Below are 44,178 nucleotides of genomic sequence, written 5' to 3' on the forward strand. Positions count from 1 at the left end.
ACGAGGCCGAGCTGCGCCGCTTCGAGCGCACGCTGGAGGCGATCTGGCAGGCGATCCTCAAGGCGGGCAAGACCGGCGACTTCCGGCCGAGCCCCAGCAGGCTGTGCGACTGGTGCGCGCACCAGTCGCTGTGCCCGTCGTTCGGCGGCACGCCACCGGAGTACCCGGGCTGGCCGGAGCCGGACCCGGGTGTGGAAACCGCACTGGACCGTGCTGACTGACGGGGGCGGATTGAGATGACGGAGAACGCTTTCTACCTGCCGCTGGGCGGCGATCGCTACCAGCCGACGGAGCACACGGCCGGGCCGTGGACCCCCGAGGCGCAGCACTTCGGGCCGCCGTCGGCGCTGCTCGCCCGCGCGCTGGAGAACCTGGCCGCCGACCGGCCGGGGCTGCTGGCGCGGGTCACCGTGGAGATCCTCGGCCCGGCGCCGCTGACCGAGCTGTCGCTGCGGTCCTGGGTGGAGCGTCCCGGCCGGTCGGTTGAGCTGCTCGGCGCGGAACTGCACGACGGCACGCGGGCGGTGGCGCGGGCCTCGGCGTGGCGGATCGCCGAGGCCGACACCACGGACGTGGCCACCGAGGAGCCGGCGCCACCGTCCCCCGAGGACTGCCGCCCGGCGTCGTGGCCGGACACCTGGGGCCGCGGCGGCTACCTGGGCGCGATGGAGTGGCGGCTCATCGCGGGCTCGCCCGCGGAGCCGGGGCCGGCGTGGGTGTGGGGCAGGCAGCGGGTCGAGCTGGTGGCCGGGGAGAAGCCGACGCCGTTGCAGCGGTTGTTCGCGGTCGCCGACACCGGCAACGGCGCGTCGAACTTCCTGGACCCGGCGAAGTGGTGGTTCATCAACAGCGAGCTGACCGTGCACCTGCGGCGCGCGCCGGTCGGCGAGTGGATCGCGCTGGACGCGCGCACGCTGGTCGGCCCGTCCGGGGTGGGCACGGCCACCAGCACGCTGTCCGACGTACGGGGCCAGGTGGGCCACGGCGCGCAGGCGCTGATGGTGCGGACACGCTGACGGGCGTGACCGTCCCCCGCGAGCCGCACGAGATCCACTACTCTGCGGCCAGAACCGACTGACCTGGGAGCGCTCGAGTGCAGATCACCTCGGTGGTCAACCAGAAGGGCGGCGTCGGCAAGACGGCGCTGAGCGTCGGGGCCGCCGCGGCGCTGGCCGAACGCGGCCGCCGGGTGCTGCTGATCGACCTCGACCCGCAGGGGCACGCGACCACGGAGATGCTGGGCCTGGAGGAGGTGCCCGCGCAGGCGCCGAGCCTGGCCAAAGCGCTCACCAAGATGTGGAAGGGGCCGGTCGAGGAGCTGATCGTGCCGCACCGGCGCAGCAACATCGGCCCCGGCGGCGCGTTCGACGTGATCCCGACCTCGCCCGGCATGTTCGACCTGGTGCGCAGGCTCGACCAGTTCCGGGTTCCGGGCTGGCAGCTGGCGCGGGTCGTGCAGTTCGCCAACTACGACCACGTCATCATCGACTGCCCGCCCGCCCTGGACGTGCTGACGAACAACGCGCTCGCGGCGACGCACGGCATCCTGGTTCCGGTGCAGCCGGACCGCACCAGCATCCGGGCGCTGCGGCTGCTCAACGACCAGCTGTACTACGTGCAGACCGCGCTCAACCGCCCGCCCATCCCCTATTTCGGGGTGGTGCCGGGCCTGTACCGGCGACCGATGTCGGGGTACGCGGTGGCGGCGCTGGAGGAGCTCAAGCAGTTCGGGTACCCGCTGCTGGCGCACGTCCCGCTCGGGGTGGTGATGAACGAGGCCGCCGCGCACGGCATGCCGGTCACGACGTTCGCGCCGGAGACCACCCAGGCGTTCGCCTTCCGCGAAATCGCGGCGGTGCTGGACGGGCACCTGGCGCGGCAGCAGCCGTCGGCCCCGATCCCCGCCGAGGACGACTTCGTGTTCGAGGACTTCATCACCCAGGTCGCGCAGACCCGCAACGAGAACGACAACGGCGCGCGGAAGAAGCTGTACGACCTGATGCCCAAGCGCCCCCGCGACTAGTGCGGCCGCGGTCGATCGCACGCCCGGCCGGGTCGTTCCGGCAACCGCTTTCCGCGGATGAGATCACCGCGATGGCCGAGCGCGCGTTCGGGGCGCCGCCGGTGTCCGCGGTGGAGCTCGGCGGTGGTCTGTACAACACGACCTACCGGGTGGAGCTGCCGTCCCGGGAGACCGTGGTCCTGCGGGTGGCGCCGGAACCCGCGCGGCAGTTCCGCGTCGAGCGGGAGCTGATGCGCAACGAGCACGTGAGCCTGCCGTTCTTCGCGCCGATCGCGCGGATGATGCCCCGGACGTTGTTCGCGGACTGGACGCGGGACATCGCCGGGCGGGACTACGTGTTCCAGACGTTCCTCCCCGGGATCCCGGCGCCGCGGGGGCTGCGGGCGTACCCGCGTCCACTGTGGACCGGCTTCTACCGCGGCCTCGGCGCGCTGGCACGCACCGTGCACGAGGTGCGCGGCCCCGCCTTCGGCCCGGTCGCCGGCCCGGCGTTCGCCACGTGGACCGAGGCGGTGCTGGCGTACTTCGCGGACACCGCCGCGGATCTAGCCGACGCCGGTCTCGACGCGTCGGACGTGCTGGCCGTCGCCCGGCTGGCCGAGCAACGCCGGGCGGTGCTCGACGAGATCACCGAGCCGCGGCTGCTGCACGGCGACCTGTGGACCGCCAACGTGCTCCTCTCCCCCGGCGCGCCGGAGCCGGTGATCGACGGCGTGCTGGACCACGACCGGGCGTCCTGGGGCGATCCCGCCGCCGACTGGAGCCTGTACGCCGCGTCGCGGCCCGATCCCGTCCGGGACGCGTTCTGGGTGGGTTACGGGCGGCCGGCGGACACTCCGCAGGCCCGCTGGCGGGCGCTGGTCTACCGGGCTCGGCACCTGGGCGCGGTGCGGCTGGAACGCCACCGGCTCGGCAACACCGACGGCGTCGTGGCGAGCTACTCCGAACTCGGGGCGGTCTTGGACGCGCTGGCCGCCGAACCGGCGCACTAAACGGCGCGCCGTATAGGTCATTATACACTGCGCGTGGCGCAGCGGTCGGCCCGCTCCTCCAGATACCGCTGCTCCGGCACGCTCAAGGTGCCCTGCGCGGCGCGGCGGTACGCCTCCGCCGCCGCGGGGAGATCACCGGTCCGCTCCAGCAGGTGCGCGCGCACCGCGTCCACGCGGTGGTGCCCGGCGAGCGCCGGGTCCTCCGCCGCCACCGCCAGCTCCCGCAGCCCGGCCTCCGGACCGTCCACTTCGGCCACCGCCACCACCCGGTTCAACGTCACCATCGGCCCGGGCGCCACCGCCGCCAGCAGCTCGTACAGTCCGGCGATCTCCCGCCAGTCGGTGTCCTCCGCCCGCGCGGCCTGCCCGTGCACAGCGGCGATCGCGGCCTGCAGCTGGTACGGGCCCACCGGCGCGGTCGTCAGCGCCCGCGTCACCAGCGCGGTGCCCTCGTCGATCATCGCCCGGTCCCACCGCGACCGGTCCTGCTCGGCGAGCGGTACCAGCGCACCACCGGGACCGGTGCGGGCGGCGCGGCGCGCGTCGGTCAGCAGCATCAGCGCGAGCAGGCCCGTCACCTCCCCCTCGCCGGGCAGCCGGGCGTGCAGCTGCCGCGCCAGGCGGATCGCCTCCGCGGTCAGGTCCACGCGCTGCAACGACTCCCCCGAACTCGCGGTGTGCCCCTCGGTGAAGACCAGGTACAGCACGTTGAGCACGGCGGCGAGGCGCTGTCCGTACTCGTCCGGCGCCGGCGGCCGGAACCGGGCGCCGGCGGCCTTGATCCGCTGCTTCGCGCGGCTGATGCGTTGCGCGATCGTGGATTCCGGCACCAGGTAGGCCCGCGCGATCTCGGCCGTGGTGAGCCCGCCGACCGCCCGCAGCGCCAGCGCCACCTGCGACGCCGGGGTCAGCGACGGGTGGCAGCACAGCATGAGCAGGGTGAGCGTGTCGTCCACCGCGGGCACCGGCGCCGGGTCCGGTGGCGTCATCAGCGCGACGTTCTCCTCGCGGCGGCGGCGCGCGGTCTCCGACCGCCACAGCTCGATCCGCCGCCGGGACGCGGTGGTGATCAGCCAGCCCTTCGGGTTGTCCGGCACCCCCTGGGCCGGCCACTGCGTCGCGGCCGCGAGCAGCGCCTCCTGCACGGCGTCCTCGCACAGGTCGAAGTCGCCGTAGCGGCGCACCAGCGCGGCGAGCACCTGCGGCGCCAGCTCGCGCAGCACCTCGGTCACGGCAGGAAGACGCTCAGGTCCTGCGTGGGGCGCACCTCGACCAGGCCGAGCCCCGCCTCCGGGATCCGCGCCGCCCACTCCACGGCCCGCTCCAGGCTCGCGCAGTCCAGCACGTAGAACCCGGCCAGCTGCTCCTTGACCTCGGCGAACGGCCCGTCCCCCGCGACGACCTGCCCCTCGGAGACCAGGACCCGCTTGCCGGTCTCCGGCGGCGCCAGCGACGCCGAGGTCACCACCTCCCCCGCCTCCTCCAGGTCGCGGTCGAGAGCCTCGTACGCCTTGAGCCCCTCCCGCTTCTCGTCGTCGGCCAGGCTTTCCCAGACCGCCTGCGACGCCGCGTTGCGGTAGATCAGCACCAGGAACTTCATCTGCCCTCCCGGACTCCTCACCCGGGATGTCGAGACCGGGCCCGCGGTCTCGACGTCACCGGTGGAAGCACACACCCTAACCGGAGGACGACGATGACCAGCACGAACGAAATCCACGCGGTGATCGAGGAGCAGGCGGCCGCCATCCGGGCCGGCGACGCGGACGCGGTCGTCGCCCGCTACGCGCCGGAGATCGTCGCGTTCACCCTCGCGCCGCCGCTGGCCCACGCGGCGGCCGAGATGCGCAACCCGGACAACCTGCGCGGCTGGTTCGCCGGGTTCGACGGGCCGGTCGACTACGAGGTCCGCGACCTGCGCGCCACCGTCAGCGGCGATCTGGCCTTCGCGCACAGCCTCAACCGCATGTCCGCGGTCCCCGCCGGCCACGACGGGCCGTTCACCCTGTGGTTCCGGTCGACGGTCTGCCTGCGCCGCGACGACGGCCGCTGGCTGATCGCGCACCAGCACCAGTCCACACCGTTCCACATGGACGGCACCTTCGCCGCCGCCCTGGACCTGGAGCCCTAGAGGAACTCGCCGACCAGCCAGGACACCAGGGACAGCGATCCCATCGACACCAGGGTGGACACCAGCACGCAGTCCCGCACGAACCGGCTGTCCAGGGCGTACTGGCTGGTCGCGATGAAGATGTTCTGCGCGGTGGGCAGCCCGGCGCACACGGTCACGATCATCAGCACCGGGTGCGGCAGGCCGAGCAGCAGCCCGATGCCGAGGGTGATCGCGGGCTGGGCGAACAGCTTCAGCCCGACCACGGTCGCCATCTCCACCCGCCGGGTCCCCATCGGTTCCCGGGCGCCGCCGGAGGTGAGCGACATCCCCAGCACCAGCAGCGCGGTGCCGACCCCTGCCGAGGCGAGCAGGTGCAGCGGCTGCGCCACCAGGTGCGGCAGGTGCAGCCCGCTCGCCCGGAACAGGATCCCGGTCAGCGACGCGGCGATCACCGGGGTGCGCACCGGCAGCATCAGCAGCGTCCGCCACCGCGACCGGCCCGGCTCCCGCGCGTCGGTCTCCAGCAGGGCCAGCAGCGACGGCATCAGCACCAGCGTCTGCAGCAGGATCACCACGATGATGAACGCGGAGTCGCCGAACAGCTGCAGCAGCACCGGGATGCCCAGGTTGCCGGCGTTGGCGTAGCAGGAGGCCATCCCGCTGACCGCCCACTCCGACAGCTTGCGCCGGAAGACCCACTTGCCCAGCGCGAAGCCGATCGCGCCCACCACGACGGTGCCGATCAGGAACGCGATCACGCCCGGGTTCAGCAGGGCGGTCAGCGGCGTGTCCTGCATGGTGGTGAACAGCACCGCGGGCATCGCGACGACGAAGACGTACTTCGTCAGCGCCGCCTCGGCCCCGTCGCCGAGCACGCGGAACCGGCCGAGCAGGTACCCCAGTCCGGTCAGTGCCCAGATCGGCGCGAACGCCGGCAGGACACCGCCGGTCAAAGCCGGCAGGAGCGGATGTCGGAGGCGAGCACCGCCTTCGCTCCCACCTCGGCCAGTTCGTCCATGATCTGGTTGACCTTCTTGCGGGGCACCATCGCCCGCACCGCGACCCAGTCCGGGTCGGCCAGCGGCGCGACGGTCGGCGACTCCAGGCCGGGGGTGATGGCGACCGCCTTGTCCAGCAGCGTCCGCGGGCAGTCGTAGTCGAGCATCATGTACTGCTGCGCGAACACCACGCCCTGCAGCCGGGCGGTCAGCTGCGCCTTCGCCTTCTGCGCGTCGCTGCCGGCGCGCTGCACCAGCACCGCCTCGGACACGCAGATCGGGTCGCCGAACGCGACCAGGTTGTGCTGCCGCAGGGTGCGGCCGGAGCCGACCACGTCGGCGATCGCGTCGGCGACGCCGAGCTGGATCGAGATCTCCACCGCGCCGTCCAGCCGGATCACCTCGGCCTCCACGCCCTGGCGGGCGAGGTCGTCGCGCACCAGCTTCGGGTAGGAGGTGGCCAGCCGCTTGCCCTGCAGGTCGGCCGGCTTCCAGTCCTGCCCGGCCGGGGCCGCGTAGCGGAAGGTGGAGCCGCCGAAGCCCAGCGCCAGCACCTCCTCGACCGGGGCGCCGGAGTCCAGCGCCAGGTCGCGGCCGGTGATGCCGAGGTCCAGCTCGCCAGAGCCGACGTAGATCGGGATGTCCTTGGGGCGCAGGAAGAAGAACTCGACCTCGTTGTTCGGGTCGAGCACGGTCAGGTCGCGCTGCTCATGCCGCTGGCGGTAACCGGCCTCGCCGAGCATCTCCGACGCCGGCCCGGCCAGCGCTCCCTTGTTCGGCACCGCAACCCGCAGCATGCCCTCACTCCTCGTTCGTTCTCGGCCCCGCTACAGGTAGCGGTACACGTCCTCGGTGGTCAGCCCGCGCCCGAGCATCAGCACCTGAACCCGGTACAGCAGCTGGGAGATCTCCTCGGCCAGCCGGTCGTCGGACTCGTGCTCGGCGGCGATCCAGACCTCACCGGCCTCCTCGAGCACCTTCTTGCCCTGGGCGTGCACGCCGGCGTCCAGCGCCTGCACGGTGCCCGATCCCTCGGGTCGGTTGCGGGCCCGCTCGGTGAGCTCGGCGAACAGCTCGTCGAAGGTCTTCACGGTCTGTAGATCCTTCCATCCGGCCCGCCCCGGGGGCGATCCGGGCCGCCGCTGCTGACGGCGACGTCACACCAGTGCGCGCAGCGTGTCCGCGTCCACCCCGGTCAGCGAGGTGCGGAACACCCGGCGGGGGCCGGCTTCGACGGACACGTCGTTGGGCACGACCAGCACGACGCAGCCCGCGGCGGCGGCCGACGCGGCGCCCGGCGGGGAGTCCTCGACGGCCACGCAGCGTGCCGGGTCCGCGCCGAGGAGCCGCGCCGCGCGCAGGTAGGGCTCCGGGTGCGGCTTGTTGAGCCCGTCCACCTCGTCACCGCAGACGGTGACGTCGAAGAACTCCCGCCCGATGGTGTCCAGCGCCAGCTCGGTCAGCGACCGCTCGGTGGAGGTGACCAGCGCCGAGGGCACCCCGGCGCGGCGCACCGCGGTCAGCGCCTCGCGGGCGCCGGGCCGCCACGGCAGCTCGTCGGCGAACAGGTTCGCCGTCCGGTCGCGGATCCACGCGCCGGTCTCCGCGACCGCCGCGGCGGTCGGCTCGTGGCCGGTCACCGTCAGCAGGAAGCCCGCGGTGGCGTCCATGTTGGACCCGACGAGCGTGAGCCGCTGCTCGGTGGACAGCGTCCCGCCCAGCCACTCCGCGCACTCGTAGAGCGCGACGTCCCACAGCTTCTCCGAGTCGACGAGCGTGCCGTCCATGTCCCAGAGCACGGCAGCAAGGCCGTCCGTCAAGTGGTTCTCCCTCTGCTCAGGTGTTGAAGTACTTGGCCTCGGGGTGGTGGGCCACGATCGCGTCGGTGGACTGCTCGGGGTGCAGCTGGAACTCCTCGGACAGCTTCACGCCGATCCGTTCCGCGTCGAGCAGCTCCACGATGGTCGCGCGGTCCTCCAGGTTCGGGCAGGCGCCGTAGCCGAGGGAGAAGCGGGCGCCACGGTAGCCCAGTTTGAAGAAGTCCTCGACCGAGCGCGGGTCCTCGTCGGCGACCGCGCGGCCGCTGGTGAAGTGCAGCTCCTGCCGGACGCGGCGGTGCCAGTACTCGGCCAGCGCCTCGGTGAGCTGCACGCCGAGGCCGTGGACCTCCAGGTAGTCGCGGTAGGCGTCGTTCGCGAACAGCTCGTTGGCGTAGTCGGCGATCGGCTGCCCCATGGTGACCAGGGTCAGCGGCAGCACGTCGACCTCGCCGGTGGCGCGGGGCCGGAAGAAGTCGGCCAGGCACAGGTAGCGGTCGCGGGTCTGGCGCGGGAACGTGAACCGCGCCCGCTCCGGGGCGTCGGCGTGCGCCTCGGTCAGCACCACCAGGTCGTTGCCCTCGGCCACGGCCGGGAAGTAGCCGTAGACCACGGCGGCGTGCTGCAGGACCCCGTCGGTGGCCAGCCGGTCGAGCCAGTACCGCAGCCGCGGGCGCCCTTCGGTCTCCACCAGCTGCTCGTAGCTGGGTCCCTGCCCGCCGCGGGCGCCGCGCAGGCCCCACTGGCCGAGGAAGGTGGCCCGCTCGTCGAGCAGGGCGGCGTACTCGGCGACCGGGATGCCCTTCACCACCCGGGTGCCCCAGAACGGCGGCACGGGCACGGGAACGTCGGTCGCGACATCGGAACGGGCGGGAATGGGGGCCTCCGGCTCTCGGGCGGACTTGCGGGCTTCGGCGATGCGCAGGGACCGCTCGCGGCGGGCCTTGCGCTCCGCTCTCTTCGCCGCCTCCTCCGCGCTGATCTCCGGCGCCAGCCCCCGCTTGGCCGCCATGATCGTGTCCATCAGCCGCAGGCCTTCGAAGGCGTCCCGCGCGTAGCGGACGTCGCCGTGGTAGAGCTCGGCGAGGTCGTTCTCGACGTAGGTGCGGGTCAGCGCCGCGCCGCCGAGCAGGACCGGCCAGCGCTCGGCGACTCCGCGGGAGTTCATCTCCTCCAGGTTCTCCTTCATGATCACCGTGGACTTCACCAGCAGCCCGGACATGCCGATCGCGTCCGCGCCGTGTTCGTCGGCCGCGTCCAGGATCGCGTTGACCGGCTGCTTGATACCCAAGTTGATCACGTCGTAACCGTTGTTCGACAGGATGATGTCGACCAGGTTCTTGCCGATGTCGTGCACGTCGCCCTTGACCGTGGCCAGGACGATCTTCCCCTTGCCGGAGGAGTCCGTCTTGTCCATGTGCGGCTCGAGGTAGGCCACCGCGGTCTTCATGACCTCGGCGGACTGCAGCACGAACGGCAGCTGCATCTGGCCGGACCCGAACAGCTCGCCGACGGTCTTCATGCCGGACAGCAGGGTGTCGTTGACGATGTCCAGCGCCGGCTTCTCGGCCAGGGCCGCGTCGAGGTCGGCCTCCAGCCCGGTGCGCTCGCCGTCGACGATCCGCCGCTCCAGCCGCTCGAACAGCGGCAACGCGGCCAGCTCCTCGGCGCGCGAGGCCCGGCTGGACGCGGCCGACACGCCCTCGAACAACGACATCAGCTTCTGCAGCGGGTCGTAGCCCTCCCGGCGGCGGTCGTAGACCAGGTCGAGCGCGACCTCCCGCTGCTCGTCCGGGATCCGCGCCATCGGCAGGATCTTCGACGCGTGCACGATCGCCGTGGTCAGCCCGGCTTCGACGCACTCGTGCAGGAAGACCGAGTTCAGCACCTGGCGCGCGGCGGCGTTGAGCCCGAAGGAGACGTTGGAGATGCCCAGCGTCGTCTGCACCTCCGGGTAGCGGCGCTTGAGCTCGCGGATCGCCTCGATCGTCTCCAGAGCGTCGCGCCGGGTCTCCTCCTGGCCCGTGGTGATCGGGAAGGTGAGGCAGTCGACGATGATGTCGGAGACCCGCATGCCCCAGTTGGTCACCAGGTCCTCGATCGTGCGGGTGGCGACGCGGACCTTCCACTCGGCGGTGCGGGCCTGGCCCTCCTCGTCGATGCACATCACCACGACCGCGGCGCCGTGCTCGGACACCAGCCGCATGATCTTCTGGAAGCGCGAGTCCGGGCCGTCGCCGTCCTCGTAGTTGACGCTGTTGACCACGCACCGCCCGCCCAGCCGCTCCAGCCCGGCCTGCAGCACCGCGGGCTCGGTGGAGTCGAGCATGATCGGCAGCGTGGACGCCGTCGCCAGCCGCCCGGCCAGCTCGGCCATGTCCGCCGCGCCGTCCCGGCCCACGTAGTCCACGCACAGGTCCAGCAGGTGCGCGCCGTCGCGGGTCTGCTCGCGCGCGATCTCCACGCAGTCCTCGTAGCGGCCTTCGAGCATGGCCTCGCGGAACTTCTTGGAGCCGTTGGCGTTGGTGCGCTCCCCCACCATCAGCACCGAGGCGTCCTGCTCGAACGGCACCGCCTGGTACAGCGAGGACACGCCCGGCTCGTGCCGCGGCCGTCGGGGCGCGCGCTCGGCGTCCCGCACCGCCTCGGCGAGCTGCCGGATGTGCTCGCCGGTGGTGCCGCAGCAGCCGCCGACCAGGCCGACGCCGAACTCGCGCACGAACCCCGACAACGCCTCGGCCAGCCCTTCCGGCGACAGCGGGTAGACCGCGCCGTCCGGGCCCAGCTCGGGCAGGCCGGCGTTGGGCATCACCGACAGCGGCACCCGCGCCGACTTCGACAGCGTCCGCAGGTGCTCGCTCATCTCGGCGGGGCCGGTCGCGCAGTTCAGCCCGATCACGTCGATGCCCAGCGGCTCCAGCGCGGCCAGCGCGGCGGCGACCTCGGTGCCCAGCAGCATGGTGCCGGTCGTCTCCACCGTGATCGAGGCGATCACCGGCACCTCGCGGCCCGCCCCGCGCATCGCCCGGCGCGCGCCCAGGATCGCGGCCTTGGTCTGCAGCAGGTCCTGCGAGGTCTCCACCAGCACCGCGTCCACCCCGCCGTGCAGCAGGCCGGTGACCTGCTCGGCGTAGGCGTCCCGCAGCCGCGCGTACGGCGCGTGGCCGAGCGTGGGCAGCTTGGTGCCCGGGCCGACCGAGCCCAGCACGAAGCGCGGGCGGTCCGGCGTCGCGTGCTCGTCGGCGGTCTCCCGCGCCAGCCGCGCCCCCGCCTCGGCCAGCTCGGCGATGCGGTCGGCGATCCCGTACTCCCCCAGGTTCGCCAGGTTCGCGCCGAAGGTGTTCGTCTCCACCGCGTCCGCGCCTGCCTCCAGGTAGGTGCGGTGGATGCCCCGCACCACGTCCGGGCGGGTCACGTTCAGGATCTCGTTGCAGCCTTCCAGGCCCGCGAAGTCGTCCAGGGACAGCTCGTGCGCCTGCAGCGCCGTGCCCATCGCCCCGTCCGCCACGACCACACGGGCGGCGAGGGCGTCCAGCAGCGGTGACGAGAAACGACCGGACATGACACCAGGCTACGGTCTCGTCACCGCCCGCCGGGTCGTAGGCTGGGTGGGTGAGTGACCCAGCCGACGCGATCCCACAGCCCGAGACCCCGGACCCGGAGGACACCACGGCCAGGGACCGGGTGATGATCCTGGCCTTCGAAGGCTGGAACGACGCAGGTGACGCGGCCAGCACGGCCCTGGAGCACCTCCAGCTGAGCTGGGACGCCAAGCCGCTCGCCGAGCTCGAGCCGGACGACTACTACGACTTCCAGGTCAGCCGCCCGACGGTGCGGATGGTGGACGGCGTCACCCGCAGGGTGGAATGGCCGACCACGCGGCTGGCGATCTGCCACCCGCCCGGCTACGACCAGGACATCGTGCTGGTGACCGGCCCCGAGCCGAACATGCGGTGGCGCGCCTTCTGCCGTGAGCTGCTCGACCACATCGAGGAGCTGGGGGTGACCACCGTCGTCACGCTCGGCGCCCTGCTGGCCGACACCGCCCACACCCGCCCGGTCCCGGTCACCGGCACCGCCTACGACCCGGAGGCCGCGGCCCGGTTCGGGCTGGAGCGCAGCCGCTACCAGGGCCCGACGGGCATCGTGGGCATCCTGCAGGACGCGTGCGTGCAGGCGGGCATCCCGGCGATTTCCATCTGGGCCGCGGTGCCGCACTACGTGTCCCACCCGCCCTCGCCGAAGGCGACGCTGGCGCTGCTGCACAAGCTCGAGGACGTCCTGGACGTCGAGGTGCCGCTGGGCGCGCTGCCCGAGCAGGCCGAGGAGTGGCAGCAGACGGTCAGCGAGATGGCCGAGGAGGACGAGGAGATCGCCGAGTACGTCCGGTCCCTGGAGGAGCGCGGCGACGCGGAGACCGCGATCACCCTGGAGGAGTCGAGCGGCGAGAAGATCGCCGCCGAGTTCGAGCGTTACCTGCGGCGGCGTCGTCCGGGCGCGGAGGGACCGGGACCGGCAGGCCGGTGAGCGGGCGGCCCGCCCGCGCCGCGCTCTACGTCGGTGGCCTCCTCGGCCCGTTCGGGGGCGGGGTGGTGTCGTCGATGCTGCCGGAGCTGTCGGCCAGCTTCGGCGTGTCACCGGGCACCGCGGCGTCCTCGCTGACCGCCTACCTGCTGCCGTTCGCGCTGGTCATGCTCGTGTCCGGGACCTACGGCGCGCGCTGGGGACCGGTGCGCACGATCCGGATCGCCTACGCCGGCTACGTGCTGGCGGCGGCGCTGGCCGCGCTCGTGCCGTGGTTCTGGCTGTTCCAGGTCACCCGCGGGCTGCAGGGCGTGGCCAACGCGTTCACCACGCCGCTGCTGCTGACCAAGCTCGCCGCGATCACCCCGGCGGACCGGCTCGGCCGGGCGCTCGGCACGTTCGGGGCGATGCAGGCGCTCGGGCAGACGTCCGCGCCCCTGATCGGCGGGCTGGCCGCGGAGGCCGACTGGCGGTGGGCGTTCGCCGGGATCGCGCTGGTCGCGCTGGCGCTGGCGGCGAGCCCGCTGCCGCCCGACGACCGGGCCGGCGAGCCCGGGTCGCGGCTGCGGGACGCGTGGCGGCCGGTGGTGCTGTGGGCCGGTGGTGTGGTGTTCCTGGCCTGGGCGTGCCTGGCCGGGCTGCCGTTCCTGGTCGCGTTCCGGGTCGACGACCTGTTCGCGCTGACGCCCGGGGTGCGGGGCCTGGTGCTGACCGCCTACGGGATCGCCGGGTTCCTGGCCGCGCGGCTGGTCGGCGCCGCCTCGGACCGGTTCGGGCCGCGGGTGGCGCTGGCCGCCGGGCTGCTGCTGGGCGCGGCGGCGATGGCCTCGATCGGGCTGTTCCCGTCGCTGCCGGCGGTGACGATCGCGTGGGCCGTCGGCGGGGTGTGCGGGCAGCTGGTGCTGGTCGGGATCAACGCGACGGTGCTCGGCGGGGAGGGCAACGGGCGCAGCGGCGCGATCTCGGTGGTCACCGCGCTGCGGTTCCTCGGGATGTCGGCCTCCCCCGCGGTGTTCACCGGGCTCTACCACGCCAGCCCGGCGCTGAGCTTCCTCGTCGCGGCCGGGGTGCTGGCGGCGGCGGTGCCGCTGCTGGCGTTGCGGCCGAAGTCAGAGGATGCGGCGTAGCGGGACCGGGCCGCGGGCACGCTTGCGCCACTCGCGCGGGTAGCCCAGCGACACCTCTTCGAAGCGGACGCCGTCGGCCCAGGTGGTGCGCGGGATGTGCAGGTGCCCGAACACGGCGACCTCGGCGCGGCAGCGCAGGTGCCAGTCCTCGGTGCGGGTGGTGCCGCACCACAGCGCGAACTCCGGCCAGCGCAGGGGCGCGGTGGGGTGGCGGTGCAGCGGCCAGTGCGACATCAGGACGGTGCCGTGGTCGGCGGGGACGGCGTCCAGGCGCTGCTCGCTGAACTTGAGGCGGTCGGCGCACCAGTCCTGGCGGGTGGGGAACGGGTCGGGGTGCAGGTAGAACTCGTCGGTGCACACCACGCCGGCCTCGCGGGCCTGGTCGAGCGCCTCGGCGAGGGAGGCGTCCTCGGCCTGCGGGGTGCGCCAGCTGTAGTCGTAGAGCAGGAACAGCGGGGCGATGGTGAGCGGCCGGTCCGCGTGGGGCCAGACCAGGTACTCGTCCTCCGGGGTGCGGACGCCGATCTCGCGGCAGCGCTCGACGAGGTGCCGGTAGCGGGCCTCGCCGCGCAGGTCGTTGCCGTCGCGCGGGACGGTCCACAGTTCGTGGTTGCCCGGGACCCACACCACCTCGGCGAAGCGCTCCTTGAGGGTCGCCAGCGTGGCGGTGATCGCGTCGATCTTCTCGGCGACGTCGCCGGCCACCAGGAGCCAGTCCTCCGGCGAGTCCGGGCGGACTTCGTCGATCAGCGGCGCGTTGCCGTTGTGGGTGACGTGGAGGTCGCTGGTGGCGTAGAGGTGGGGCACGGGTCCACCGTAGTCATCCGCCGCACCAGCCAGAGCACCCCGAGCGCGCCCGCGACGAGGTTGAGGGCGGCCTGGAAGTTCAGCAGCGGGGTCAGGCCGAGCGGGCCGACGAGCGCGCCGGCGCCGAGCATGCCGGCGACCTGGGCCAGTGCCTGCACGGCGAAGCCGGTGCTGAGCACGCGGCCGGTGCTGCCGGGCGGGCTGACGGTCTGGACGACCGACAGCAGCCCGGCGTTGAGCACGACGACCGGGACGCCGACGGCGATGAACAGTCCGATGTAGACGCCGAACGCGCTGGTCAGCGCCGGGGCGTTCCAGATGACGGCGGCGGTGAGTCCGAACGCGACGGTGCCCCAGCTGAGCAGCCGCGCGGGGGCGGCGTTGCGGGCGACGGTGGCGATGGCGAGGCCCGCGGCGAGCCCGCCGATGGCCTGGACACCGCGCAACAGCCCGGTTTCGGCTTCGCCCTGGCCGAGCGGGCCGCTGACGAACAGGACGAACAGGACGACGAACATCCCCTGCCCGGCGGACATCAGGGTGGTCATGAAGATCACCAGGCGGAGCCGGTGGTCGCGGCGGATGTCGGCGAGCCCGTCGAGCCAGGCCCGGACCACTGGGGCCCGGTGGGCGGGCCGGGGTTCGGCGAAGCGGGGCGCGAGGAAGCCGATCGCGGCCAGGAGGGCGGCGCCGTAGGCGACGACGACGGCGCCGAGGCCGGCGAAGCCGAGCAGCACCCCGCCGAGCGCGCTGCCCCCGAGGCGGGCGACGCAGGTGCCGACGCCGAGCGCCCCGTTGGCGGCGGTGGTCTGCCCGGGAGCCAGCACGGGGACGAGCGCGCTGCGGGCGGGCTCGAACACCGCCGCGAGACCGGACTGCAGAGCCATGACGAGGTAGATCACCGGAAGGCTGCTGCCGAGCAGCGGCACCGCGACGACCACTTGGCCCGCGCACACCGCGGCGAGCAGGGCGCGCCGGTTCCAGCGATCGGCGAGCACCCCGGCGACCGGACTGAGCACGACGGCGGGCAGCACGCCGGCGACCATGGTGGCGGCGGTCGCCGCGGGCGAGCCGGTGAGCGCGAAGATGTGCAGCGGCAGCGCGACCTGCAGCATCCACTCCGCGGTCTCGGCGAACATGCCGGCGGCCCAGAGCCGCGCGAAGGCGGGGGTTCTCAGTGGGCTGGGCATGGTCGCTCCTCCCCCGTGTGCTGAGCGGCGATCGGCGGATCTGCTGTACGCGCGGTGCGGGATGGCGGGCGCGGATTGCGGGACGGCGCCCGTCCGCCGCGGGACGGTGGCTGCGCCACGCGGGATGCTGCTCGCGCGCGGCGGGACGCTGGGCGCGCCAGGCGGGATGCTGCCCGCCCGTGGCGGGACGGCGGGGGTGCCACGCGGGATGCTGCCCGCCCGTGGCGGGACGGTGGCTGCGCCAGGCGGGATGCTGCCCGCCCACCGCGAGACGGCGGGCGCGCCACGCGGGGCACTGCCCGCCCGTGGCGAGACGGCTGGCGCACCCTCGAGAGCTCGCCGCCCAATGGCCGGGCCGCGTTGGCGGCACATCTGTGCGCCTTCGGCGCCGCGGCGCCGGGGTTGATTGCTTCGCCGGTCGCCCTGCTGGCCGCTTGCCGCGGCGGGACCAGCCGCCGCGCAGCGGCCACCCACCTCCGCGGCATCGACACCCCGGCCTCGGGCTTGGGCTCCCCTGGTCCGCTGCTCACCGGGCGAACCGCTCCCCACCGTGCGGCCAGCCGCCAACGTGCTTGTCCGCATCTGGTGCCGCGGCGGGCACGCTCCCCCTCCCCGCTCGTCCGGCCCTCGGCGCGTAGGCGGGACCCACGCCACACGCACGACCCGGCGCTACTCACTCGGCTTCCCGTTCGCCTCGACGCGGGGGTACGCCCGCCAGCTCGCCTGGACCGGCCGCGCCTCCGCCGGCGCCTCCGTCCGGATGGTCGCCACGTAGGGCCGCACCAGCGCGTCGATCGCCTCGGTCAGCGCCGCCAGCTCGGCCGGCGTCGCCCGCAGGGCGTAGGTGTTGATCGCCGATGCCTCCTGCCACTCGCGGTCGAACGAGCCGATCGTGTCCAGGAACCGCTGCGCCAGCACGCCGTCCTCGGCGATCCGCGCCCCTGCCGCGGCCAGCTGCGCCGTCCGCACCGCCGGGTCGGTCGCAAACTCGCCGAAGTCGAGCCCCACCGGCGTGGCCCGCCACGGCCGTTCCCGCCCGTCGGCCGCCTCGACGCGCTCCACCAGCCCCCACTGCGCCAGTTGCCGCAGGTGCCAGCTGCAGTTCGAGGCCGTCGAGTCCACCGCCTCCGCGCACTCGGTCGCGGTCCGCGGCCCGACGGCCATCAGGTAGCTCAGCAGCTCCGACCGCAGCGGGTGCGCCAGCGCCCGCATCAGCTCCGCGTCCCGGACCCGCCGTCGCGGCGGCAGCTCGGCGGCCATCGGCACTCCTAACGTGAAAGAGTCCTTTCGAAAGGACTCTTTCACATCTGGGGCCGGAAAACAAGTTGCCCTCCCGCGCTAGCCTGGAAGCGCCATGAAGAACTGACATCCCGACCGACCCGCGTCCGAGGCCAGGTGGCCCGGCGGGTTCCGCCATCGCACTCCGGCCGGTGATGTCCCATGTCTTTGCGCGTTCACGAGCTGTCCTTCGCCTACGGCTACCGCGTCCTGTTCGACCGCTTCGACTTCGCCGCCGACCCCGGCCAGCGGGTCGGCCTGGTCGGCGAGAACGGGGCGGGCAAGTCCACGCTGCTGAAACTCCTGGCGGGCGCCGAGATCCCGCACGGCGGCACCGTCCACACCGGACCCGACGTGGGATTCCTGCACCAGGAACTCGCCTACCCCGCCCACACCCCGCTCCCGGCGGTCGTCGAGGACGCGCTGGCCGGCATCCGCCGCGCGGCGCGGCGCCTGGACCGGCTCGCCGAGGCGGTCTCGGCCGATCCGTCGGAGGCGGTCCTCGCCGAGTACGGCGAGGCCCTGGAATGGGCCCAGGCACACGACATCTGGGGCGCCGACCGCCGCGCCGCGGTCGTCCTGGACGGCCTCGGGCTCGGCGGGATCGACCGGCCGGTCGGCGAGCTGTCCGGCGGCCAGCGGTCCCGGCTCGGGCTGGCCGCGCTGCTCATCCGGCAGCCGGCCACGCTGCTGCTCGACGAGCCGACCAACCACCTCGACGACCCGGCGATGGAGTTCCTGGAACGCCACCTCACCCGGCTGTCCGGGACGGTGGTGCTCGCCTCGCACGACCGGGTCTTCCTGGACGCGGTGTGCACGGCGATCGTCGACCTCGATCCCGCACTGGGCGGGCCGGCTCGCTACGGCGGCGCCTACCGCGACTACCTGGCGCACAAGCGCACCGAACGCGCCCGCTGGGAGCAGCGCCACGCCGAGGAGCAGGCCGAGCTGCGGCGGCTGACGGAATCGGTCGCGGTCACCGCGCGCGCCGTCGCCCACGACCGGCCGCCGAGGGACAACGCGAAGATGCTGTACGACTTCAAAACCGGCCGGGTGCAGAAGCAGATCTCCCGGCGGGTCCGCAACGCGCAGCAGCGGCTCGACGAGCTCACCGCCAACCAGGTGCGCAAGCCCCCGCCGCCGCTGCGGTTCGCGGGCGCGCTCACCGCACCGGCCGGCGAGGACGAACTGATCCTCTCCGCCCGCGGGATCCACGTGCCGGGACGGCTGGAACTGTCCGAACTGGACGTCACGGCGTCGGCGCGGCTCCTGGTCACCGGCGGCAACGGCGCGGGCAAGTCGACGCTGCTCACCGTGCTCGCCGGCGGGCTGGCGCCGCAGGCGGTGCGACGCCGGAAGGGCCTGCGCACCGGGATGCTCGCGCAGGACGTGACCCTGCCCGACCCGGCGCGGACGCCGCGCGGGCTCTACGCCGAGGCGGCCGGCCCGGACTCCCCCGCGCTGGCCGATCTCGGCCTGGTCGCGCCGCGGGACCTCGACCGGCCGGCCGGGCTGCTGTCGGTCGGGCAGCGGCGACGGCTCGCGCTGGCGATCCTGATCGCCCGGCCACCGGACCTGCTGCTGCTCGACGAGCCGACGAACCACATCTCGCTCACGCTCGCCGAGGAGCTGTTCTACGCGCTGGGCTCCGCGCCCGGCGCCGTCGTCCTCGCCAGCCACGACCGGTGGCTGCGCCGGGAGTGGGACGGTGCGACCCTGCGGCTGGAGCAGGGCCGCACCGTATAGGTCGTTATACGCCGATCAGAGCTCGACGCCCAGCAGCGCGTCGACGGCGACGCGGATCAGGCCGGGCGCGCCGGTGTCGCGCCCGCCCTGCCGCAGCGCCTCGTCGGCCCACGCGTCGATCGCCCGCATCGCGTTGACCGTGTCGAGGTCGTCGGCCAGGTGGTCGCGCAGGCGGGCGACGGTGTCGTCGGCCTCCGGCCCGGCAGGCAGCGCCACGGCCTCCCGCCAGCGCGCCAGCCGCTGCTGGGCGGTGGTGAGCAGGTCGTCGGTCCACGACCGGTCGCTGCGGTAGTGGCCGGCGAACAGGGCGAGGCGGATCGCGTTCGGGTCCACGCCGTCGGCGCGCAGCCGCGACACGAACACGAGGTTGCCGCGCGACTTGGACATCTTCTCGCCGTCCAGGCCGATCATGCCGCTGTGCACGTAGTGGCGGGCGAACGGGTGCTCGCCGGACAGCGCCTCGGCGTGCGCGGCGCTGTACTCGTGGTGCGGGAAGATCAGGTCGGAGCCGCCGCCCTGCACGTCGAAGCCCATGCCGAGCCGGTTGACCGCGATCGCGCTGCACTCGATGTGCCAGCCGGGGCGGCCGGGACCGAGCTCGGACTCCCAGGACGGCTCACCCGGCCGGGCGGCGCGCCACAGCAGCGCGTCCAGCGGGTCGCGCTTGCCGGGGCGGTCCGGGTCGCCGCCGCGCTCGGCGAAGAACTTCGCCATGGTCTCGCCGTCGTAGTTCGACTCGTAGCCGAAGCGGCCGGTGGCCGAGCGGTCGAAGTAGACGTCCGGGTACTCCGGGTCGTCGGCCCGGTAGGCCGCGCCGTGCGCGAGCAGCTTCGAAATGACCTCGACGATCTCCGGGATGCTCTCCACCGCGCCGACGAACTGCTTCGGCGGCAGCACCCGCAGCGCCTCCATGTCCTCGCGGAACAGGGCGGTCTCCCGCAGGCCCAGGACCACCCAGTCGTCCTGGTCCCGCTCGGCGCGCTCCAGCAGCGGGTCGTCGATGTCGGTCACGTTCTGCACGTAGTGCACCGTGTGCCCGCTGTCCCGCCACACCCGGTTGACCAGGTCGAACGCGAGGTAGGTCGCCGCGTGACCGAGGTGCGTGGCGTCGTACGGGGTGATGCCGCAGACGTACATGCGCGCGGTCTTGCCCGGCGTGGTGGGGCGCACCTGCCCGGTGGCCGTGTCGTACAGCCGCAGCGCGCGTGGCGTGCCCGGCACGTAGGGCAGGGGTACCGAGGACCAAGTCTTCATACCCCAACCCTAGGTGGCGTTCCGGTGAACCGTCCCGCCCGGTGGGAACGTTTCGCGTCACGAAGCGGTCAGCGACCGCAGTTCGTCGACGGTGCCGAAGAACGTGTCCTGGTTGCCCGGTAGCGGGCCGGCCACCGCGGACTGCCAGAACTTCGCGGTCCAGCCACCGGGCACCTCGCCCATCGTGGTGTTGTAGCGGGCCAGCCAGAGGACGTGGTCGGCGGCGAACGCGGTGCTGTCCGCCGTGCACGCCTTCCACCACCGGTTCGTCGTGTAGATGATCGGGGTGTGCCCGGTGCGCCGCTTCAGCTCGGTGCTGAAGTCGCGGATCCAGGCGACCATGTCCGCGGGCGACTTCGCGTAGCAGGCCGGCGTGTTCGGCGTGTCCTCCAGGTCCAGCGTCGGCGGCAGGGTCATGCCGTCGGCGAACCACTTGCCGTCGTGGGTGTGCAGGTACGCGGCCTGCTCGGCGCCGCCCGTCTTGTCCGGGCGCGCGTAGTGGTAGGCCGACCGGTACAGCCCCGCCGCCTTCGCGCCGCGGAACTGCGCCAGGAAGTTCGGGTTCACGTAGCCGACGCCCGCGGTGTCCTTCACGAACACGAACCGCGCGCCCGCCGCCCTGGCCGCGGTGAAGTCGGGCACACCCTGCGAGGCGCTGATGTCGAACCCGGCGACCGGCGCCGCGGGCTGCGCGGAGGCCACTGCGGGCGCGAAGCCGGCCACGAGGGCCGTCACCACCGCCACCATCCGGAAGATCGTTTTCGCTGCCACGTCCCGGACCGTAGATCCACTTCCGGGTCATCGCGCGGCGCGTGACCGCATCGGGTGAGTCAGGCGCCCGGGAACGAGGCGGCCCACATCGCCTCCAGGCCGGCCGTCAGCTGCTCCGACGTCGGCGCCCCGTCCGGGTCGAGCAGCCACTGCACGGCCAGCCCGTCGCAGATGGCGATCACGAAGCTGGCCACCGCCTGGCAGCGCGGGTCGTCGGCCGTGGTGCCGTCCGCCAGCGACCGCGCGACCAGCTCGGCGACCTTCGCGCGGCAGCGCCGGTACTGCTCGGCGAACTGCTCCCGCAGCGACTCGGTCCGCTCGGCCTGCGCCAGCGCCTCGACGTAGGACAGCAGCAGCGCCCGGCTGGCGGGCAGGCTGTCCAGCATCGCCGCCCACGCGCGCCGCCCGCGCTCGATCGGCGGGACGGCGGGCTCGGCCATCGCGATCGAGGCCAGCTTGTCGGTCCACTCCTCGAACACCTCGCCGATCGCGGCGTTGAGCAGGCCCGCCTTGGACCCGAAGTGGTACCCGATCGAGTGCAGGTTGGTGTCCGACGCCGCGACCAGGTCCCGCGCCGTGATGTGCGCGTACCCCTTCTCCTCCAGCAGCCGCCGCGCGGCGGCGAGCAGCTCTTCCCGGTGTCCCACACCGGAACCCTAGCTGGACACCCGAGTTACACGTGCGTATAAATGAGGCACCGGTCACGTCGAGGAGGTCGCGATGAGCGTCGAAACCCCGTCCCGGACGAGCGCGCTGCCGCTGCCGCCCGGCCCGAGGCTCCCGGCGGGCGTGCAGACGGTGCTCTTCGGCAACTTCCGGCACGTGCTGATGCCCCTGCTGCGGCGCCGCTACGGCGACCTCGTCCGCCTCAACCTCTACCCCGAGCGGCACGTCGTGCAGCTGGCGGACGTCGACCACATCAAGGCCGTGTTCAGCGGGCCCGCCGACGTGTTCCACGCCGGCGAGGGCAACATCATCCTCAAGCCGCTGATGGGCCCGCACTCGGTGCTGCTCACCGACGAGGACGTGCACCTGCGCGCCCGCAAGCTGCTGATGCCCGCCTTCCACGGCGCGGCGTTGCGCGGTTACCGGGAGATGATCACTGAGCTCGCCGAGGCCGAGGTCGCGAGCTGGACGCCGGGCCGGGTGTTCCGGTCGCACGAGCGCATGCAGGCGCTGACGCTGGAGATCATCCTGCGGGTGGTGTTCGGCGTCGCCGAGGGGCCGCGGCTGGACGAGCTGCGTGCCCTGCTCACCAGGATCGTCGACATCGGGGTGCTCGAACTGTTCGGCTGGCACAACGCGAAGCTGCGCCGGTTCGGGCCGTGGCGGCGCTACAGCCTGGCGCAGGACAGGGTGGACGAGCTGCTCTACGCCGAGATCGCCGACCGCCGCAAGGCCGACGACCTCGACGGGCGCGGCGACGTGCTGTCCCGCCTGCTGACGGTGCCCGCCGAGGACGACCGGCTCTCCGACGCGGAGCTGCGGGACCAGCTGATCACCCTGCTGCTGGCCGGGCACGAGACCACCGCTACCGCGCTGGCCTGGTCATTCCACGAGCTGGCGCGGGACCCGGCGCGGCAGCGGCGGGCGAGCGAGGCGGCCGACGCCGGGGACGAGAAGTACCTGGAGGCGGTGGCCAAGGAGGCGATGCGGCAGCACCCGGTGATCTCCGAGGTGGCGCGGCGGCTGACGCGCGACATCGAGATCGGCGGCTACCGGATTCCCGCCGGCTACACGGTGATGCCCTCGATCGCGCTGGTTCAGGGCGATCCGGCGCACCACGAGGACCCGGCGGCGTTCCGGCCGGAGCGGTTCCTCGACGGCGGCCCGGCGTCCGGCACGTGGTTCCCGTTCGGCGGCGGCGTGCGGCGTTGTCTCGGTGCCGGGTTCTCGCTGCTGGAGGCGACGATCGTGCTGCGGGCGGTGCTGACGCGGTTCGCGGTGGAACCGGACCGCGCCCGCGGCGAGCACTCGAAGCCGCGGCACATCACGATGGTGCCCGGGCGGGGCGCCCGGATCGCGGTCATCCCCCGGTGAGGAGCAGGCCGCCCAGCGCGACCAGGGCGAGCACCGTGACGGCCTCGAGGACGACGTAGACGAGGTGCGCCCGGGACCGCGGCACATCCTCGCCCGCCAGCACGCGGTCGGAGCGGCGGTTCAGCGGCGGCCGGACCACGGCGAGCTGCACGACGAGCACGACTGCGGCGACCGCGCCGGCCAGGTAGACCGGCCACCGGACGTCCGACAGGGCGACCCCGGCCGCGACGAGGATGGCGAGCACCACCTCGGCCCGGTTGAGCGCGCGGAAGACGATGCGCCCGATGCCCAGCCCGAGCGGCACGGTCACGCCGGGAGCGCGGAACTTCAGCGGCGCCTCCAGGAACGAGATGCCGAGCACCATGCCCAGCCAGAGGCAGGTGACACCACCGGCGAGTTCAGCCATGGAGAACCTCCAGTTCGGGGCAGGGGTACGGACCGGGGCAGGGCAGGTGGTTCGCGCGCGTCGCGGAGTCAGGCATCGGCCCGCCTCCGGTTCGGCGCGGGCATTCGGGGCGGCGCCGGTGGTCGCGCGCGGAGCGAGTCAGACATCGGCGGGCCGGTTCGGCGCTGGGCAGGTGGTTCGCCCGTGCCGCTGCGGCCACCGGCCGGCCCCGGCCGCGGCAGCGTTCGGAGCGGCGCGGGTCCGGGAGCGGCGAGGGCCGGTTCGGCGCCGGCCAGGTGGCTCGCCCACCGAGCCCACACAGCCATCGACTGCCCCGGCTCAGCGCGGGGGTTCGAGTCGGCGCGGGGTCGCCGGGAGCCGCGCGGGGCCATCTCGGCGCGGGGCCGGTGGTTCGCCCGTGGCGCCGCGTCAGCCACCGGCCGTCCCACGCCGCGGCAGCGTTTGGGGCGGCGCGAGGGCCGGTTCGGCCCCAGGCAGATGGTTCGGCCACCGAGCCCACCAGCCATCGACTGCCCCGGCTCAGCGCGGGGGTTCGAGTCGGCGCGGGGTCGCCGGGAGCCGCGCGGGGCCATCTCGGCGCGGGGCCGGTGGTTCGCCCGTGGCGCCGCGTCAGCCACCGGCCGTCCCACGCCGCGGCAGCGTTCGGAGCGGCGCGAGCGTCGGTTCGGCGCCGGCCAGGTGGTTCGGCCACCGAACCCACCAGCCATCCACTGCCCCGGCTGGGCGCGGGGGCTGGGGTCGGCGGTACGCTCGCGCGTCGGCTCAGGCATCGGCCGCCGTCTCCAGCTCCACCACGCACGCGTCCGGGTCGGCGAAGGGCAGCAGGCGGCTCGCGCGGAGGGGGCCGTCCGCGAGGGCGCCGTTCAGCATGCCCAGGTGCACCGAGCACACCGCGTCGCGGTGGCGGGACGCCAGCTCCAGGAACGGGCAGTGCCGCAGGCGGATCCGGTGCGGGTCGGCGGCCTGCTCGGGCTCGAAGCCCAGCTCGTCGAGAATGCGCACCACCTGCGCGGGCGTCTCCGGACGCGCGTTGAGGCGGCGGCCCCACGCGGCGCCCGCCGTCTCCGGGTCGCCGGGTCCGCCCGTCAGCAGGATCTCCGCCAGCACCTCGTAGCGCCGGTCCCGGCCCCGCGCCGCCACCGGCGGCACCCGGTACTCGGCCGCGGGCCGTCCCGGGCCGCGCGCGTGGCCCGGCGCCCGCTCGACCAGCCTGTCGGCCACCAGCTGGTCCAGGTGGAAGCGCACGCTGTTCGGGTGCAGCCCGAGCCGCCCGGCCAGTTCGGCCACGCCCACCGGGCCCGTCTCCCGGATCGCGCGCAGCACTTCGGCACGGCGTCCCGGCACCTGGTGCGTCATCGTGGCCTCCCCTGCGCGCGGGTTATCCTGGGCCTGAATTTATCCAAGGATTTTTCGTACTAACAGGGCGGGGTTGGATTGCGCACCACGGCACACCGGCACGGCCCGAGCGAGACCCTCCCGGCGAACCTCCAGGAGATCGCCGCGGCGGGCGACGGCGCGCCGGGCATCCTGTGGCGGCTGCGCGAGGAGGGCCGCCAGCTCGACGCGAACCTCGTGCACCTGCCCGCGGGCGAGCGGATCGGCACGCACGCCGAGCCCGACCTCGACCTGCTGCTGGTGGTCGTGACCGGCGCCGGGAAGCTGACCAAGGGCGAGGAGACGCTCGACGTCGGCCCCGGCTCGCTGGTGTGGCTGGCGCACGGGCAGGCCAGGGCGATCGAGGCGGGCCCGGAGGGCCTGGCGTACCTGACCGTGCACCGCCGCCGCCCGGGGATGCGGATCGGACTCCGCTAGCGGGGGCGATCGCGACCCCACTGGCGGCGGGGCAAGGCGGGAGACGGCACATCGCCGCGCCGCGGGCTGCGGGCACCGGCCTGCCGCCTCCGGGTGCGGCGGACCGGGGTGCGTTACCCCGCGGGGCGCGGCAGCCGCCGCGGGCCCCGTGCAGCCGAAATCCTCCCGGCGCAACGGCGATCGCCGCGCCAAGCCGCGCCGCCCGCAGGCGGTGGGACCGGCGGCGATCGGCGCATCACCGCCCGACGGGCCGCCGACGGCCGGCCGCTACCGCCGCCGGGTGCGGAGGTAGTCGCTGATCACCGCGGCTCCCAGGCCGTCCACCTCGGGCGCCACGACGCGCCCGCCCGACCGCCGCGCGATCAGGTCCACGAACGCCGCCAGCCGCGGGTCGTCGCCGAGGCGGAACACCGACACCGAGGCGCCCATCTTCGCCAGGCGGTCCACTTCGGACAGCGTCTTGACCAGGGTGCGGGGCTGGGGCGGGTAGTCGAACTCCGCGGTGCCGTCCGGTTCCAGGTGGGCGGTCGGCTCCCCGTCGGTCACCATCAGCACCACCGGCTGGGCGTCCGGGTGCCGCCGCAGGTGCCGCCCGGCCAGCAGCAGCGCGTGGTGCGCGTTGGTGCCCTGCTCCCACACCCCCTCCAGCCCGACCAGCTCCGGCAGCTCCACCGTTGCCGCGTACCGGCCGAAGGTGATCAGCTGCAGCGCGTCGTTGCGGAAGCGGGTGGAGATGAGCTGGTGCAGCGCCAGGGCGGTGCGCTTCATGGGCAGCCAGCGCCCCTCGGACACCATCGACCACGACGTGTCGACCAGCAGCGCCACTGCGGCTCGCGACCGCAGCTCGGTTTCCACCACCTCCACGTCGGACACGTCCAGCCGCACCGCGCCGCCGCCCGTCGAGGCCGTCCGCAGCACCGCGTTGCGCACCGTGCGGGACACCTCCCACGGCTCCCGGTCGCCGAACTGCCACGGCCGGCTCGCCCCGGTCGGCTCACCAGCCGCGCCCGCCGACTCCGTCTGCCGCTCGCCGGTCTTGCCGCGCAGCGAGTGCACGATGTCCGACAGCGCGGTCTCCCCCAGGCGCCGCAACGCCTTCGGGGTCAGCCGCAGCGAGCCGTCCGGCGCGCGTTCGAACAGACCCTGCGACCGCAGCTCCCGCTCCAGCTCGGACAGCCGCCGCGCGTCGACCCCGGCGTCCGGCCCGAGCTGGCGTTCCAGCGCCTCCAGGTCGATGTCCTCCAGGCGGGCGCCGGGGTAGGACTGGGCCAGCTGCTCGGCCAGCGCGTCCAGCTCGGCCAGGTCGGCCATCGCCTGCGCGCCCTCGCCCAGCCCCAGCGGGTCCTGGCCGCGGAACCGCGCCGAGGACGTCCAGTCCTCCCCCGGCCGCATCGCCTGCAGCCGCGCGTCCAGGCCGGCCAGCTGCTGCCCGATGCGCGGGTCGCCGAACGCCTGCTGCGCCAGCTCGGCCAGCTCCGCCCGCTGCTCGGCCGACATCGAGTTCAGCATCCGCTGGGCGGCGGCCGCCCGCGCGGCCAGCGCGTCGATCAACTCGTCCACGTCGCGCGGGTTCTCCGGGAAGAACTCGCCGTGGCGGCGCATGAACTCGTCGAACCGCTCGTCGATGTCGTCCACGCCGCGGGCGTGCGCGTCGAGCAGGGCGTTCAGGTCGGCCAGCATCTGGTGGACGCGCTCGACGTCCTCCTGGCTGGTGCTCTGCAGCGCCTGCTTCATGCCCTCGAACCGCGCGTCGAGCATCTCCCGGCCGAGCAGGTCGCGGATCTGCTCGTACTTCTCCCGGCCCTCCTCGGACCGCCACGGGTACTCCGACAGTTCGCGCACCGCGGCGGCCGTGCCCGGCGGCAGCGCGTCGAGCTGCGCCTCGGCGAAGCGGGCGTCGTCGGACGGGTCGGGGAACAGCGCCCGCTTCTCCGCGTCCAGCGCCTCGTCGAGCAGGCGCCGCACCTCCTGCAGCGTGCCGTCGAGGCGGTGCCGCCGCTGGATCTCGGCGCGGCGCTGCCACACCCGGCGGGTCATCTCGTCGAGCCCGCGCGTGTTGCGGGTGCCGCGGCGCAGCAGCTCCTCCAGCGCCGACCGCGGCGACGCGCCGTCCATGACCTCGCGGCCGATCTCGTCGAGCGCCTCGCGCAGGTCGATCGGCGGGGCGAGCGGGTCGGGGCCCTCGTGCCACGGCCCGTAGGACCAGCCCTCGGGTGCGGTGCTCACGGCCCGTACACCGTGGTCGCGTCGTCGGAGTCCTTGGCCAGCTGCCGCGCCAGGTACAGCGACTCCAGCGCCAGCTCGACGGCCGCCGCGATGCGTCCCGGCTCGTCGGTAGCCGACACCCCGGCGCGCTCGGCGACCTCGTGCAGCACCGGCAGCTCGGGCAGCGCGGCGAGCAGGTCCGCGCCCGGCACGCGCTCGCCGGTGGCGACCAGGTGCCCGTTGGACACCGCCTCGACCAGCGGGCGCAGGTTGAGCCCGCCGAAGCGCTCGCGAGCGGTCTCGGCCACCGCGCGGCGCAGCAGGTGCACCAAGTGCTCGGTCTCGCGGCCCTCCTCGCCCGGCTCGAACTCGATCTTGCCGCGCAGCACGGCGGGCACGGCCTCCAGGTCGACCGGGCGCGCCACGGCCGGGTGCTCGCCGGTCAGCGCCGCCCGGCGCAGCGCCGCCGCCGCGACGGTTTCCGCCGCCGCGACCGCGAACCGGGCCGAGACGCCGGACCGCTGGTCGACGACGGTCGACTCGCGCAGGTTGCGCACGAACCGGGCCAGCACCTCCAGCAGCGGCTCGCCGACCTCGGCGACCAGGTTCGCCTCCTGGCGCACCACGTCCACCTCGGCGGCGACGGTCAGCGGGTAGTGGGTGCGGATCTCGGCGCCGAAGCGGTCCTTGAGCGGGGTGATGATCCGGCCGCGGTTGGTGTAGTCCTCGGGGTTGGCGGTGGCGACGAGCAGCACGTCCAGCGGCAGCCGCAGCGTGTAGCCGCGGATCTGGATGTCGCGCTCCTCCATCACGTTGAGCAGCGCGACCTGGATGCGCTCGGCGAGGTCGGGCAGCTCGTTGATCGCCACGATGCCGCGGTGCGCGCGCGGCACGAGTCCGAAGTGGATGGTCTCCGGGTCGCCGAGGCTGCGGCCCTCGGCCACCTTCACCGGGTCGACGTCGCCGATCAGGTCGCCGACCGAGGTGTCCGGCGTGGCCAGCTTCTCGGTGTAGCGCTGATCGCGGTGCAGCCAGGTCACCGGCAGGTCGTCGCCCAGTTCGGCGGCGCGCCGCCGCGAGGCCGGGGTGATCGGCTCCAGCGGGTGCTCGGCCAGCTCGGAGCCCTCGATCACCGGGGTCCACTCGTCGAGCAGGCCGGCCAGGGTGCGCAGCAGGCGCGTCTTGCCCTGGCCGCGCTCGCCGAGCAGCACGACGTCGTGCCCGGCCAGCAGGGCGCGTTCGAACTGGGGCAGCACCGTCCGGTCGAACCCGACGATCCCCGGCCACGGGTTCCGGCCCTCGCGCAGCGCGGCGAGGAGGTTGTCGTGGATCTCGGTCTTGATGCTGCGCGGCAGGTGCCCGGCGGCGCGCAGCTCCCCCGCGGTGCGCGGGAGGTTCTCGGGTGCGGGTGTCACGACTACGACGCTACGCACGTCCCGCGGTGTCGTCGACGTGGAGCAACTCCAGCGTCCGGGTGCCGTATTCTGGATCGCCGTGTGCTGTCCCAGTGCGACCCTCACCGTGTGGGCCTCGGCGTGGCTGTCCGGCGCCGCCGCGTCCGACGACGTCCTCGACGCGCTCCTGGCGTGGGGCGAGGCTCACGAGGTGGTGGCCGCGGACGCCGAAGCCGCGGTGACGCTCGACCTCCCGCTCGCCGGCGACTTCCCCGGCACGCCCGTCCAGCTGCTCGCCGCGTTGCGCGCGCACGGCGCCGGCCCGGCCCGGCTGGTGCTGCCCGCGCCCGGCGACCCGCGTGGTCTCGGCGGCGGCGGGCCGTTCACCGAGGCCGCGATGCGGGCGGGTGAGGCCGTGCTGCTGCCCGGGCTGGGGTTCGGGCTGGTGCCGGTGCCGATCGCGGAGGGGCTGGTGCGCTGGTCGGTGCACAAGGTCGCGGTGCCGCTGAGCCCGGACTACGTGGCGCTGAGCGAGGCGGAGCACGGCCTGACCGACGCGATCCGCGATTCCGCGGGCGCGCTGCAGGCGCTGGACGTCGCGCGGGACCGGCCGGGGGTGCGTGCCGAACTGGCGGCGAAGCTGCGGGCGCGGCCGCACCTGAACTGGCCTGCCGGAACTCCGGGGCGGGCGCTGCGGGTGCTGCAGCGGGCCGACGAGGTGGGCGCGATCCTGGCGATCGCGGAGATCGACGAGCCGGGCGGCGCGCTGTCGTCGTCGGCTGCGGTGCGCCGCGCCGACGCCCTGCGCCCGCTGCGCACGGCGGTCCGCACGGCCCGGCACGCCGCGATCAACGAAGCGGTCCGGCAACTCACCGAACAGGGTGACCGGCAGCCCTGATCGGCGGCTTGACAGCGTGGTGTTTCCTTGATCCGCACACATCGTCGTAGCGGCAGGAGACATCTTCCGTGGATCTCGGTGACCCCACCACCAACCCGATCTCGTTCACGCTCGGTTCGGCCGACGAGTTCTTCACCGAGCCGGTCGGCGCGCGGGACGAGGACGGCTACCGGCGCGCCTGGCAGCGCGTGGTGGCCGAGCACGGCGCCGAAGCCGCCCGGGTCACCCGCATCGCCGCCTACTGGGAGCCCTCCGCCGCGGACCGCAGGTTCCTCGACGAGACCTTCGCCGACGCCGGGCTGCAGTTCATCTTCGAGCGGCCGGAACCGGCACGCTGGGACGGCGCGCTGGCGAAGGCGCAGCAGGTGCTCGACGAGATCCTGCGTGCCGAGGAGGCCGAGGAGCTGGCGGCGGAAGCCCGTCGCGCCAGGGAGAAGCAGGCGGGCGGCGAGCTGCTGCCGGTGCTGCGCAGCGGTTCCCTCGGCGGCAGCGACGTGGTGCGGCAGACGATGCCGTGGCTGCCGGTGGCCGGGCGCGACCTGTTCGCCACGTTCGCCTACACCGCGCTGACGCCGCACGGCACGGTCGGGATGCGGCACGTGCTCAGCAAGCACCTCGGCGGGGAGGCGGACTTCACCGGGATCGTCACGGCCGCGCTGGACTCGGTCAAGGAAGGCCTGGTCCTGGAGGAGGCCGTCACCGAGACCGGGCGCCTGATCCGGATGCACCGCCCGGACGGCTTCGGCGCGGCCGGCGCGGTCATGCTGCCCGACTTCCACGAGCGGATGTCCGGCATCCATGGCTGGGACGAGCTGACGGTGGCGATCCTCTGCCCGGACGACCTGTGGATCACGCGGTCCGGCACCCCGGACGCCGACCGGCTCGCCCAGGAGGTGCGGGCGGCCGGGCAGCAGGCGCCCGAGCTGCGGCCGTCGCTGCTGAGCGTCACCGCGACCGCGATCGACCTGGTCGTGGAAAGCGCTTCCTGACAGGGTTCAGGTGACCGGTCCGGGCTGGAGCACCAGCGCGGGCTTGCCGTCGACCAGGGTGAGGCCGACCTCGATCGAGGGGGACCCGCGGAAGCCGAAGCTCGCGCCGCCGAGGCCGGGGCCGATGCTGGACTGCGCGCCGCCGCCCTGGGGGTAGGTGACGCTGAAGGTGAGGCCCTCCGCGCTGATCGCGGTGACGCGCATGGAGGCGTAGTGGAACCGCGCGGCGTCCAGCGGGATGGTGGTGGGCTTGGACAGCAGCAGGGTGCAGTCGCCGTCGAAGCAGTCCCGCACCTTCGAGCTCGGCGGGGCGGGCGGGTTGGGGTTCGCGGTCGTGGTCGTCGGCTCCGCGGAGGTCGAGGTGGTCGGTGGGACGGTGGTGGCCGGGGCCGTGGTCGGTGGGGCCGGCGTGGTGGACGGCGGGGGCTGCTGCGCGACCGGGGCGGCGGTGCCGCAGCCGGCGAGGACCAGGGACAGTGCCGTGAGGGCGAAGACGTGCTTGCGCATGGTCCATTGGTAACGGGGATCGCGGCCGGGGTGGGTGCCGTTGTCCGGTTCCTGCCGTGGTCCGGAGTGGACGGTGACGCTTGAGCACCGACACCGCACCCGCGTTGCCCGCCACTGTCACGTTCCCGCCGCGGCCCGGGAATGAACCGTCACGCCCGCGGGTGCCGGATCCGCCGCGGGTCGAGCACCGGTTGAGCGAGACCGCGCCCGGGGTCGCCCGCCGTTGTCCCGCTCGCGCCGCGATCCGGAATGGACGGTCACGCTCGCGGGTGCCGGATCCGCCGCGGTTGAGGCTTGGGTTTGAGCGGTGGACGGTCACCTCGGCGGGTGCGGAATCCGCCGCGGTTCAGGCTGCGGTTCGAGCAGCGAAACCGCACCCGCGTTGCCCGCCACTGTCACGTTCCCGCCGCGGCGCGGAAAGGACCGTCACGCCCGCGGGCGCCGGATCCGCCGGGGTTCGGGCTGGGGTGTCTCCGGTTTGAGCGGCGACACCGTGCCCGGGTTCGCGACCTGCCACACCTCGCGGTCGAGCGTCTCCGGCTCCGCGGGCGCGGCCGTCTTCGCCGACATCGCCACCGGCCGGTAGCCCGCGGCGGTGGGATCGGCGACAGCCGACCGGCCACGCAGCCGTGCCGGGACACCCGGCGTCGCCTGGCCGGCCCGGGTGCGCCGCTCCTCTCCCGCCGGGGAGACCCTGGACCGGCGGCCCGTCGTCGACGCGGTGGTGCCCGGAACCATCGGCGGCATCATCATGGGCGGCACCATCGCCCCGCCCGTGCCCGGTGATCCCGGTTTCGCCCCGGCCGCCAGGTCGGGTGGCTGCGGCGCCTGCGGGACCTGCGGCGCGGCGGCCAGCGGGACGGGGTGGGCGGCCCGCTCGATCCGCGGCGGCAGACCAGACCCCGCCGCGGCGCGAGAACCGGACCCCGCCGCGGCACGACGGCCGGACGCCGCGCGGCTCGTGGCTGCTCCGGGACGGGCACCACCCACCCCGGTCCGCGGGCCGGACTTCGCGCCCGGCCACCCGGCGCCGGACGGGACCGCGACCAGTCCCGGCATGGACACGCTCCCGGGCGGCAGCGACGAACCCGGCACGAGGCCCGGCGCGAGACCGGGCGCGAGGTCGCCGGTGAGCACGAACACCGGCGCGGCACCGGCGGAGGCACCGCCCACCGCGGCCAGGACCGCCTCGGCGGCGGCGAGGAAGTACCGGTCGAGCTCGTCGAGATGACCGGCCGCTTCGGTGTGGCTCGCCTCGGTGCCCCGCTCGACCGTGCCTGCCACCTTGCCGCGGGTCAGCACGAGCTGGGCGGCGAGGTCGTCGAGCGCGGCCCACGGCCGGGCGGCCGTGATCCGGTCGAGCGCCTCCTCGATCGCGGCACGACGACGCTCGGCACGCGCGGCGAAGTCCGCCCCGGTGGCGTCCGTCCACTCCGGACGCAGCCGGTCCAGTTCGCGGCCCAGCGCCGCGGAGAGGTCCCTCAGCTCGCCGGCGACCGTCCGCCACATCCGCGCGGCCTGCTCGACCCGCTCGAGGTGGCTGTGGGCCTCGACGTCGGCGAGCGCGAACTGCACCATCGCGGGCAGCCTGTCGTAGTCCACGATCACTCCTCCCCCGGCAGGAACGCGAAAGCACGCGCCCCGGCGTCGTCACCGGCCTGGTAATCCGCGGCCGCGGCGGCCGCCGCCTCCCGCAGGGCCGTGATGGCGTCCCGGGTTTCGGCCAGGAACTCCGCGAGCGCGAGGGTGGCGACCGCGTCGGCGGCGGCGAACGTGCCGCACGCCTGCATGCCACCGGCGCACGGCTCCGATCCGGGCGGCTCCGCGACCGCGGCGGGCGGCTCGATCCGCGAGGCGAACTCGCGCATCGCGTCCGGGTCGCCGTCCAGCGTTTCGCACATGGCTCCTCCGTTCAGTCCTTCGCGAGCCACGCGAGCTGCACGAGCCGCGGCGCGTGCCGCCGCCCGGTCAGCCACGCCCGGCCGGGCGGCAGCAGTTCCGGTTTCAGCCCGCCGAGCAGCGGCCCCTCGTCCTTGTCGCCGGACATCAGCAGCCCGGGCGACCCGACGTCGCGCAGCCGGGACAGCAGCGGTTCGAACAGCGCCCGGCTCGCGCCCCCGGTGCGGCGCGCCAGCACCAGGTGCAGGCCGATGTCGCGGCCCTGCGGCAGCAGGTCCAGCAGCGGCAGGAACGGGTTGTCGGTCTGGCTCACGGTCAGGTCGTAGTCGTCGACGAGGACGAACAGCTCGGGCCCGCGCCACCAGCCGCGGTCCCGCAGCTGGTCCGGGGTCACGTCGGGCCCGGGCAGCCGCACCCGCATCTCGTCGGCCACCTGCCGCATCAGCTGAGTGGTCGTCTCCCGGTCGCTGCCGTAGCCGATGAGGTGCTCGGTCGTGACGTCGCCCAGCAGCCCGCGCCGGTGGTCGACGACGATCAGCCGCGCCCCGGCGGGTTCGTAGGCGTCGGTGATCGCGCGGGCGACCGCGCGCAGGAACGTCGTCTTGCCCGCCTCGGTGTCGCCGAGCAGCACGACGTGGGGGTCGGCGCCGAAGTCCAGGTGCACCGTGCCGAAGTCGTCCTCGGCGATGCCCACGGCCAGCCGGTGCGACGCCGCGTCGTGCTCGCCGGCGAGCTGCGCGTAGGGCAGTTGCGCGGGCAGCAGCCGCACGGGCGGCGCGGGCGGGCCGGCCCATCCGGCGGCCACCGCCTCGACCAGGGCACGCACGCCGCTGCCGAGATCGGCCGGATCGTCGTCGCCGTCGATGCGCGGCAGGGCGATCAGCATCTGGTGCCTGCTCGTCGTGACGCCGCGGCCCGGCGCGCCCTCCGGGACCTTGATGGCCGAGGCCCGGTCCACCATGCTGTCCACCGGATCGCCGATGCGCAGCTCCAGCCTGCTGCCGAACAGGTCGCGGATGTTCATGCGCAGGTCGAACATCCGGGCGGCGGAGACGATCACGTGGACGCCGTAGGAGAGCCCGCGCGCGGCGATGTCGGTCACCGCCGCCTCGAGGTCCTCGAACTCGCCGCGAAGCGTGGACCACCCGTCGACGACGAGGAACACGTCGCCCCACGGGTCCGCGCTCCCCCGCCGCCGGTAGGCCGCCATGCCGTCGATCTCCCCGTCGGCGAAGGCGCGCTCCCGCCGTGCGATGAGGGTCCGCAGTTCGGCGATCGTGCGCCGGACCGCGCCGGGGTTCTGCCTGCCCGCGACACCGCCGACGTGCGGCAGGCCGCGGATCGACGACAGCGTCCCGCCGCCGAAGTCCAGGCAGTAGAACTGCACTTCGCGCGGGGTGTGGGTGAGGGCGAGGCTGGTGATGATCGTGCGCAGCGCGGTGCTCTTGCCCGACCGCGGCCCGCCGACCACCAGCACGTGCCCCGCCGCCCCGGACAGGTCGAGCACCAGCGGGTCCCGGCGCTGCTCCAGCGGACGGTCGGTGATCCCGATGACGGCGCGCAGCGCGCCGGCCGGGCCCTCGTGCGCGCCGAACCCGCGGCCGTCGCGGTGCTCGAGTGCGGGCAGCAACGCGTCCAGCGTGGGCGACTCGGCCAGCGGCGGCAGCCACACCTGGTGGGCCGGGGTGCCGCGGCCGCGCATCCGCTCGACGAGGATGTCCAGCACGCTTTCGCCGACCGCGTCGTCCTCCTCGGCGGCCTCCCCCGGGACCTCGGCGGGCAGGGCGGGCGCCAGGTACCGGGTGGAGTACTCCAGCAGCTCGGGCACGTCGTCGCCGCCGCGCTCGGCCGCGCCCCCGTCGCGCACGCGGTGCGCGCCGGAGACGTAGGCCGAGCGGAACCGGACCATGGCTTCGTCGTCGCACTTGAGGAATCCGTGCCCGGGCGCGCGCGGCAGCTTGACCGCGTCGCCGACGCCGAGGACCGTCCGGCTCTCCACCTCGGAGAAGGTGCGCAGCCCGATCCGGTACGACAGGTGGGTTTCCAGGCCACGCAGGCGGCCCTCCTCCAGCCGCTGGCTGGCGAGCAGCAGGTGCACCCCGAGCGACCGGCCGACCCGGCCGATCTGGACGAACATGTCGATGAAGTCGGGTTTGGCGGACAGGAGCTCGCTGAACTCGTCGCAGATCACCAGCAGGGTCGGCACCTCGGGCAGCGGCGCGCCGGTGGCGCGGGCGCGCTCGTACTCGCGCAGCGAGGCGAAGTTCCCCGCCGCGCGCAGCAGCTCCTGCCGCCGCAGCAGCTCGCCGTTGATCGCGTCGGTCATCCGGTCCACCAGGTGCAGCTCGTCGGCGAGGTTGGTGATGACCGCGCTGGTGTGCGGGAGCTCGTCGAGCGTGGCGAAGGTGGCGCCGCCCTTGAAGTCGACGAGCGCGAAGTTCAGCGAGCTGGGCGGGTGGGCGACCGCCAGCGCCAGGACGATGGTGCGCAGGAGCTCGCTCTTGCCGGAGCCGGTCGCGCCGATCAGCAGGCCGTGCGGCCCCATGCCGTCCTGGGCGGGCTCCTTGAGGTCCAGCTCGACCGGGGTGCCGTCGGTGGCGACGCCGAAGCGGATCCGCAGCCGGTCCCGGGTCGGGCGCTGCACCCAGGTCGCGGCCGGGTCGAACGTGCGCGGGTCGCCGATGTCGAGCAGCTCGGCGAGGTCGAGGTCGGTGCTCAGGGGCTGCTCACCGCGCCCGCCCGCGCTGGCCCGCAGCGGCGCGAGCTGCCGCGCGATCGCCTCCGCCGCCGGGATGTCCAGGGCGTCGGCGTGCCCGAGCTGGACTGTGCCGTCGATCGTCTCGCCCGTCAGCGCGCCGTCGGCGGCGACGTGCAGGACGATGGTCGCCGGGTCGAGGGCGCGCGGCGGCGGGGTGCGCAGGTCGACGAGCGTGACGCCGTCCAGGCCGCCGTCGGCCATCAGCTCGTCCGAGCCCGCGGTGGACCCGCCGTCGAGCACCACCACCAGGTGCGGCAGCGCCTCGCGGTTGTCGAAGGCGGGGTCGAACCGCTTCCGCTCCCCGAGCAGGTCGTCGACCATCGCCTCGATCGACACGATCGACGTGGCCACGAGCCGCAGCGGGCCGGCCGCGTCGGTCCGCTCGGGGTGCAGGGCGTGCGGCAGCCACTTGAGCCAGTCCCACGCCTCCTGCGCGGTGTGCGCGGGGCAGGCGGCGATGCGCAGGTCGTCGGGCGAGTGCAGCGACGCCAGCTGCACGAGCACCGCCCGCGCCAGCGCCGCGCCCCGCGCGTGGTCGCCGGTGACGTGGATGCGGCTGAACCCGTTGACGGCCATGGCGAGCGGCAGGCCGGGCACGGCGGTGTAGGTGGTGAGGAAGCGGCGCAGCGCGAGCGCGGACAGCGGCTCCAGCTGCTCCAGCGGCTTGGCCTCCGGCGGCACGAGGGTCAGCGCCGGGCGCTGCGGGCCGGTGCCGATGCGGGCGACGCCGAAGTCCGCGTCCAGCGGGCGCCGTTCCCACAGACGGTGGCTGCCGACGAGGGTCAGCAGGGACTCCGGTTCCGGGTGCAGGTACACCATCGCCTGGCGCTGCTGGTGGATCGCGCGGGTCAGCCGCAGCCGGTGCTGCCCGAGGTGACGCAGGTAGGCGCGGCGTTCCTGGGCCATCTCCCGCTTTCCCGGACCGGCGGAGTTGAGCAGCGACACCGCGATCATGCCCAGCACCCCGACGCCGAACAGCCCGAACACGACCAGCCGCAGCACGCCGGAGCCACGCCCGAAGCTGCCGGTGAACAGCAGCATCATCGCCGCCATCATCGCGATCATCGGGATCACCATCAGTACCTGCGTCCACTGCCTGCCCGCCGGGCGCGGGATCTCCGGCGGCGGGTCGAGGATCAGCTCACCCGACGGCTGCTCCGGCGCGGGACGGCGAACCGGCCTGCGCACCACGACGGTCCCCATCGCGACTCCCCTCTCTGCCCGGACCCGATCCTCGCCTGAACCGCTCCGATGAGGACGGTGGTGGCAGGAACGTGCCGCGTCGTGCCGCCGGCGTCCGGTGCGCACGATCCTGGCTCCATGGAGCTGCCGAGCATCGACCACGAAGCCCGCCGCGCCGGTTACCGGCGGCTGCGTGACGACCTGCTGGAGATCCGGTCCAGGGTCGCCGACGTCACCGCCACCGCCGAGTCGCCGGACGGCCTGATCAGCGCGACGGTCGCCGGCCGGGGTGAGCTGACCGGGCTGCGCATCGATCCGCGCCTGTACCGCTCGCCCGATTCGACGGCACTGGCCGCGTCCATCCTGGACACGATCCGGGACGCCGTGGACGACAGCCGCGAGCAGATCGCCGAGATCACCCGGGAATACCTGCCGGCCGGCGCGGCTGGCAGGAACGTGCCGCGCCCGTCCTCCGGCGGCCGCGCCCGGCTTAGCGTCGGGGGCGGCGAAAGCCGCGGAAACGGAAGGAGAATCCAGTGACCGGTAACGGTCTGATGGACGCCAACACCGAAACCCTCACCAGGGTGGTGCAGATGGCGGCCGTGGTGGTGCAGGAGATCGAATCGCAGCGCGGGAAGCTCGACGGGGAGGTGAACTCCGTCATTCCCGCGCAGTGGAGCATGGATCAGTCCCAGTCGCTGCTCGTGGCGCACAAGAAGTGGGACGCGGCGATCCGCAACCTGTGCGAGAAGCTGCAGAAGCTGGGTGAGGACACCCAGTTCGCCGTCAACGACTACATGGACGTCGACCAGCAGGGCGCGCGGTGCTTCAACGGCGCCGACAGCGGGTCCGGCTTCGGGGGCTCCGGGTTCGGGTCCGGTGGCCTGGGGTCCGGCTTCGGTGGCACCTCGGGTGGCGGTGTCGGCTCCGGCCAGACGTACGCGTTCGCCGGGGTGCTCCGCGCCCTCTGACCGGGCACCACACAACGGAAAGGAGTTGACTCGTGACCCGTAAACTCGCGATGTTCGGTGCGCTGGACGGCCTGTCGGCGAGTATGAACGGCTGCGTGCAGGGCGTGCAGCAGTCCATCGATTCCTGGCGCCAGGCCTCCGGGATGGGCGAGAGCGACTGGCTCGACTCGGCGGGCGGGCAGTTCGCCGAGATCAGCCGGGCCTGCCAGCAGGTGATGGCCGCGGGCCAGGAACTGCTGCAGGCGATGAACCAGGGTGTCCAGACCTGCAACCAGGAGAACATGGGCGCGGTGCAGCGCTCGTGCGCCCGGCTGGGCGCCTGAGTCACGACCGTGGTGTCCCGGTGCGCACCCGGCGCACCGGGACATCCGTCGTCCGGAGGAGCTTGACATGGCTGAGGCAACGTCCGGCGGCACCGCGACCGCGCCGCAGAGCGACGCCCCCGCGGCCGCCCCGCCGTCCGCCGAACCGGCATCGGGCAAGCAGGCGGCCGAGGACACATCGAAGGCCCAGAACAACTCGAAGGCCGAGAACACCTCGAAGGCCGAGAACACCTCGAAGGCCGAGAGCACACCGGCCGCCGGGCACCGTGACGGCGGCGGCGGTGCGGACGGGTCCACTGCGGACGGTGCGGAGACCGGTGGGGTCGCGGGGGAGGTCCTCGCGGACGTGCCGCCACCGGATCCGGGCCCGGTGCAGGCCGCGCACGAGGGGTGGGAACCCGTCGCCGAGCGGGCCCGGCAGACCGGCGAGGAAGCCCGGGGCGCGACGCGGGAGCTGCCCGGCGCGTGGCCGGACGACAGCGGGGCCGCCATGTCCGAGCGCACCGGGTCCGCCGTCCGGGAGACCGACGAGGTCGCTCAGGACGCGCAGACCGTGACCGCCACGTTGAACAAGACGCGGGAAGCCTACACACGCGCCCGGTCCCAGATGGAGGCCGAGGCACAGCAGGCGGACGACGACGCGCGCCTCGCCCACGCGACGATGGGCCCCGGCCCGGAGGCCGACCTCGCCACCGAGCGGGTCAAGCAGACCGCGCGTGAGGCGAACCTGCAAGTGCGCACCGCGACCCAACGGCAGGTGGACGCGGACTGGGCGAACGTCCGCCTCACCGGAGCGGAGCAACCGCCGGGGACTCCGGACCCCGGTCACCCGGCGCCGCAACCCGGCGGCGCTGGGCCGGACGCCGCCGGGGACCTCGACCACGCACAGCGCGTGCTCGACCAGGCGGGCCGCGACGGACTCGTCGCGAACCTTCCCAGGCCGCCCACGGACGAGGAGCTGCTGCGCGACTACCAGACCGGGGACGAGGAGACGATCGAGGTCATGGGCAAGCAGGTGGTGCCCAGCGAGGTGCTGGCGAGCGCCCTGCGGGACCCCACGGGCCTGCCGATGATCGACCCGATGAGGGTGAACCCGGCCAACTCCTGGCGCCACTGGGAGATCTCGGAGGACGCCACCGCCGCGGGCGAGCAGAGCTTCCCGGATCCGGACGGCTCCGGACCGGCGGGCGGCCGTGAGGGCACCGGCGACAACCATCGCGACGCGTTCCGCCACGCCTACTGGAACGCGCTGATGGCCAGGGAGTTCGGCGAGAATTCGGCCGAGCAGGTCGGCACCGCGCACGAGCGCCGGCCCGACGACCCGGTCGACGGGCAGCCCCCGCTGTTCGCGGAACGGCAGGAGGCGATGGACCTCTACAACAACGAGATCGGCCGCCGGATCGCGACGGAGCTGGGACCGCAGGCCACCGACGCCGACGTCCGGGCCGTGATCGAGCAGGCCATCCGCGGCGGGAAACTGGTCGTGTTCAACCAGGACCACACCGGCCTCGTGCCCAGCGGCGGTGCCGAGGACTTCCCGCCGTGACCGTCCCGGGTCGCTGTCCCGCCAGGCCGCCGCGTGGCCGGAACAGGTCACCGTCCACTGTGCCCCTCCCGCCGCCGCGACACTGAAAACACCGAGACTCCGGACAGACCGGCGACGCTTCAGGGGAGTGCAGAGGTGCCCGAGTCATCAGGAAACGGCGGCAGCGCACCGGCCGAGGCCGCACCGGCGAAACCCGCCGAGGCCGCACCCGCGGCCGAGCCCGCCCCCGCGGAACCGGCCGAACCGGCATCGTCCGAACCCGCCTCGTCCGAACCGGCCTCGTCCGAACCCGCCTCGTCCGAGCCCGCGTCGGCGGAACCAGCCAAGGACGCACCGGCGGAACGGGCCGAGCGCGCATCGGCCCAAACCTCCGGCCAGGAGGAACCCCGGAACGAGCCGGGCCCGCAGGCGCCGGCCCGCAACGACAACTCCGCTCCGGGTGATTCTCCCGGCGGCGAACTCGGCAAGCGCGTCTTCGGGGAAAATCCGCTGTCCGACGCCGACACCGGCGCGCTGGGCGAGGCGCGCGACCGGGCCGCGCGGGCCGGGGAGGACCTGCGGGGCACCGCCGAGAACACCACCCGCGCGGCCGGCGATGGCCAGTGGCGAGATCCGGCAGGGCAACGGCACACCGAGCAGGTGAACGCCCAGGCAGCCGACGTCGCCGCGCTCGGCGACGGCATGGACGAACTCGGCCGGTACCTCGACGAAGGCGCGCGCATCCACGACGGCGTCCGCGAGACGCGGGTGAGCGCGGTCGACCAGGACAACCCGGTCTACGAGCTGGCGGGCGCGACCTTGCCCCCGCCGGAGAGCGACGCCACTCAGAACCGCGTTGCCCGCGACGCGATCACCCGCGACCGGGAGGTGATCGACCAGGGCGTGGAACTGATGCGCCAGGCCGGCGAGCGGTTCATGCGCGGCACCGAGCAGGCGTTCGGGGCGCTGCGCGAGCCGACGGAGCAGGTCGGCCAAGCCCTCCGGGACCAGGGCTGGCACGTCACGCCGGTCCAGTACGAACGGGGACCGGTGGAGCGCGCGCACCGGCTGGAAACCACCGTCGCGGAGGGGAAGGCCGGATGGCGCGAGCGCTTGTCCGGGGCGAACAAGACCGGCGACCACGCCCAGCGCAGCAAGCTGACCGATCCGTCGGCGACCGTGAACTACGACGCGGTGCGGGACGCGTCCATCCAGCTCGATTCCGGGCAGCGCCGGCTGGAACTCGCCGGCCGGGACGTGCCCGTCCAGGTCACGGCCGACGCCACGGCGTGGCGCAGCGACCAGTTGCCGGACCAGGGCGGGTGGTACACCGAGTACCTGGACACCCCGACCCCGAAGGCGGGCCGGTTCGAAGGCAAGGCCGCGTGGGGAGCCGGAGCGTCACTGGTCGCGCGCGGCACCGTCGGCGACGTCACCGCGCTGGGTGACGTCAACGCCTCGGTGGGCCTGGAGGGCAAGGCGAAACTCGATGTCGGGTCCCGGTTCTTCGGCGGGGAGGCCGGCGGTTCGATCGGGGCGCGGGCCGGCGTCGGCGGGATCGCCGAGTACGGCGGGATCGGCGCGAGCGGCCGGGCCGAGGGGATCCTCGGGCTCGGGATCGAGGGTGGCGTCACCTTCGGCGAGAACAAGGACGGCGACTGGGTGATCGGCGGCAAGATCGGCGCCGCGCTCGGGATCGGCGGGAAGGTGGAGGGGCACATCGTCATCGATCCGGAGCGGGCGGGCCGGACGCTCGCCGATCTGGGATCGGCGATCGCCGACGGATTCCGCAACCCCGGCCCCGCGATCCCCTCCCCCACCTTCTACTAGCGCATCGAGGAGCCCCACCGTGTTCACGAGCATGCCGTTCCCCGTCGGGTTCGCCGTTCCGCCCGGGTGGCGGGCTCCCGGGCCGTCGGAGACCGGCTGTCCACTGGGGACGGTGGCCTGCGTGCGGTCCGAACCGGCCGCCGTCATCGCCGCCGCCGGCGGGTTCCGGCCGGACGGCGCGAGCCTGCCCGAGATCGCCGCCGAGTCGGTGCGTGACCTGCGCGAGTCCGGCGCCGTCGTCGAGGTGCTGCGCCGGACGGAAGTCGGCGCGGCCGGCTCGCCAGGGCTCGCCCAGGTCCTGCGCGTCCACGCACCCGGCGCGGCGGAGGTCGTGCAGTGCCAGGCGTTCCTCGCGCTGCACGACGTCGACGACCACGGCAAACGCGCCGTGCTGCGGTTCGTGATGGCCACGACCGGGGCCGGGGAACTCGCGGAGGACTTCCGCCGGTTCCTCGGCTCCATCCGGCCGGGCACCAGCCAGGAGGACGAGGAGATCCCATGACAGACCACGCACGACTGCGCGCGGAGCTGCTGGAGACGCGCACCCGCATCGCGGCCATCGAGGTGACCGCGGACTCCCCGGACGGTCTGGTCAGAGTCACGGTGGCCGGGCGGGGCGAGGTGAGGGAGCTGCACCTGGACCCGCGGATCTACCGGGCGGCCGACCCGAAGGCGCTCGGCGCTTCCATTGTGGACACCGTGCGGGACGCGGTCGAGCAGTCGCGGCGGCAGCTGTTCGAGATCGTCCGCCGCTACCTGCCGCCGGGGGCGAAGTACGAGCACACCGACGTGCACACCGATCCCTTCATCACCCAGCTGGACAAGAAGATCGAGGAGTGTGGCGATGACCGGCTATGACATGGACCCCGATGCCGTGACCCGCAGCATCAACCGGCTGCGCGCCGCCGGGGAGGACTTCGGCTCGGCGTGGGCGAACCACAAGCAGGCGATCCAGGCGGCGCAGGGACGGTTCGGCAGCGACGTGCTCGCCCAGGCGTTCCTGGAGAAGTACCTGCCGATCGCGGAGAAGCTCACCGCCAGGGCCGACGCGATTCCGGGCAGCTACGCCCGGCTGTGCGACGACGCGATGGGCTGTGTCGCCGACTACCTCGCGGCCGAGAACCAGGGCACCGGCGCGGTGCGGCGGCTGACCGGCACGTCATGAGGACGGTCAGCTTGGGGACGGCCGCCGCGCTCGCGGCGGCCGTCGTCGTCTGTCCGGGAGCCGCCGCGGCCGCACCCCCGCCGGGCGCGTGCGGCAGCGAGCCCGCGCCGGCGAGCCCGGTCGTCACCGAGCTGCCGTGGGCGCAGAAGACGCTGGACTTCCCGGCCGTGCACGAGCACGCCACCGGCGCCGGGGTGGTGGTCGCCGTCGTGGACTCCGGGGTGGACGCCGACCACCCGCAGCTGCGGCAACCCGGGAAGGTGCTGCGAGGGCAGGACTTCTTCCTCGTCGGCGACCTGCCCGGCGGCTTCGACTGCGTCTCGCACGGCACCGGGGTGGCCAGCATCATCGCGGCCGCGCCGGTCGCGGGCGCCGGGTTCACCGGGCTGGCGCCGGACGCGACGATCCTGCCGGTGCGGATCAGCGAAAGCGACGGCGGCACCGAGGGGATCGACCCGGAGGTGCTCGCCAGGGGGATCTGGTTCGCCGTCGACGCCGGCGCCGACGTGATCAACCTGTCAGTCGCGGGCGGCGCGGACGACCACTTCGTGCGCGACGCGATCCGGCACGCGGTGGAGCGGGACGTGGTCGTGGTGGCGGCGGCGGGCAACGGCCAGGAGGGGCCGGCGCCGGGCCCGGTGACGTACCCGGCCGGGTACGACGGTGTGCTCGGGGTCGGCGCGGTGGACATGGCCGGGGCGCGGTTGCCGAGCTCGCAGATCGGGCCGCAGGTGGACCTGGTGGCGCCCGGCGGAAGCGTGCTGTGCGCGGCGCGGGTGGCGGGGCACCAGTACCGCGACGGGACCAGTTTCGCCGCGCCGTTCGTGGCCGCGACCGCGGCGCTGGTGCGGTCGGCGCGACCGGACCTGTCCGCGCCCGAGGTGGCCGCGCGGCTCTTGGCGACGGCGACGCCGTCTCCCGGCGGGGCGGCGTACGGGGCCGGGATGGTGAACCCGTACCGGGCGCTGACGGCAGCGCTCGTGGACGCGCCCCCGGCCGCGGCGCCAGTGCTGCAACGCCCTTCGCCGGACCCGGAGCAGGTGCGGGTGTCCGCCTGGTGGGCGGGCCGCACGGCCGGCGCGCGGCTGCTGGCGGTGCTGACTCTCGCGGCGGCGGTGCTCGGTGCGGTGGTGGCGCTGGTGCTGACCCGCGGACGCCGCACCGGTTGGCGCGCGCGGCGCGCGGAACTGCCCCCGGCCGAGCCGGTGCGGGACGAGCTGCCGGAGGAGATGTTCCTGGTGCCACCGCCACCGGCGGACCGCTGAACACCGCGACCCGCACGGCCGGGTTGCGCGGCTGGCTGCGGCACCCGGCCGAGCCGCCGCGAAGCGGCCCGGCCCAGAAGCTCTTTCCGGTGGGAGAGCAGCGAAGCCCGGCCGGGCTTCGCTCGGCGCTTCTGGCCGAGCACGGCTCCCACAGGCAGGCGCGTGCGCGCCCGCGTCCGATGTCGGCCAGCCGACGCCCCGCCGGTCTTTCCGGCGGGGCTTCGCTGTGCTCAACCGAGCACAGCCGCCGGGTCCAGAGCGCTCCCCAACGGCACCCGGCTGACCATCCCCGCCGGCAAGCGCACCGGCGCGACTTCGCCGTAGCCGAGCACCCCCAGCACCGCCCCAGCTTGCGCGCCCGCGCGCCAGCCGGGC

General features: G+C 74.1%; 42 protein-coding genes (1 of these 42 only partly in view). 21 read left to right on the forward strand and 21 right to left on the reverse strand.

Annotated features, from left to right (window positions below; genetic code table 11):
- The 4 genes from L2C96_RS02555 to L2C96_RS02570 all read left to right on the forward strand — a co-directional run.
- Nucleotides 1-221 carry the 3' end of a RecB family exonuclease gene (locus tag L2C96_RS02555; protein ID WP_017982475.1) on the forward strand. Its footprint begins 646 nt before the window's first position, so the window shows 221 of its 867 coding nt (coding positions 647-867); its start codon lies off the left edge, out of view; the stop codon is at nt 219-221.
- Nucleotides 222-236: 15 nt separating this feature from the next.
- The gene (locus L2C96_RS02560) at nt 237-1,016 is read left to right on the forward strand and encodes a thioesterase family protein (protein WP_237334951.1); all 780 of its coding nucleotides are present in this window, start codon (nt 237-239) and stop codon (nt 1,014-1,016) included.
- A gap of 77 nt (nt 1,017-1,093) precedes the next feature.
- Entirely contained in the window at nt 1,094-2,023 is a 930-nt protein-coding gene (locus L2C96_RS02565; RefSeq protein ID WP_237334952.1) for a ParA family protein, read from the forward strand.
- Between the two features lie 71 nt (nt 2,024-2,094).
- Complete coding sequence (locus L2C96_RS02570) at nt 2,095-3,015, forward strand: phosphotransferase family protein (protein WP_237334953.1); 921 nt, start codon at nt 2,095-2,097, stop codon at nt 3,013-3,015.
- A 20-nt stretch (nt 3,016-3,035) separates the two neighbouring features.
- Here L2C96_RS02570 and L2C96_RS02575 read toward each other — a convergent pair whose 3' ends face one another.
- The gene (locus L2C96_RS02575; protein ID WP_237334954.1) at nt 3,036-4,247 is read right to left on the reverse strand and encodes an RNA polymerase sigma factor; all 1,212 of its coding nucleotides are present in this window, start codon (nt 4,245-4,247) and stop codon (nt 3,036-3,038) included.
- Nucleotides 4,244-4,615 carry a YciI family protein gene (locus tag L2C96_RS02580; RefSeq protein ID WP_020422776.1) on the reverse strand — a complete coding sequence of 124 codons (372 nt, stop codon included), beginning with the start codon at nt 4,613-4,615 and terminating at the stop codon, nt 4,244-4,246. Before L2C96_RS02580 ends, L2C96_RS02575 begins: the two co-directional genes overlap by 4 nt.
- Nucleotides 4,616-4,708: 93 nt before the next feature.
- On the opposite strand from L2C96_RS02580, the gene L2C96_RS02585 reads away from it, so the two are divergent.
- Nucleotides 4,709-5,143, forward strand: a complete 435-nt coding sequence (locus tag L2C96_RS02585) for a YybH family protein (RefSeq protein WP_237334955.1) — start codon at nt 4,709-4,711, stop codon at nt 5,141-5,143.
- On the opposite strand, the gene L2C96_RS02590 is transcribed toward L2C96_RS02585, so the two are convergent.
- The 5 genes from L2C96_RS02590 to metH all read right to left on the reverse strand — a co-directional run bounded on the left by L2C96_RS02590 (nt 5,140) and on the right by metH (nt 11,502).
- Nucleotides 5,140-6,078: an AEC family transporter gene (locus tag L2C96_RS02590; protein ID WP_237334956.1), complete on the reverse strand. Its 939-nt coding sequence runs from the start codon at nt 6,076-6,078 to the stop codon at nt 5,140-5,142. The two genes, L2C96_RS02585 and L2C96_RS02590, sit on opposite strands and share 4 nt — an antisense overlap.
- Nucleotides 6,075-6,920 carry an ATP phosphoribosyltransferase gene (gene hisG / locus L2C96_RS02595; protein ID WP_020422773.1) on the reverse strand — a complete coding sequence of 282 codons (846 nt, stop codon included), beginning with the start codon at nt 6,918-6,920 and terminating at the stop codon, nt 6,075-6,077. The genes L2C96_RS02590 and hisG overlap by 4 nt, the downstream gene beginning before the upstream one ends.
- Nucleotides 6,921-6,950: 30 nt before the next feature.
- Nucleotides 6,951-7,214: a phosphoribosyl-ATP diphosphatase gene (locus L2C96_RS02600; protein ID WP_020422772.1), complete on the reverse strand. Its 264-nt coding sequence runs from the start codon at nt 7,212-7,214 to the stop codon at nt 6,951-6,953.
- Nucleotides 7,215-7,280: 66 nt separating this feature from the next.
- Nucleotides 7,281-7,943, reverse strand: coding sequence for an HAD family hydrolase (locus tag L2C96_RS02605; RefSeq protein WP_157358824.1), 663 nt, complete (start codon nt 7,941-7,943; stop codon nt 7,281-7,283).
- Between the two features lie 16 nt (nt 7,944-7,959).
- Entirely contained in the window at nt 7,960-11,502 is a 3,543-nt protein-coding gene (gene metH, locus L2C96_RS02610; RefSeq protein WP_020422770.1) for a methionine synthase, read from the reverse strand.
- Between the two features lie 50 nt (nt 11,503-11,552).
- On the opposite strand from metH, the gene L2C96_RS02615 reads away from it, so the two are divergent.
- Nucleotides 11,553-12,467, forward strand: coding sequence for a PAC2 family protein (locus L2C96_RS02615; RefSeq protein WP_020422769.1), 915 nt, complete (start codon nt 11,553-11,555; stop codon nt 12,465-12,467).
- Nucleotides 12,464-13,591 carry an MFS transporter gene (locus L2C96_RS02620; RefSeq protein WP_020422768.1) on the forward strand — a complete coding sequence of 376 codons (1,128 nt, stop codon included), beginning with the start codon at nt 12,464-12,466 and terminating at the stop codon, nt 13,589-13,591. The genes L2C96_RS02615 and L2C96_RS02620 overlap by 4 nt, the downstream gene beginning before the upstream one ends.
- Here L2C96_RS02620 and L2C96_RS02625 read toward each other — a convergent pair.
- The 3 genes from L2C96_RS02625 to L2C96_RS02635 form a co-directional block, all read right to left on the reverse strand.
- A complete protein-coding gene (locus L2C96_RS02625; protein WP_237334957.1) occupies nt 13,574-14,398 on the reverse strand; it encodes a metallophosphoesterase family protein in 825 nt (274 codons plus the stop codon). The two genes, L2C96_RS02620 and L2C96_RS02625, sit on opposite strands and share 18 nt — an antisense overlap.
- Complete coding sequence (locus L2C96_RS02630; RefSeq protein WP_237334958.1) at nt 14,338-15,585, reverse strand: MFS transporter; 1,248 nt, start codon at nt 15,583-15,585, stop codon at nt 14,338-14,340. The genes L2C96_RS02625 and L2C96_RS02630 overlap by 61 nt, the downstream gene beginning before the upstream one ends.
- A 669-nt stretch (nt 15,586-16,254) precedes the next feature.
- Nucleotides 16,255-16,845: an ArsR/SmtB family transcription factor gene (locus L2C96_RS02635; protein WP_020422765.1), complete on the reverse strand. Its 591-nt coding sequence runs from the start codon at nt 16,843-16,845 to the stop codon at nt 16,255-16,257.
- Nucleotides 16,846-17,025: 180 nt separating this feature from the next.
- Here L2C96_RS02635 and L2C96_RS02640 point away from each other — a divergent pair, with 180 nt between their 5' ends.
- A complete protein-coding gene (locus L2C96_RS02640) occupies nt 17,026-18,609 on the forward strand; it encodes an ABC-F family ATP-binding cassette domain-containing protein (RefSeq protein ID WP_237334959.1) in 1,584 nt (527 codons plus the stop codon).
- A 15-nt stretch (nt 18,610-18,624) separates the two neighbouring features.
- On the opposite strand, the gene mshC is transcribed toward L2C96_RS02640, so the two are convergent.
- From mshC to L2C96_RS02655, 3 genes are read right to left on the reverse strand one after another with little or no spacing between them, the layout of a single operon-like run.
- A complete protein-coding gene (gene mshC / locus L2C96_RS02645; RefSeq protein WP_237334960.1) occupies nt 18,625-19,863 on the reverse strand; it encodes a cysteine--1-D-myo-inosityl 2-amino-2-deoxy-alpha-D-glucopyranoside ligase in 1,239 nt (412 codons plus the stop codon).
- Between the two features lie 57 nt (nt 19,864-19,920).
- A complete protein-coding gene (locus L2C96_RS02650; protein ID WP_237334961.1) occupies nt 19,921-20,634 on the reverse strand; it encodes a GH25 family lysozyme in 714 nt (237 codons plus the stop codon).
- Nucleotides 20,635-20,693: 59 nt separating this feature from the next.
- Nucleotides 20,694-21,281, reverse strand: a complete 588-nt coding sequence (locus L2C96_RS02655; protein ID WP_020422761.1) for a TetR/AcrR family transcriptional regulator — start codon at nt 21,279-21,281, stop codon at nt 20,694-20,696.
- 73 nt (nt 21,282-21,354) lie between these two features.
- Between L2C96_RS02655 and L2C96_RS02660 the strand changes: the two genes are divergently transcribed.
- On the forward strand, nt 21,355-22,674 hold the full coding sequence (locus tag L2C96_RS02660) for a cytochrome P450 (RefSeq protein WP_237334962.1): 1,320 nt from the start codon (nt 21,355-21,357) through the stop codon (nt 22,672-22,674).
- On the opposite strand, the gene L2C96_RS02665 is transcribed toward L2C96_RS02660, so the two are convergent.
- Both L2C96_RS02665 and L2C96_RS02670 read right to left on the reverse strand, forming a co-directional pair.
- Nucleotides 22,661-23,080: a hypothetical protein gene (locus tag L2C96_RS02665; protein WP_237334963.1), complete on the reverse strand. Its 420-nt coding sequence runs from the start codon at nt 23,078-23,080 to the stop codon at nt 22,661-22,663. The genes L2C96_RS02660 and L2C96_RS02665 overlap by 14 nt on opposite strands.
- 762 nt (nt 23,081-23,842) lie before the next feature.
- Nucleotides 23,843-24,436: a helix-turn-helix transcriptional regulator gene (locus L2C96_RS02670; RefSeq protein ID WP_237334964.1), complete on the reverse strand. Its 594-nt coding sequence runs from the start codon at nt 24,434-24,436 to the stop codon at nt 23,843-23,845.
- Nucleotides 24,437-24,514: 78 nt separating this feature from the next.
- Between L2C96_RS02670 and L2C96_RS02675 the strand changes: the two genes are divergently transcribed.
- Nucleotides 24,515-24,892: a cupin domain-containing protein gene (locus L2C96_RS02675; RefSeq protein ID WP_237334965.1), complete on the forward strand. Its 378-nt coding sequence runs from the start codon at nt 24,515-24,517 to the stop codon at nt 24,890-24,892.
- Between the two features lie 267 nt (nt 24,893-25,159).
- Here L2C96_RS02675 and L2C96_RS02680 read toward each other — a convergent pair whose 3' ends face one another.
- Both L2C96_RS02680 and L2C96_RS02685 read right to left on the reverse strand, forming a co-directional pair.
- On the reverse strand, nt 25,160-27,118 hold the full coding sequence (locus tag L2C96_RS02680) for a VWA domain-containing protein (protein ID WP_020423224.1): 1,959 nt from the start codon (nt 27,116-27,118) through the stop codon (nt 25,160-25,162).
- Complete coding sequence (locus L2C96_RS02685) at nt 27,115-28,512, reverse strand: ATP-binding protein (protein WP_237334966.1); 1,398 nt, start codon at nt 28,510-28,512, stop codon at nt 27,115-27,117. The genes L2C96_RS02680 and L2C96_RS02685 overlap by 4 nt, the downstream gene beginning before the upstream one ends.
- Nucleotides 28,513-28,591: 79 nt before the next feature.
- Between L2C96_RS02685 and L2C96_RS02690 the strand changes: the two genes are divergently transcribed.
- On the forward strand, nt 28,592-29,389 hold the full coding sequence (locus L2C96_RS02690; RefSeq protein WP_027936651.1) for an Rv1486c family protein: 798 nt from the start codon (nt 28,592-28,594) through the stop codon (nt 29,387-29,389).
- 68 nt (nt 29,390-29,457) lie between these two features.
- Nucleotides 29,458-30,378 (forward strand): hypothetical protein, encoded by a 921-nt coding sequence (locus L2C96_RS02695; protein ID WP_237334967.1) that lies wholly within the window; start codon nt 29,458-29,460, stop codon nt 30,376-30,378.
- Between the two features lie 6 nt (nt 30,379-30,384).
- On the opposite strand, the gene L2C96_RS02700 is transcribed toward L2C96_RS02695, so the two are convergent.
- The 4 genes from L2C96_RS02700 to eccCa all read right to left on the reverse strand — a co-directional run bounded on the left by L2C96_RS02700 (nt 30,385) and on the right by eccCa (nt 36,745).
- The gene (locus L2C96_RS02700; RefSeq protein ID WP_237334968.1) at nt 30,385-30,885 is read right to left on the reverse strand and encodes a hypothetical protein; all 501 of its coding nucleotides are present in this window, start codon (nt 30,883-30,885) and stop codon (nt 30,385-30,387) included.
- A 426-nt stretch (nt 30,886-31,311) separates the two neighbouring features.
- Nucleotides 31,312-32,487 carry a hypothetical protein gene (locus tag L2C96_RS02705; RefSeq protein ID WP_237334969.1) on the reverse strand — a complete coding sequence of 392 codons (1,176 nt, stop codon included), beginning with the start codon at nt 32,485-32,487 and terminating at the stop codon, nt 31,312-31,314.
- Between the two features lie 2 nt (nt 32,488-32,489).
- Nucleotides 32,490-32,786: a hypothetical protein gene (locus L2C96_RS02710; RefSeq protein ID WP_237334970.1), complete on the reverse strand. Its 297-nt coding sequence runs from the start codon at nt 32,784-32,786 to the stop codon at nt 32,490-32,492.
- An 11-nt stretch (nt 32,787-32,797) separates the two neighbouring features.
- Entirely contained in the window at nt 32,798-36,745 is a 3,948-nt protein-coding gene (eccCa, locus tag L2C96_RS02715) for a type VII secretion protein EccCa (protein WP_237334971.1), read from the reverse strand.
- 117 nt (nt 36,746-36,862) lie between these two features.
- Here eccCa and L2C96_RS02720 point away from each other — a divergent pair, with 117 nt between their 5' ends.
- The 9 genes from L2C96_RS02720 to mycP all read left to right on the forward strand — a co-directional run bounded on the left by L2C96_RS02720 (nt 36,863) and on the right by mycP (nt 43,803).
- The gene (locus L2C96_RS02720) at nt 36,863-37,264 is read left to right on the forward strand and encodes a YbaB/EbfC family nucleoid-associated protein (RefSeq protein WP_237334972.1); all 402 of its coding nucleotides are present in this window, start codon (nt 36,863-36,865) and stop codon (nt 37,262-37,264) included.
- On the forward strand, nt 37,261-37,695 hold the full coding sequence (locus tag L2C96_RS02725) for a WXG100 family type VII secretion target (RefSeq protein ID WP_237334973.1): 435 nt from the start codon (nt 37,261-37,263) through the stop codon (nt 37,693-37,695). Before L2C96_RS02720 ends, L2C96_RS02725 begins: the two co-directional genes overlap by 4 nt.
- A gap of 32 nt (nt 37,696-37,727) precedes the next feature.
- The gene (locus L2C96_RS02730; protein ID WP_157358854.1) at nt 37,728-38,018 is read left to right on the forward strand and encodes a hypothetical protein; all 291 of its coding nucleotides are present in this window, start codon (nt 37,728-37,730) and stop codon (nt 38,016-38,018) included.
- Between the two features lie 67 nt (nt 38,019-38,085).
- Nucleotides 38,086-39,564 carry a DUF6973 domain-containing protein gene (locus L2C96_RS02735; protein ID WP_237334974.1) on the forward strand — a complete coding sequence of 493 codons (1,479 nt, stop codon included), beginning with the start codon at nt 38,086-38,088 and terminating at the stop codon, nt 39,562-39,564.
- A gap of 135 nt (nt 39,565-39,699) precedes the next feature.
- Complete coding sequence (locus L2C96_RS02740) at nt 39,700-41,373, forward strand: hypothetical protein (protein ID WP_237334975.1); 1,674 nt, start codon at nt 39,700-39,702, stop codon at nt 41,371-41,373.
- A gap of 19 nt (nt 41,374-41,392) precedes the next feature.
- Nucleotides 41,393-41,875, forward strand: coding sequence for a hypothetical protein (locus L2C96_RS02745; RefSeq protein ID WP_237334976.1), 483 nt, complete (start codon nt 41,393-41,395; stop codon nt 41,873-41,875).
- Entirely contained in the window at nt 41,872-42,231 is a 360-nt protein-coding gene (locus tag L2C96_RS02750; protein ID WP_237334977.1) for a YbaB/EbfC family nucleoid-associated protein, read from the forward strand. The genes L2C96_RS02745 and L2C96_RS02750 overlap by 4 nt, the downstream gene beginning before the upstream one ends.
- On the forward strand, nt 42,218-42,538 hold the full coding sequence (locus L2C96_RS02755; protein WP_237334978.1) for a hypothetical protein: 321 nt from the start codon (nt 42,218-42,220) through the stop codon (nt 42,536-42,538). Before L2C96_RS02750 ends, L2C96_RS02755 begins: the two co-directional genes overlap by 14 nt.
- Nucleotides 42,535-43,803 (forward strand): type VII secretion-associated serine protease mycosin, encoded by a 1,269-nt coding sequence (gene mycP / locus L2C96_RS02760; protein WP_237334979.1) that lies wholly within the window; start codon nt 42,535-42,537, stop codon nt 43,801-43,803. The genes L2C96_RS02755 and mycP overlap by 4 nt, the downstream gene beginning before the upstream one ends.
- The last annotated feature ends 375 nt before the right edge of the window (nt 43,804-44,178 follow it).

The organism is Amycolatopsis tucumanensis (assembly GCF_021654135.1).
Taxonomy (GTDB): Bacteria; Actinomycetota; Actinomycetes; order Mycobacteriales; family Pseudonocardiaceae; genus Amycolatopsis_E; species Amycolatopsis_E tucumanensis.

What these genes read in the sequence shown, in the direction of transcription:
- L2C96_RS02630 (WP_237334958.1), bottom strand. Translation starts at nt 15,585, where the DNA reads ATGCCCAGCCCACTGAGAACCCCCGCCTTCGCGCGGCTCTGGGCCGCC.
- mycP (WP_237334979.1), top strand. Translation starts at nt 42,535, where the DNA reads ATGAGGACGGTCAGCTTGGGGACGGCCGCCGCGCTCGCGGCGGCCGTC.
- L2C96_RS02670 (WP_237334964.1), bottom strand. Translation starts at nt 24,436, where the DNA reads ATGACGCACCAGGTGCCGGGACGCCGTGCCGAAGTGCTGCGCGCGATC.
- L2C96_RS02585 (WP_237334955.1), top strand. Translation starts at nt 4,709, where the DNA reads ATGACCAGCACGAACGAAATCCACGCGGTGATCGAGGAGCAGGCGGCC.
- L2C96_RS02735 (WP_237334974.1), top strand. Translation starts at nt 38,086, where the DNA reads ATGGCTGAGGCAACGTCCGGCGGCACCGCGACCGCGCCGCAGAGCGAC.
- mshC (WP_237334960.1), bottom strand. Translation starts at nt 19,863, where the DNA reads ATGAAGACTTGGTCCTCGGTACCCCTGCCCTACGTGCCGGGCACGCCA.
- L2C96_RS02570 (WP_237334953.1), top strand. Translation starts at nt 2,095, where the DNA reads ATGGCCGAGCGCGCGTTCGGGGCGCCGCCGGTGTCCGCGGTGGAGCTC.
- L2C96_RS02710 (WP_237334970.1), bottom strand. Translation starts at nt 32,786, where the DNA reads ATGTGCGAAACGCTGGACGGCGACCCGGACGCGATGCGCGAGTTCGCC.
- L2C96_RS02700 (WP_237334968.1), bottom strand. Translation starts at nt 30,885, where the DNA reads ATGCGCAAGCACGTCTTCGCCCTCACGGCACTGTCCCTGGTCCTCGCC.
- L2C96_RS02755 (WP_237334978.1), top strand. Translation starts at nt 42,218, where the DNA reads ATGACCGGCTATGACATGGACCCCGATGCCGTGACCCGCAGCATCAAC.
- L2C96_RS02720 (WP_237334972.1), top strand. Translation starts at nt 36,863, where the DNA reads ATGGAGCTGCCGAGCATCGACCACGAAGCCCGCCGCGCCGGTTACCGG.
- hisG (WP_020422773.1), bottom strand. Translation starts at nt 6,920, where the DNA reads ATGCTGCGGGTTGCGGTGCCGAACAAGGGAGCGCTGGCCGGGCCGGCG.
- L2C96_RS02580 (WP_020422776.1), bottom strand. Translation starts at nt 4,615, where the DNA reads ATGAAGTTCCTGGTGCTGATCTACCGCAACGCGGCGTCGCAGGCGGTC.
- eccCa (WP_237334971.1), bottom strand. Translation starts at nt 36,745, where the DNA reads ATGGGGACCGTCGTGGTGCGCAGGCCGGTTCGCCGTCCCGCGCCGGAG.
- L2C96_RS02750 (WP_237334977.1), top strand. Translation starts at nt 41,872, where the DNA reads ATGACAGACCACGCACGACTGCGCGCGGAGCTGCTGGAGACGCGCACC.
- L2C96_RS02665 (WP_237334963.1), bottom strand. Translation starts at nt 23,080, where the DNA reads ATGGCTGAACTCGCCGGTGGTGTCACCTGCCTCTGGCTGGGCATGGTG.
- L2C96_RS02640 (WP_237334959.1), top strand. Translation starts at nt 17,026, where the DNA reads ATGTCTTTGCGCGTTCACGAGCTGTCCTTCGCCTACGGCTACCGCGTC.
- L2C96_RS02635 (WP_020422765.1), bottom strand. Translation starts at nt 16,845, where the DNA reads ATGGCCGCCGAGCTGCCGCCGCGACGGCGGGTCCGGGACGCGGAGCTG.
- metH (WP_020422770.1), bottom strand. Translation starts at nt 11,502, where the DNA reads ATGTCCGGTCGTTTCTCGTCACCGCTGCTGGACGCCCTCGCCGCCCGT.
- L2C96_RS02560 (WP_237334951.1), top strand. Translation starts at nt 237, where the DNA reads ATGACGGAGAACGCTTTCTACCTGCCGCTGGGCGGCGATCGCTACCAG.
- L2C96_RS02660 (WP_237334962.1), top strand. Translation starts at nt 21,355, where the DNA reads ATGAGCGTCGAAACCCCGTCCCGGACGAGCGCGCTGCCGCTGCCGCCC.